The organism is Paeniroseomonas aquatica (assembly GCF_030409335.1).
Taxonomy (GTDB): domain Bacteria; phylum Pseudomonadota; class Alphaproteobacteria; order Acetobacterales; family Acetobacteraceae; genus Belnapia; species Belnapia aquatica.
The window spans coordinates 1-53,615 of the sequence record NZ_JAUFPN010000006.1; the positions used below are offsets into that span (position 1 = coordinate 1).

General features: G+C 70.5%; 60 protein-coding genes and 1 pseudogene (1 of these 61 running past the window's edge). 21 read left to right on the forward strand and 40 right to left on the reverse strand.

Annotated elements, in window-relative coordinates; translation table 11 throughout:
* The 7 genes from QWZ14_RS00565 to QWZ14_RS00595 form a co-directional block, all read left to right on the forward strand.
* The coding region (locus QWZ14_RS00565) for a thioredoxin family protein (RefSeq protein WP_290314598.1) at positions 1–360 on the forward strand (360 nt) is incomplete at its 5' end.
* 91 nt (positions 361–451) lie between these two features.
* Positions 452–1,375: a lysophospholipid acyltransferase family protein gene (locus tag QWZ14_RS00570; protein ID WP_290314599.1), complete on the forward strand. Its 924-nt coding sequence runs from the start codon at positions 452–454 to the stop codon at positions 1,373–1,375.
* A 221-nt stretch (positions 1,376–1,596) separates the two neighbouring features.
* Complete coding sequence (miaB, locus tag QWZ14_RS00575; RefSeq protein ID WP_290314600.1) at positions 1,597–3,018, forward strand: tRNA (N6-isopentenyl adenosine(37)-C2)-methylthiotransferase MiaB; 1,422 nt, start codon at positions 1,597–1,599, stop codon at positions 3,016–3,018.
* Positions 3,015–4,175 (forward strand): PhoH family protein, encoded by a 1,161-nt coding sequence (locus QWZ14_RS00580; protein WP_408903430.1) that lies wholly within the window; start codon positions 3,015–3,017, stop codon positions 4,173–4,175. The genes miaB and QWZ14_RS00580 overlap by 4 nt, the downstream gene beginning before the upstream one ends.
* Positions 4,176–4,233: 58 nt before the next feature.
* Positions 4,234–4,722: an rRNA maturation RNase YbeY gene (ybeY, locus tag QWZ14_RS00585; protein WP_290314601.1), complete on the forward strand. Its 489-nt coding sequence runs from the start codon at positions 4,234–4,236 to the stop codon at positions 4,720–4,722.
* On the forward strand, positions 4,719–5,720 hold the full coding sequence (locus QWZ14_RS00590; RefSeq protein ID WP_290314602.1) for a hemolysin family protein: 1,002 nt from the start codon (positions 4,719–4,721) through the stop codon (positions 5,718–5,720). Before ybeY ends, QWZ14_RS00590 begins: the two co-directional genes overlap by 4 nt.
* A gap of 43 nt (positions 5,721–5,763) precedes the next feature.
* Positions 5,764–6,183, forward strand: coding sequence for a hypothetical protein (locus tag QWZ14_RS00595; protein WP_290314603.1), 420 nt, complete (start codon positions 5,764–5,766; stop codon positions 6,181–6,183).
* Positions 6,184–6,231: 48 nt separating this feature from the next.
* Here the strand turns inward: QWZ14_RS00595 and QWZ14_RS00600 are convergent, their stop codons facing one another.
* The 6 genes from QWZ14_RS00600 to QWZ14_RS00625 form a co-directional block, all read right to left on the reverse strand.
* Positions 6,232–7,248, reverse strand: a complete 1,017-nt coding sequence (locus QWZ14_RS00600; RefSeq protein WP_290314604.1) for a ribonucleotide-diphosphate reductase subunit beta — start codon at positions 7,246–7,248, stop codon at positions 6,232–6,234.
* A 38-nt stretch (positions 7,249–7,286) separates the two neighbouring features.
* The gene (locus tag QWZ14_RS00605; RefSeq protein WP_290314605.1) at positions 7,287–9,191 is read right to left on the reverse strand and encodes a ribonucleoside-diphosphate reductase subunit alpha; all 1,905 of its coding nucleotides are present in this window, start codon (positions 9,189–9,191) and stop codon (positions 7,287–7,289) included.
* 441 nt (positions 9,192–9,632) lie between these two features.
* Positions 9,633–9,935, reverse strand: a complete 303-nt coding sequence (locus QWZ14_RS00610) for a hypothetical protein (protein WP_290314606.1) — start codon at positions 9,933–9,935, stop codon at positions 9,633–9,635.
* An 83-nt stretch (positions 9,936–10,018) separates the two neighbouring features.
* On the reverse strand, positions 10,019–11,305 hold the full coding sequence (locus QWZ14_RS00615; protein ID WP_290314607.1) for an ArgE/DapE family deacylase: 1,287 nt from the start codon (positions 11,303–11,305) through the stop codon (positions 10,019–10,021).
* A 61-nt stretch (positions 11,306–11,366) separates the two neighbouring features.
* The gene (locus QWZ14_RS00620) at positions 11,367–12,932 is read right to left on the reverse strand and encodes an ABC transporter substrate-binding protein (RefSeq protein ID WP_290314608.1); all 1,566 of its coding nucleotides are present in this window, start codon (positions 12,930–12,932) and stop codon (positions 11,367–11,369) included.
* A gap of 90 nt (positions 12,933–13,022) precedes the next feature.
* Positions 13,023–14,051: an amino acid ABC transporter substrate-binding protein gene (locus QWZ14_RS00625; RefSeq protein ID WP_290314609.1), complete on the reverse strand. Its 1,029-nt coding sequence runs from the start codon at positions 14,049–14,051 to the stop codon at positions 13,023–13,025.
* Between the two features lie 372 nt (positions 14,052–14,423).
* Here QWZ14_RS00625 and QWZ14_RS00630 point away from each other — a divergent pair, with 372 nt between their 5' ends.
* Positions 14,424–15,167 (forward strand): family 16 glycosylhydrolase, encoded by a 744-nt coding sequence (locus tag QWZ14_RS00630; RefSeq protein WP_290314610.1) that lies wholly within the window; start codon positions 14,424–14,426, stop codon positions 15,165–15,167.
* Positions 15,168–15,183: 16 nt separating this feature from the next.
* Here the strand turns inward: QWZ14_RS00630 and QWZ14_RS00635 are convergent, their stop codons facing one another.
* From QWZ14_RS00635 to QWZ14_RS00715, 17 genes are all read right to left on the reverse strand, one after another.
* Positions 15,184–15,534 carry an ArsC family reductase gene (locus QWZ14_RS00635; RefSeq protein WP_290314611.1) on the reverse strand — a complete coding sequence of 117 codons (351 nt, stop codon included), beginning with the start codon at positions 15,532–15,534 and terminating at the stop codon, positions 15,184–15,186.
* A 161-nt stretch (positions 15,535–15,695) separates the two neighbouring features.
* Positions 15,696–16,316: an SCO family protein gene (locus tag QWZ14_RS00640; RefSeq protein WP_290314612.1), complete on the reverse strand. Its 621-nt coding sequence runs from the start codon at positions 16,314–16,316 to the stop codon at positions 15,696–15,698.
* Between the two features lie 8 nt (positions 16,317–16,324).
* The gene (locus QWZ14_RS00645; protein ID WP_290314613.1) at positions 16,325–16,822 is read right to left on the reverse strand and encodes a copper chaperone PCu(A)C; all 498 of its coding nucleotides are present in this window, start codon (positions 16,820–16,822) and stop codon (positions 16,325–16,327) included.
* Between the two features lie 54 nt (positions 16,823–16,876).
* Positions 16,877–17,269: a hypothetical protein gene (locus QWZ14_RS00650; protein ID WP_290314614.1), complete on the reverse strand. Its 393-nt coding sequence runs from the start codon at positions 17,267–17,269 to the stop codon at positions 16,877–16,879.
* Positions 17,266–17,592 (reverse strand): YnfA family protein, encoded by a 327-nt coding sequence (locus QWZ14_RS00655; protein WP_290314615.1) that lies wholly within the window; start codon positions 17,590–17,592, stop codon positions 17,266–17,268. The genes QWZ14_RS00650 and QWZ14_RS00655 overlap by 4 nt, the downstream gene beginning before the upstream one ends.
* On the reverse strand, positions 17,589–18,086 hold the full coding sequence (locus QWZ14_RS00660; protein ID WP_290314616.1) for a M23 family metallopeptidase: 498 nt from the start codon (positions 18,084–18,086) through the stop codon (positions 17,589–17,591). Before QWZ14_RS00660 ends, QWZ14_RS00655 begins: the two co-directional genes overlap by 4 nt.
* 46 nt (positions 18,087–18,132) lie before the next feature.
* On the reverse strand, positions 18,133–18,801 hold the full coding sequence (locus QWZ14_RS00665; RefSeq protein WP_290314617.1) for a thioredoxin domain-containing protein: 669 nt from the start codon (positions 18,799–18,801) through the stop codon (positions 18,133–18,135).
* A gap of 29 nt (positions 18,802–18,830) precedes the next feature.
* Positions 18,831–19,328, reverse strand: a complete 498-nt coding sequence (gene lspA / locus QWZ14_RS00670; RefSeq protein ID WP_290314618.1) for a signal peptidase II — start codon at positions 19,326–19,328, stop codon at positions 18,831–18,833.
* 2 nt (positions 19,329–19,330) lie between these two features.
* Positions 19,331–20,053, reverse strand: coding sequence for a cytochrome c biogenesis CcdA family protein (locus QWZ14_RS00675; RefSeq protein WP_290314619.1), 723 nt, complete (start codon positions 20,051–20,053; stop codon positions 19,331–19,333).
* A gap of 156 nt (positions 20,054–20,209) precedes the next feature.
* On the reverse strand, positions 20,210–20,809 hold the full coding sequence (locus QWZ14_RS00680) for a cation transporter (protein ID WP_290314620.1): 600 nt from the start codon (positions 20,807–20,809) through the stop codon (positions 20,210–20,212).
* The gene (locus QWZ14_RS00685; RefSeq protein ID WP_456307209.1) at positions 20,806–22,746 is read right to left on the reverse strand and encodes a heavy metal translocating P-type ATPase; all 1,941 of its coding nucleotides are present in this window, start codon (positions 22,744–22,746) and stop codon (positions 20,806–20,808) included. Before QWZ14_RS00685 ends, QWZ14_RS00680 begins: the two co-directional genes overlap by 4 nt.
* 32 nt (positions 22,747–22,778) lie before the next feature.
* Positions 22,779–23,522 carry a cation transporter gene (locus tag QWZ14_RS00690; RefSeq protein ID WP_290314621.1) on the reverse strand — a complete coding sequence of 248 codons (744 nt, stop codon included), beginning with the start codon at positions 23,520–23,522 and terminating at the stop codon, positions 22,779–22,781.
* A gap of 60 nt (positions 23,523–23,582) precedes the next feature.
* On the reverse strand, positions 23,583–24,617 hold the full coding sequence (locus tag QWZ14_RS00695; protein WP_290314622.1) for a sterol desaturase family protein: 1,035 nt from the start codon (positions 24,615–24,617) through the stop codon (positions 23,583–23,585).
* The gene (locus QWZ14_RS00700) at positions 24,617–25,081 is read right to left on the reverse strand and encodes a DUF411 domain-containing protein (RefSeq protein ID WP_290314623.1); all 465 of its coding nucleotides are present in this window, start codon (positions 25,079–25,081) and stop codon (positions 24,617–24,619) included. The genes QWZ14_RS00695 and QWZ14_RS00700 overlap by 1 nt, the downstream gene beginning before the upstream one ends.
* A 127-nt stretch (positions 25,082–25,208) precedes the next feature.
* Positions 25,209–25,856: a transmembrane anchor protein gene (locus QWZ14_RS00705; RefSeq protein ID WP_290314624.1), complete on the reverse strand. Its 648-nt coding sequence runs from the start codon at positions 25,854–25,856 to the stop codon at positions 25,209–25,211.
* Positions 25,857–25,868: 12 nt separating this feature from the next.
* Positions 25,869–26,537 carry a HupE/UreJ family protein gene (locus tag QWZ14_RS00710; RefSeq protein WP_290314625.1) on the reverse strand — a complete coding sequence of 223 codons (669 nt, stop codon included), beginning with the start codon at positions 26,535–26,537 and terminating at the stop codon, positions 25,869–25,871.
* Positions 26,538–26,650: 113 nt separating this feature from the next.
* A complete protein-coding gene (locus QWZ14_RS00715) occupies positions 26,651–26,983 on the reverse strand; it encodes a hypothetical protein (protein ID WP_290314626.1) in 333 nt (110 codons plus the stop codon).
* 62 nt (positions 26,984–27,045) lie between these two features.
* Here QWZ14_RS00715 and QWZ14_RS00720 point away from each other — a divergent pair, with 62 nt between their 5' ends.
* From QWZ14_RS00720 to QWZ14_RS00730, 3 genes are read left to right on the forward strand one after another with little or no spacing between them, the layout of a single operon-like run.
* Positions 27,046–27,324: a metal-sensing transcriptional repressor gene (locus tag QWZ14_RS00720; RefSeq protein WP_290314627.1), complete on the forward strand. Its 279-nt coding sequence runs from the start codon at positions 27,046–27,048 to the stop codon at positions 27,322–27,324.
* A 25-nt stretch (positions 27,325–27,349) separates the two neighbouring features.
* On the forward strand, positions 27,350–28,675 hold the full coding sequence (locus QWZ14_RS00725) for an MFS transporter (protein ID WP_290314628.1): 1,326 nt from the start codon (positions 27,350–27,352) through the stop codon (positions 28,673–28,675).
* A gap of 16 nt (positions 28,676–28,691) precedes the next feature.
* Positions 28,692–29,129 (forward strand): YqaA family protein, encoded by a 438-nt coding sequence (locus QWZ14_RS00730; RefSeq protein ID WP_290314629.1) that lies wholly within the window; start codon positions 28,692–28,694, stop codon positions 29,127–29,129.
* Between the two features lie 8 nt (positions 29,130–29,137).
* Here the strand turns inward: QWZ14_RS00730 and QWZ14_RS00735 are convergent, their stop codons facing one another.
* A complete protein-coding gene (locus QWZ14_RS00735) occupies positions 29,138–30,475 on the reverse strand; it encodes an Nramp family divalent metal transporter (protein WP_290314630.1) in 1,338 nt (445 codons plus the stop codon).
* A 104-nt stretch (positions 30,476–30,579) separates the two neighbouring features.
* Between QWZ14_RS00735 and QWZ14_RS00740 the strand changes: the two genes are divergently transcribed.
* From QWZ14_RS00740 to QWZ14_RS00750, 3 genes are all read left to right on the forward strand, one after another.
* Entirely contained in the window at positions 30,580–31,881 is a 1,302-nt protein-coding gene (locus QWZ14_RS00740) for an IS701 family transposase (RefSeq protein WP_353959247.1), read from the forward strand.
* A gap of 96 nt (positions 31,882–31,977) precedes the next feature.
* Entirely contained in the window at positions 31,978–32,433 is a 456-nt protein-coding gene (gene mntR, locus QWZ14_RS00745) for a manganese-binding transcriptional regulator MntR (RefSeq protein ID WP_290314631.1), read from the forward strand.
* The gene (locus QWZ14_RS00750) at positions 32,430–32,936 is read left to right on the forward strand and encodes a MerR family transcriptional regulator (RefSeq protein WP_290314632.1); all 507 of its coding nucleotides are present in this window, start codon (positions 32,430–32,432) and stop codon (positions 32,934–32,936) included. Before mntR ends, QWZ14_RS00750 begins: the two co-directional genes overlap by 4 nt.
* 53 nt (positions 32,937–32,989) lie before the next feature.
* On the opposite strand, the gene QWZ14_RS00755 is transcribed toward QWZ14_RS00750, so the two are convergent.
* The 6 genes from QWZ14_RS00755 to QWZ14_RS00780 form a co-directional block, all read right to left on the reverse strand.
* Positions 32,990–33,214 (reverse strand): hypothetical protein, encoded by a 225-nt coding sequence (locus tag QWZ14_RS00755; RefSeq protein ID WP_290314633.1) that lies wholly within the window; start codon positions 33,212–33,214, stop codon positions 32,990–32,992.
* On the reverse strand, positions 33,214–33,966 hold the full coding sequence (locus QWZ14_RS00760) for a TMEM165/GDT1 family protein (RefSeq protein WP_290314634.1): 753 nt from the start codon (positions 33,964–33,966) through the stop codon (positions 33,214–33,216). The genes QWZ14_RS00755 and QWZ14_RS00760 overlap by 1 nt, the downstream gene beginning before the upstream one ends.
* Complete coding sequence (locus QWZ14_RS00765) at positions 33,963–34,238, reverse strand: DUF1127 domain-containing protein (RefSeq protein ID WP_290314635.1); 276 nt, start codon at positions 34,236–34,238, stop codon at positions 33,963–33,965. The genes QWZ14_RS00760 and QWZ14_RS00765 overlap by 4 nt, the downstream gene beginning before the upstream one ends.
* Positions 34,228–35,100 (reverse strand): MurR/RpiR family transcriptional regulator, encoded by an 873-nt coding sequence (locus QWZ14_RS00770; protein ID WP_290314636.1) that lies wholly within the window; start codon positions 35,098–35,100, stop codon positions 34,228–34,230. Before QWZ14_RS00770 ends, QWZ14_RS00765 begins: the two co-directional genes overlap by 11 nt.
* Positions 35,101–35,357: 257 nt before the next feature.
* On the reverse strand, positions 35,358–36,758 hold the full coding sequence (locus tag QWZ14_RS00775; protein WP_290314637.1) for a sensor histidine kinase: 1,401 nt from the start codon (positions 36,756–36,758) through the stop codon (positions 35,358–35,360).
* A complete protein-coding gene (locus QWZ14_RS00780) occupies positions 36,745–37,422 on the reverse strand; it encodes a winged helix-turn-helix domain-containing protein (protein ID WP_290314638.1) in 678 nt (225 codons plus the stop codon). Before QWZ14_RS00780 ends, QWZ14_RS00775 begins: the two co-directional genes overlap by 14 nt.
* Before the next feature lie 329 nt (positions 37,423–37,751).
* Here QWZ14_RS00780 and QWZ14_RS00785 point away from each other — a divergent pair, with 329 nt between their 5' ends.
* The 5 genes from QWZ14_RS00785 (at position 37,752) to QWZ14_RS00805 (ending at position 41,283) form a co-directional block, all read left to right on the forward strand.
* Entirely contained in the window at positions 37,752–38,507 is a 756-nt protein-coding gene (locus tag QWZ14_RS00785; protein WP_290314639.1) for a COG4705 family protein, read from the forward strand.
* 185 nt (positions 38,508–38,692) lie between these two features.
* Positions 38,693–39,028, forward strand: coding sequence for a PepSY domain-containing protein (locus QWZ14_RS00790; protein WP_290314640.1), 336 nt, complete (start codon positions 38,693–38,695; stop codon positions 39,026–39,028).
* A 58-nt stretch (positions 39,029–39,086) separates the two neighbouring features.
* Positions 39,087–39,998 (forward strand): ABC transporter ATP-binding protein, encoded by a 912-nt coding sequence (locus QWZ14_RS00795; RefSeq protein ID WP_290314641.1) that lies wholly within the window; start codon positions 39,087–39,089, stop codon positions 39,996–39,998.
* A complete protein-coding gene (locus tag QWZ14_RS00800; protein WP_290314642.1) occupies positions 39,995–40,747 on the forward strand; it encodes an ABC transporter permease subunit in 753 nt (250 codons plus the stop codon). The genes QWZ14_RS00795 and QWZ14_RS00800 overlap by 4 nt, the downstream gene beginning before the upstream one ends.
* Positions 40,748–40,752: 5 nt before the next feature.
* Positions 40,753–41,283: a hypothetical protein gene (locus tag QWZ14_RS00805; protein ID WP_290314643.1), complete on the forward strand. Its 531-nt coding sequence runs from the start codon at positions 40,753–40,755 to the stop codon at positions 41,281–41,283.
* Positions 41,284–41,295: 12 nt separating this feature from the next.
* Here the strand turns inward: QWZ14_RS00805 and QWZ14_RS00810 are convergent, their stop codons facing one another.
* On the reverse strand, positions 41,296–41,418 hold the full coding sequence (locus QWZ14_RS00810) for a hypothetical protein (protein ID WP_290314644.1): 123 nt from the start codon (positions 41,416–41,418) through the stop codon (positions 41,296–41,298).
* Positions 41,419–41,513: 95 nt separating this feature from the next.
* Between QWZ14_RS00810 and QWZ14_RS00815 the strand changes: the two genes are divergently transcribed.
* A complete protein-coding gene (locus tag QWZ14_RS00815; protein WP_290314645.1) occupies positions 41,514–43,415 on the forward strand; it encodes a bifunctional DedA family/phosphatase PAP2 family protein in 1,902 nt (633 codons plus the stop codon).
* 162 nt (positions 43,416–43,577) lie between these two features.
* Here the strand turns inward: QWZ14_RS00815 and QWZ14_RS00820 are convergent.
* Positions 43,578–44,871, reverse strand: a pseudogene (locus QWZ14_RS00820) (ISAzo13 family transposase).
* A gap of 204 nt (positions 44,872–45,075) precedes the next feature.
* Here QWZ14_RS00820 and QWZ14_RS00825 point away from each other — a divergent pair.
* A complete protein-coding gene (locus QWZ14_RS00825) occupies positions 45,076–46,023 on the forward strand; it encodes a LysR family transcriptional regulator (protein ID WP_290314646.1) in 948 nt (315 codons plus the stop codon).
* Here QWZ14_RS00825 and QWZ14_RS00830 read toward each other — a convergent pair.
* The 8 genes in view from QWZ14_RS00830 to QWZ14_RS00865 are tightly spaced (at most 44 nt apart) and all read right to left on the reverse strand, a layout consistent with a single transcriptional unit that may run on beyond the window.
* Positions 46,002–46,259, reverse strand: a complete 258-nt coding sequence (locus QWZ14_RS00830; protein WP_290314647.1) for a DUF2274 domain-containing protein — start codon at positions 46,257–46,259, stop codon at positions 46,002–46,004. The two genes, QWZ14_RS00825 and QWZ14_RS00830, sit on opposite strands and share 22 nt — an antisense overlap.
* A 3-nt stretch (positions 46,260–46,262) precedes the next feature.
* The gene (locus tag QWZ14_RS00835) at positions 46,263–47,423 is read right to left on the reverse strand and encodes a TrbI/VirB10 family protein (protein WP_290314648.1); all 1,161 of its coding nucleotides are present in this window, start codon (positions 47,421–47,423) and stop codon (positions 46,263–46,265) included.
* Positions 47,420–48,379, reverse strand: coding sequence for a P-type conjugative transfer protein TrbG (gene trbG, locus QWZ14_RS00840; RefSeq protein WP_290314649.1), 960 nt, complete (start codon positions 48,377–48,379; stop codon positions 47,420–47,422). The genes QWZ14_RS00835 and trbG overlap by 4 nt, the downstream gene beginning before the upstream one ends.
* Positions 48,376–49,059 (reverse strand): conjugal transfer protein TrbF, encoded by a 684-nt coding sequence (gene trbF, locus QWZ14_RS00845; protein WP_290314650.1) that lies wholly within the window; start codon positions 49,057–49,059, stop codon positions 48,376–48,378. The genes trbG and trbF overlap by 4 nt, the downstream gene beginning before the upstream one ends.
* Positions 49,059–50,321, reverse strand: coding sequence for a P-type conjugative transfer protein TrbL (gene trbL / locus QWZ14_RS00850; RefSeq protein WP_290314651.1), 1,263 nt, complete (start codon positions 50,319–50,321; stop codon positions 49,059–49,061). The genes trbF and trbL overlap by 1 nt, the downstream gene beginning before the upstream one ends.
* Before the next feature lie 44 nt (positions 50,322–50,365).
* Positions 50,366–51,115, reverse strand: a complete 750-nt coding sequence (trbJ, locus tag QWZ14_RS00855) for a P-type conjugative transfer protein TrbJ (RefSeq protein WP_290314670.1) — start codon at positions 51,113–51,115, stop codon at positions 50,366–50,368.
* On the reverse strand, positions 51,115–53,550 hold the full coding sequence (gene trbE / locus QWZ14_RS00860) for a conjugal transfer protein TrbE (RefSeq protein ID WP_290314652.1): 2,436 nt from the start codon (positions 53,548–53,550) through the stop codon (positions 51,115–51,117). Before trbE ends, trbJ begins: the two co-directional genes overlap by 1 nt.
* Positions 53,551–53,557: 7 nt before the next feature.
* Positions 53,558–53,615 carry the 3' end of a VirB3 family type IV secretion system protein gene (locus tag QWZ14_RS00865; RefSeq protein ID WP_290314653.1) on the reverse strand. The gene runs 215 nt beyond the window's last position, so only the last 58 of its 273 coding nucleotides appear in the window; its start codon lies off the right edge, out of view; the stop codon is at positions 53,558–53,560.

Genomic DNA, 53,615 nt, shown 5'->3' on the forward strand with positions numbered 1-53,615 from the left:
TTCGCCGCCCTGGCCGCCGAGGCCGAGGCCTGGTTCGCCGCGGGCGTCGCCGCGCTGCATGCCGAGGCCCGCCCGGTCTTCGTCAACCTCACCGCCGCCTGGTGCATCACCTGCAAGGTCAACGAGCAGCTGGTGCTGCGGACCGACCCGGTGCAGGCCGCCTTCGCCGGGCGCAACCTCGCCTACCTCAAGGGCGACTGGACGCAGGGGGATGCCGGCATCGGCGCCCTGCTGCGCGAGCACGGCCGGGAGGGGGTGCCGCTGTACCTGGTCTATCCCGCCGGCGGCGGCGCCCCGGCGGTGCTGCCGCAGGTGCTGACCGAAGGGATCGTGCTGCGCGCCGTGGCCGCCGCGGGCTGAGCCGGCGCGCCCGTTCCTTGCCGGACCATCACCATCTCGTCTCGCAGCCGACATTGCAGCGTCACGGAACGGAGGCTATCCGCTTACCCGCATGGAAGCAGTCGCACGCGCCCCGATCGACGCCCTCCGTCCCCGCCGGCTGCGACGGCGCAAGCCGCTGCGCTTCAAGCACGGCCTGCCCGGCGGCCGGCTCTTCGATGTCTTCGAGGACCGCCCGCTGGGCGGCCGCTTCCGGGCCATCCGCCGGATCGTGACGGTGCTGGCCTGGACGCTGCTGGCCATTCCCATCCAGGCGCTGCTGCTGCTGCTGCCGGGCCGGCCGAAGGTCGTCTTCGCCCGGGTCTACCATGCGGTGCTCTGCTGGCTGATCGGGCTGCGGGTGCAGGTCGTCGGCCAGCCGGCGGCCGGGCCGACGCTGTTCGTCTCGAACCATTCCTCCTGGCTCGACGTGCTGGTGCTGGGCGGGGTGATCGAGGCCTGCTTCGTCGCCAAGGCGGAGGTCGGCACCTGGCCGCTGGTCCGCACCGTCGCCCGGCTGGGCCGCACCGTTTTCGTCAGCCGCAGCCGCGGCCGCACCGGCTCCGAGGCCGGCGACATCAAGGCCCGGCTCGCCGCCGGCGACAGCCTGATCCTGTTCCCCGAGGGCACCAGCAACGACGGCGCCCGCACCCTGCCCTTCCGCAGTTCCTTCCTGGCCACCGCCGGCTCGGCCCGGCAGGTGCAGCCGGTCTCGCTGGTCTATGACCGGCTGGGCGGCCTGCCGGCCTGCCGGCGCGACCGGCCGCTGTTCGCCTGGTACGGCGACATGGAGATCGGCAGCCATTTCTGGCGCCTGGTCCGGCGCAGCGGCGCCCGGGCCACGGTGGTGCTGCACCAGCCCTTCGCCCCGGCGGAGATGCCCGACCGCAAGGCGATGGCCCTGGCCACCTGGGCCACGGTCTCGGCCGGGGCGGACCGGCTGCGGCAGAACCGCCAGGCCGCCCCCTTGGCGACCCTGCTGACGCCGCAGGCATGATGCCGCTGCCGGGCCGCTCCGCGGCTGGTGACGAAAGCGTCGCTTGACCGGCGCGGCCCCGCCGGTCGAGGCTGCTCGCGCCATGCGAATCCATCACGCTCCCGGGGTGGTCCCGGGCCCCTTCGCCGCTTGACCGCGGCCTGCCGCCTGCGCATCTGCGCAAGCATGAGCGGCGCCCCATATGGGGCCTTGGCGCCGCGGCGGGGGAGTGGATGCTCGGCATGACCGGTTCGACAGGAGAGGCCGCCCGCAAGCGGCTGTTCATCCGCACCTGGGGCTGCCAGATGAACGTCTACGACAGCGCCCGCATGGCGGATGTCCTGGCGCCGCTCGGCTATGCCCCGGCCGAGACCGCCGAGGCCGCCGACATGGTCATCCTCAATACCTGCCACATCCGGGAGAAGGCGGCCGACAAGCTCTTCTCCGAGCTCGGCCGGCTGCGCGTGGCCAAGCAGGCGCGCGAGGCGGCCGGCGGCGGCCTGGTGCTGGCGGTCGCCGGCTGCGTCGCCCAGGCCGAGGGCGCCGAGATCGCCGCCCGCGCCCCCTGGGTGGACATCATCCTCGGCCCGCAGACCTACCACCGCCTGCCGGAGATGGTGGCCCGCGCCAGCCGTGCCGCCGGGGCGGTGATCGAGACCGACTTCCCCGTCGAGCAGAAATTCGACCACCTGCCGGAGCAGGCGGCAAGCCAGGGCGTGACCGCCTTCCTCACGGTGCAGGAGGGCTGCGACAAATTCTGCTCCTTCTGCGTGGTGCCCTATACCCGCGGCGCCGAATACTCCCGCCCCGCCGCCGCGGTGCTGGCCGAGGCGCGGCGGCTGGTCGCCGCCGGGGCGCGGGAGGTGACGCTGCTCGGGCAGAACGTGAATGCCTGGCATGGCGCCTCGCCCGGCGGCGGCAGCTGGGGCCTCGGCCGGCTGCTGCGCGAGATGGCCGAGATCCCCGGCCTGCTGCGGCTGCGCTACACCACCAGCCACCCGCGCGACATGGACGCCGACCTCATCGCCGCCCACCGCGACCTGCCATCGGTGATGCCCTACCTGCACCTGCCGGTGCAGTCGGGCTCGGACCGGGTGCTGGCGGCGATGAACCGCGGCCATACCGCGGACGACTTCCGCCGCGTGGTGGACCGGCTGCGGGAGGCGCAGCCCGGGCTCGCCCTGTCCTCCGACTTCATCGTCGGCCATCCCGGCGAGACCGAGGCCGATTTCGCCGCCACCATGGCGCTGATCGACCAGGTGGGCTTCGCCATGGCCTACAGCTTCAAGTATTCCGCCCGCCCCGGCACCCCGGCCGCCGGCGCGCCGGGCCAGGTGGCGGAGGCGGTGAAGGACGCCCGGCTGCAGGCGCTGCAGGCCCTGCTGCGCGACCAGCAGGACGCCTTCAACCGGTCCCGCGTCGGGCTGACCTTCCCGGTGCTCTTCACCGGGCCGGGCCGGCATCCCGGCCAGATCATGGGCCGCTCCCCCTGGCTGCAGCCGGTGCACCTGCTGGGCGACCGGTCGCTGATCGGCCGGGTGGCCCCGGCCCGGGTGCTGGCGGCGCATGCCAATTCCCTCTCCGGCACGCTGGCCGCCGGCGAGGACGACCACCCCGGCCCGCCAAGAGCAAGCCTTCGTGCAGAGGAGCCAGCGCCCGCTTGAACAACGCCCCCATCGTTCTCCGCGCCGGGGATGCCCGAGCCGCCACGCGGCCGGCCTCCCCTTCCCCAACCTCGCCGGACCAGCGCACCGTCACGCTGCAGTTCGACGACAACGCCCTGCTCCCCCTGCTGTACGGGGAACACGACCGCCACCTGGCGCGCATCGAGCAGCGTCTGGGGATAAGGCTCGGCTCGCGGGGCAACCGGCTGACCATCGGCGGCACGCCCGAACGGACCGAGGTGGCCGAGGTGGTGCTGCGCGGCCTGTGGCGGCGGCTGGAAAAGGGCCAACCCGTTGGCACCGCGGATGTGGAGGCAGCCCTGCGCATGGCCGAAGGCGGCACCGAGAACGACCCCCGCCTGCCGTTGCAGGACCGGCCGGAGATCCGCACCCGCAAGGCGGCGATCGCCCCCCGCAGCCCGGCCCAGGCCGCCTACATCGACCTGCTGTCGCGGCACGAGATGGTCTTCGGCGTCGGCCCCGCCGGCACCGGCAAGACCTACCTGGCGGTGGCGCAGGGCGTCGCCCTGCTGCAGGCCGGGCGGGTGGACCGCATCGTGCTGTCGCGCCCGGCGGTCGAGGCCGGGGAGCGCCTGGGCTTCCTGCCCGGCGACCTGAAGGAGAAGGTGGACCCCTATCTTCGCCCGCTGTATGACGCGCTGCACGACATGCTGCCAGCCGAACAAGTTGCCCGCCGGATCACTTCGGGCGAGATCGAGATCGCGCCGCTGGCCTTCATGCGCGGCCGCACGCTCGCGCATTGCTACGCGATCCTGGACGAGGCGCAGAACACGACGCCGGCACAGATCAAGATGTTCTTGACCCGCATGGGCGAAGGGACCCGGATGGTGATCACCGGCGACCCGACCCAGGTCGATCTGCCGAACGGCCAGAAGAGCGGCCTGTCCGAGGCTTTACGCATCCTTGAGGGGGTGCAGGGTATCGGCGTGGCCGCCTTCGACGAGGGCGACGTGGTGCGGCACCCGCTGGTGGCGCGGATCGTCGCGGCCTACGGCCGCGCCGACGGCAATGCGGCCCATGGCCGCGCCGACGCGAACGCGGCCAATGGCGGCGCAGGGATTGGGCGGGCCGAAGGGCAGGCTGCGGAGCAGCCGGTCCGGGGGCCGAAGAAGGAACGCGATGGAACCGGAAAGTAGTCGTCCCGAGGCGCTGGATACGGAGGACCCCCTCCATCCGGCGCCCGGGAATTGGGGTATGGACGGGACCGCCACGGAGGGCGTGACGGTCGATGTCATCTTCGCCGACCCGGCCTGGCGGCGGCTGCTGCCGCGGGCCGAGGCCCTGGCCCGGCGCGCCGCGACGGCGGCCCTGCACGAGAGCGGCGCCGGCGGCGTCATCACCGTGCTGCTGGCCGACGACCGCGCCCTGCGGCGGCTGAATGCCGAGCACCGCGGCAAGGACAAGCCGACCAACGTGCTGAGCTTCCCCGCCGGGATGCCGGGGCAGCTCGGCGACATCGCCCTGGCGCTCGGCGTGGTACGGCGGGAGGCGCTGGCCGCCGGCCGCCGCCCGGCGGCGCATTTCGCCCATCTGGTCGCGCATGGCACGCTGCACCTGCTGGGCCACGACCACATCGCGGCCGGCGAGGCCCGCCGCATGGAACAGGCCGAGGCCCGCGCCATGCACCGGATGCGGCTGCCCAACCCCTGGCGCAACGCCGCCACGCGGAGTGACGCGGCATGAGCGCCGCCAACGGCAACGGCCGCGACGGGCTGATGTGGCGGCTCCAGGGCCTGCTGCGCAAGCGGGAGGCCGAGAGCGTCCGCGACCGCATGGAGGAGCTGATCGAGGAGCCGCACCTGCCGCAGGGCGCCGCCCTGCCCGGCCAGCGCGGCGCCGACCTCGATGCCCAGGAACGCGCCCTGCTCGGCAACGTGCTGAAGCTGCGCGACAAGACCGCTGGCGACGTCATGCTGCCGCGCGCCGACATCATGGCGATGCCCGAGGACTACAGCCTGGAGCAGGCGATCCGGCTGATCCAGCGGGATGGCCACAGCCGCTACCCGGTCTTCCGCAAGCAGCTCGACGACGTCGTCGGCATGGTCCACATCAAGGACGTCTTCGCCAGCGTCGGCAACGACGCGAATTTCGACATGAAAGCGATCCTGCGCAAGCCGCTGTTCGTGGTGCCCTCGGTGCCGGTGCTCGACCTGCTGCTGCAGATGCGCCAGGCGCGCATCCACATGGCGCTGGTGGTCGACGAATACGGCGGGATCGACGGGCTGGTGACGATCGAGGATCTGGTCGAGACCATCACCGGCGACATCTCCGACGAGCACGACGAGCCCGGCCCGCCGCAGATGGTTGAGCGGCCGGACGGCACGATCGAGCTCGATGCCCGCACCCCGGTCGAGATCTTCGAGGCCAAGCTGGGCCCGGTTCTGACCGAGGAGGAGCGCGCCTCGGACATCGACACCATGGGCGGGCTGGTCTTCACCCTTGCCGGCCGCGTCCCGGCCAAGGGGGAGCTGGTCTCGCATTCCTCCGGCCTCGAATTCCGGGTATTGGAGGCGGATCCGCGGCGGGTGCGCCGGCTGCGGGTGCGGCGGCCGGGCTCGGGGCCCCAGGCCATCCCGGCGGCGATCGCAGCGCCCGCGGTGCCTGGCCCCCCGGGACCGGGCCAGGGACCAAGCCAGGGACCGAGCCAGGGACCACCGGGCCAGCAGCAGGCGGCGGAGTAGCGATCCAACCCCAGACGTAGCGGAAGCCCCAGGGAATCGGCCGATGGCATTCAAGGGCAAGCCTCCGGGCACCGGGTCGGGCGACATGTCCCGCATCACCCAGGCCTTGCGACCCAGCATCGCGCTGAGCGAGCAGGAATCGCGCAAGGCCCGCACCCTGCGCCGGCAGGGGGAATCGCCGCAGGCCATCGCGGGGAAGCTCGGGGTGGCGCTGGAGGAGATCGAGAAGGCGCTGGTGCAGATGCGCAACCCGCGTCCCGAGACGACGCGCGGGACCCTGAACGTGACGCTTGCGGCGCATCGCTTCGTGCAGGCGGAACGCCTGGGCGAGGAGCCGATGTGGCAGACCATGGACCGGCTGGTCGATGAGCTGATCCGCCGCCGGGCGGATGCCGCCCGGCGGGCCAGCAAGGGCCGCGGCGGCGATCCGAACGCGGAGTGGCTGCCCGGCCTCGACAGCTAAGGCCGGGGCCGCCGTCCCCCGGTCAGGGACGGCGCGGCCGGCCTTGCCTCAGCTCGCCCAGGCGTCTTCCCAGCTGCCGGAGGTGCTGGCCTTCGAGTACTCGGTCGAGCGGTTCTCGAAGAAATTGGTGTGCTCCACCGCGTTCAGCATCTCGTCGAGCCAGGGCAGCGGGTTCTTCTCGATGTGGTACAGCGGCAGCATGCCGAGCTGCTGCAGCCGGCGGTCGGCGATGAAGCGGATGTACTGCTTGGTCTGCGCCGCATCGATGCCCTCGACCCCGCCCAGCTCGAAGGCCAGGTCGATGAAGGCGTCCTCGTGCTCCACGATGGTGGCGCAGACCAGGGTGATGTCGCGGCGCAGCTCCTCGGTCCAGATCTCCGGGTTCTCCTGCACGAAGGTGCGGAACAGCCGGATGATGGAGAGGCAATGCAGCGTCTCGTCCCGCACGCTCCACGCGACGATCTGGCCCATCCCCTTCATCTTGTTGAAGCGGGGGAAGTTCATCAGGATGGCGAAGGAGGCGAAGAGCTGCAGCCCCTCGGTGAAGGCGCCGAAGGCGGCGAGCGTCTTGGCGATCTCGGTCTTCGACTCGACCGAGAAGCTGTGCATGTAGTCGTACTTGTCCTTCATCTCCTTGTACTTGAGGAAGGCGCTGTACTCGAGCTCGGGCATGCCCACCGTGTCGAGCAGGTGGGAATAGGCGGCGATGTGGATGGTCTCGGTGTTGGAGAAGGCCGACATCATCATCAGCACTTCGGTCGGCTTGAACACCTGGCTGTACACTTTCATGTAGCAGTTGTTCACCTCGACATCCGCCTGGGTGAAGAAGCGGAAGATCTGCGTCAGCAGGTTCCGCTCGGCCTCCGACAGGTTCTTCTGCCAGTCCTTCACGTCGTCGGCGAGCGGCACCTCCTCCGGCAGCCAGTGGACGCGCTGCTGGGTCAGCCAGGCGTCGTAGGCCCAGGGGTAGCGGAAGGGCTTGTAGACCGGATTGGCGGTGAGGAGGTCGAAGCGGACCGGGGTCTCGCTGGGGGGGAGGGCGCCGTCGGCCATGCTAACCGCCATTCAATGCAAAGGTGTGTGATGAGGGAAGCCGGTCCGCCCTACTGGCAGGCCAGGCATTCCTCGTAGTCCGTCGTGTTGGTCTGGGCCCCGCGCGCCAGCATCGGCATCGCCGCATCCGCCGCGGTCGCCACGTGCACCGCCATGATGTCGTCCTGGCCGACCACCTTTTCGCTGATGGTGTCGGCCCGCTGGATCGACAGGCTGCGGCAGTAGTAGAGCGACTTCACGCCGCGCTTCCAGGCCATGACGTGGATCTGGTGCAGGTCGCGCTTGTGGATGTTGGCCGGCAGGAAGAGGTTCACCGACTGGCTCTGGCAGATGAAGGGCGCGCGGTCGGCCGCGTGCTCGATCACCCAGCGCTGGTCCAGCTCGAAGGCGGTCTTGAAGGTCGCCTTCTGCTGGTCGTCGAGGAAGTCGAGGTGCTGCACGCTGCCCTTGCGGACGGTGATGCTGGTCCAGGTCTCGTCGTCGTCGCGGCCGTGCTTGGCCAGCACCTTCTTCAGGTACGGGTTGCGCACGATGTAGCTGCCGGACAAGGTCTTGTGGTTGTAGACATTGGCCGCGATCGGCTCGATGCCGGCGCTGGCGCCGCCGCAGATGATGGAGATGGAGGCGGTCGGCGCCACCGCCATCTTGTTCGAGAAGCGCTCCATGAAGCCGTACTCGGCGGCATCCGGGCAGGGCCCGCGCTCCTCGGCCAGCGCGCGGCTGGCGAAATCCGCCTGCTCGCGGATGTGCTTGAACATCTTCTTGTTCCAGACCTTGGCGATCACGCTCTCGAAGGGGACGTTCAGCCCCTGCAGGAAGCTGTGGAAGCCCATCACGCCGAGGCCGACCGAGCGCTCGCGCATCGCCGAGTACTTCGCTTTGGACATGCTGTCCGGCGCGGTGTCGATGAATTCCTGCAGCACGTTGTCGAGGAAGCGCATCACGTCGGGGATGAAGCGCGGGTTGTCCTTCCACTCGAACCAGGTCTCGAGGTTCAGCGAGGACAGGCAGCAGACCGCGGTGCGGTCGCGGCCGTGCTGGTCGCGGCCCGTCGGCAGGGTGATCTCGGAGCAGAGGTTGGAGGTCTTCACCTCGAGCCCGGCCAGCTTGTGGTGGGCCGGCATCGCCTTGTTCACGTGGTCGGAATAGATCAGGTAGGGCTCGCCGGTCTCGATCCGCGCGGTAAGGATGCGGATCCAGAGGCCACGCGCCGAGACGGTGCGCATGATGGCGCCGTCCTTCGGGCTGCAGAGCGGCCATTCCTCGTCGTTCTCGACCGCCCGCATGAAGGCGTCCGAGATCAGCAGCCCGTGGTGCAGGTTCAGCGCCTTGCGGTTCGGGTCGCCGCCGGTCGGGCGGCGGATCTCGATGAACTCCTCGATCTCGGGGTGGCTCACCGGCAGGTAGCAGGCCGCCGAGCCGCGCCGCAGCGAGCCCTGGCTGATCGCCAGCGTCAGGCTGTCCATGACCCGGATGAAGGGCACCACGCCCGAGGTCTTGCCGTTGCGGCCGACCTTCTCGCCGATGCCGCGCAGGTTGCCCCAGTAGCTGCCGATGCCGCCGCCCTTGGCCGCCAGCCAGACATTCTCGTTCCAGAGCCCGACGATGCCGTCGAGGCTGTCGTCCGCCTCGTTCAGGAAGCAGGAGATCGGCAGGCCGCGGGTGGTGCCGCCGTTGGACAGCACCGGCGTCGCCGGCATGAACCAGAGCTTGCTGATGTAATCGTAGATGCGCTGGGCATGCGCGGCGTCGTCGCCGAAGGCCGAGGCGACGCGGGCGAAGAGGTCCTGGTAGCTCTCGCCGGGCAGCAGGTAGCGGTCGTCCAGGGTCGCCTTGCCGAAATCGGTCAGCAGCGCGTCGCGTGCGCGGTCGACCTGGACCTGGTGATGGCCTTCGAGTTGTACCGTATCGAACAAGGCCGCATCCCCTTCGATCCCCCGGACTGGTGCGTGCATCCTGGAGCGTCCTTACACAAGATATTGGCGTCTGGTTGCTATCCTAACACCACATCGGGTGTCCGGTTGCAAAAACTTGGGGCCGGCGACCGGCTGGGCGGGGTTTCGGTGTTCGTTGTACGTTCCATTAACGGGCCATAACCGGCCTGCGACCGTCAAGTCCCGGATACCCCCCGGCGGTTTCATCCCCATGATCCCCGCTATCCACAGGCCCCGGCCGCCGGCGTCACCAAACCGGTGCCAGGCCACCGCCCCGGCGGGGTCCCCAGCGGGAAAGCGAGCCTTCTCAGACGGATCGGAACGGCGGTTGCGATAAGCCGCAACCTTCCAGGCGCCGGGCGGACCATCCGTCGCCACCCCGGCGCGGCTGCGACTCGCCGCCGCGCCGGGGTGGCATCGAATCGCCTTCCGGTCCTGGAATCCCGGGATGCGGACCGATCTTCAGTTGGGGCTGGCCGCCGGCGGCCGCGGCCGCCGCTCGGCCGGCCGGCGCGGCGCGGCTGGACGCGGCGCGGCCGGGTCGGCCGCCGCCTCGCGCCCGCCGCCCCGGTTCACCCGGCGCCGCGCCTGCTCGTTCCAGGCCTTCACGTCGGCCCAGAAGTCGCCCGGCTCGGTCTGCAGGGTGGGCTGGCCCGGCGGCGGCGCCGCCCGGGTCGGGCCCTGGGCCGCCGCCGGGCCGGCCAGGCCGGCCAGCGCCAGCACCACCCCCATCAATCCCCTGCGCAGCCTGCTTGTCTCGACCATGGGGGCCTGTTTGTCAGGCCCGCGGGGCTGCCGGCAAGCGGAACCGCAAGGGCGGAAGGACCGGCCCACCCGCCGCCCCGGGGTCAGGAGACCGGCCGGGCGCCGCACCAGTCGGCGATGAAGGCGGCGATGGCGAGGGTGGTCTGCTTCAGGTGGTCGAGGCTGGTGCGCTCGTCGAAGGCATGCGCCCCCTCCCCCTTCGGGCCGTAGCAGAGGCCGGGGATGCCGAAATAGAGGCCATAGAAGCGGGTGTCGTTCACCGCGGTGGTGATGCGGGCCGGCATCTGCTCGCCGAAGACCTGGGCATGCGCCGCGGCCAGCACCGCCTCGGCCTCGGTCCCCGGCTCCAGCACGTAGCCGTCGGCGAGGAAGCCGTGCCACTCGACCAGCGGCGGGTTGTTGGCGAGGAAATTGTCGGACTTCGCCGCCTGGTCGACGCAGCGCTCGACGCCGCGCTGGATCTCCGCCACGTCGGCGCCCGGCAGCAGGCCGATGCGGCAATCCACCTCGCACCAGGCCGGGGTGCTGCTGGCCCAGTCGCCGCCGCGGATGATGCCGGGGTTGAACTTCAGCGGGGCCTCGATGCCGGCGTACCATTCATGGTGCTTCGCCGCCTCGTTCAGCGTCGCGGTATGCGCCTGCAGCGCCTGGATCAGGTGGTAGGCCGACATGATGGCATTGGAGCCGGATTGCGCGACGGCGACATGCACCGGGACGCCACGCACCTTGATGCGGAACCACAGCGTGCCGGTATGGGCGCGGGTGATGGTGCCGCCGGTCGGCTCGGGGATCAGCGCCGCCTCGGCGCGGTAGCCGCGGACCAGGGTGGAGAGGGCGCCGTTGCCGGTGCTCTCCTCCTCGGTCACGGTCTGGACATGGACGTCGGCGGCGGGCTCGAGCCCGGCGGCCTTCAGCGCATCCATGGCGAAGACCATGGCTGCGACGCCGGACTTCATGTCGTGCGCGCCGCGGCCGTACATCCAGCCGTCCCTGATGGTCGCGCTATAGGGCGGGTAGGTCCACATCTCCTCCGGCCCGGCCGGGACCACGTCGATATGGCCCTGCAGGATCAGGCTGCGGCCGGTGGGGTTGGCGGCGCGGTGGGTGGCGACGACCTGCACCGATGTCGCGGCGCTGACATCGACCATCGGGCTGGCCTTGGGGTGGGCCGCTAGCGGGACCTCGGCCAGGGTGTAGCGGTCGACGCCGTAGCCGCGCGCCGCCAGCTGGCGCGCCATCCAGTCCTGCAGCGGCGCCTCGTTGCCGCGGGTGCTGGGGAAGCGCACGAGGTCGGCGAGGAAGCCGACCTCCTTCTCGAAATTGGCATCCACCGCGGCGGCGAGGCGGGCGAGCAGGGCGGCATCGGGCATCGGGCGGTCCTTCGGCAATGGCCCGGGCATCCTGCGCCGCCCGCTCCCCGGCGGGTAGGTGCTATGGCACCGGCCGGGCGTAGAGCGCGCTGGTATGGTTCACCGGGCTTGGCTCATAGGTGAGCTTATCGCGCTTTCCTGCCCAGACATTGCGCAGGAAGATGATGGGCAGCAGCCCCTTGTCGTCGAGCAGCGCCTGCGCCGCCTGCTGGGTCAGGATCTCCCGCCGCTCCGGGTCCATGGTGGACATCGCCTCGGCGAGCGGCACGTCCATCGCCGGGTTGGAATAGCGCTGGCGGTTGAAGGGGCCGTGGCCGAGCTCCGGGTTGCGGGTCATCGCCACCTGCCGCATCGGGTTGATGGTGAGGTAGCTGCTGAAATAGGTCATGAACAACGAGAATTCGCGGTTGGTCGCCCGGGTGAAGAGCGTCGCCGGCGGCAGCGTCTCGACCGCGGTCTCGATCCCGGCGCGGGTGAAGGACTGCGCCAGCGCCTGCAGCAGGCTGTCGTCGCCGGGGAAGAAGCCGTTCGGGCCGTGGATGGTCAGGCGGAAGCCCTGCGGGTAGCCGGCCTCGGCCAGCAGGGCGCGGGCGCGGGCCGGGTCATGCGGCAGGGGCGGCAGGTTGGGCAGCCGGTGCTCGGCGACCGGCGCGGCGAACTGGTCGGCGGCGCGGGCCTGGCCGTGGTAGAGCCGCTCGGCGATGTTCTGGCGCGGGATGGCGAGCGACATCGCCTCCCGCACCCGGCGGTCGGCCAGCGGGTTGCGCGGCAGCGGCTTGCCCTGGCGGTCGAAGGCGAAGGGCGTCGTCTCCCGCATCGCATCGGGTGCGAGGTAGACGAAGGTGACGCTGTCCACCCCGAACAGCGCGAAGCGCGGGTCGCGCTCCAGCCGCGGCACGTCCTGCAGCGGCACGTAGTCGATCAGGTCCACCTCCCCCGAGAGCAGCGCCGCCATGCGCGAGCCGCCCTGGGGGATGTAGCGGAAGGTCACGCGGTCCCAGGGCTCGGCCGGGCCCCAGTAGTCGGGGTTGCGGGTCACCTCCAGCCGCTCGTTGTGGATGTAGCTGGCGTAGCGGTAGGGGCCGGTGCCGATGGCGAGCCTGCCGCTGGTGAAGTCCGAGGTGGCCGGGTTCTCCCCATGCACCCGGCGGGAGAGGATGGGCGGGCCGGTCAGGTCGATCGGCAGCAGCGGGTTGGGCTCCCGGGTGCGGAGGATGATGGTCCGCGGGTCCTTGATCTCGATGGCGCTGATGGTCCGCACCGCCGGGGTGAACAGCGCCGGGCTGTTCGGCACGGTGGGGACGCGGGCGAAGGTATAGGCGACGTCGTCGGCCTCGAAGGGCGTGCCGTCGTGGAAGCGGACGCCGGCGCGGAGCTTCACCTCCCAGGTCAGCGGATCGATCATCCGCAGGCTCTCGGCCAGCCGCGGCTGCCGTTGCGCCTTGGTGTCGAGCTCGAACAGCGGCTCGAAGATCTGCCGCAGCACCATGCTGTTGTTGGTGGTGTTGTGGAAATGCGGGTCGAGCGCGCTGGGCGGCGTCTGCGCCGCGATGACCAGGTTGCGCTGCGCCGCGGCGGGTGCGGCCAGGGCGGCCAGGACCACGGCCGCCAGGACGAATGGAAACATGGAGGATCTCCCGTCGGGCCGGTCTGCTGCCAGCCTCGGCGGGAAGCCTGGAATGCCGGGCTCGCCCGCGTCAAGCGGACTCCGGGGTGGTCAGCGGATCGGCGGCGCGTATTGCAGCCCGCCCTTGGTCCAGAGCGCGTTGATCCCGCGGGGGATGCCGAGCGGGGTGATGTTGCGCTCCCAGCTCTCGCCGAAATTGCCGACCTGGCGGATGATCCGCACCGCCCAGTCGTTGTCGAGGCCCATCGCCTTGCCGAATTCGCCGGAGCGGCCGAGCAGCCGCTGCACGTCCGGATTGGCGCTGGTCATGAAGCCGTCGATGTTCTGGCTGGTGATGCCGAGCTCCTCGGCCGAGACCTGGGCGAAATGCGCCCAGCGCACCACGTCGAACCAGCGCCAGTCGCCCTTGCGGACCAGGGCGCCGAGCGGCTCCTTCGAGATGATCTCGGGCAGCAGGATGAATTCCTCGCCGCCCGCGCCCTGGCTGGCGCGGAAGGAGGCGAGCGAGGAGGCGTCGTTGGTATAGGCGTCGCAGCGGCCGTTGACGAAGGCGAGGCGGATCTCCTCCGGCTGCTCGATCACGACAGGGGTGAAGCGCATCGACTGGGCACGGAAGTAGTCGGCGAGGTTCAGCTCCGTCGTGGTGCCGGGCTGCACGCAGACGGTCGCGCCGTCGAGCTGCCGGGCGGAGGTGACGCCGGAGGATTGCTTCACCATGAAGCCCTGGCCGTCGTAGAAATTGATGCTGGCGAAGGCGAGGCCGAGCTGCACCTCCCGCCCCAGGGTCCAGGTGGTGTTGCGGGCGAGCATGTCGACTTCGCCGGACTGCAGCGCGGTGAAGCGGACCTGCGTGGTGGTGGCGACGAAGCGCACCTTGGCCGCGTCGCCCAGCACCGCCGCGGCGACGGCGCGGCAGGAATCGACGTCGAGGCCGCGATAGACGCCGCGCGCATCCGGCAGGGCGAAGCCGATGGCATTGATGGAGACGCCGCAGACCAGATGGCCGCGGGCGCGGATGGCGGCGATGGTATCGGGCGCCGGCTGCGCCGAAGCGGGCGCGGGAAGAGCGGCTGACAAACCAATACATAGTGCCACGAGGCGATGAAGCAACTTTTGCATGATGGCGCAACCCCCCTGCTGCCGGCCCGGCGGATGGCCCGGAAACCCCAGCTTCGCCGTGCCGTTCGGCCGGGCGCAAGGGCATTCTGCACGGTTTTGCCGGGCGAACGGTCGGCCAATTCCCGAGGCTATGGACCGGGTTATTTATATCGATATTAGAACGTATATTTTCTTCAATGCTTGTATCGCGGGTCCGTGATCGACTAACCCAAGCGGCACCGGCGGATTTCGCCGGACCGGGCTGCCGGACCGCAGGCCGGGGATCGCATGTCGTGGAGTGCGGGGCGTGACGCCCCGGCTGCAGCCTGCGCCTGGCCGGGAGGCCGGCCGGCCGCGGACTCCACGGCACAGGGCGCATGGGGATCGCGGATCATGGCTGACTCATTCTACGAAAGCTTCGAGAACGGCATCGGGGCGCTCTCGCACACCTGGGGCGCCCGCAACATCGATACCAGCGTCTGGGGCCAGGTCACGGTCCGCGAGACCAGCGGCCTGATGGAGCGCCCCTACGGCCCGGAGGCCGGGCACGGCTACGGCACCTACAGCTTCACCGCGGCGCTGCACGGCAATGCCGAAGGCTCCGCCATCCTGCTCTGGCCGGGCGACGACAAGTGGCCGGGCACGGAATACGACGTGGTCGAGGTCATCAACGGCCAGCCCTACGGCACCGTGCACTACCGCGGCAGCGACGGCGGCGACGGCTACAACGTGGTGACCTTCGACGGCATCGACGAGACCCAGGTCCACAAGTACACGCTGGACTGGCAGCCGGGCCGGATCAGCTACTACGTCGACGATCGCTACATGGGCTCCATCACCGAAGGGGTGAAGGCCGACTACGCGCATGGCGGCATGAACGAAACCATCGGCCTCATGAACCGCACCAGCGAGGCCTCGATGACCGTCTACGACGTGTCCTTCACGCCGATGGGCGACCCCGCCCCGGCGCCGAGCCCGCCGGCGCCGGTGGTCGAGGTGGTGGTGGATGCCCCGGCCGATGCCGGCAGCGGCAACGGCGGCGGCGGCGGCGACTGGCTCAGCGCCTACAACGTGCTGTGGAACCAGTACAACGGCGGCGGCGACTGGGAAGCCGATTTCTGGGCCAGCTGGGTCTGAGCGGGGCTGCCCCTGCTCAGCGTCCGAAGCGGGCGGCGTAGGCTTCCGGCCGGAAGCCGGCCAGCAGGGCGCCGTCCACGTCCAGCACCGGGCGCCTGATCATCGAGGGCTGCGCCAGCATCAGGGCGATGGCCTTCGGCTCGTCGAGCCCTTCCCGCGCCGCCTCGGGCAGCCTGCGGAAGGTGGTGCCGGCGCGGTTCAGCAGGGCTTCCCAGCCGAGCTGCCCGGCCCAGCGGCGCAGCGTGGCCGCGTCGATGCCGCGCGTCCTGTAGTCATGGAACTCATGCGCCACGCCATGCGCCTCGAGCCAGGCGCGGGCCTTCTTCATGGTGTCGCAGGCCTTGATGCCGTGGATGGTGACGGTCATTCCCGCGAGCCTATTCCCACTCTATCGTCAACGTGATAATCAAGATACTGATTGATCAAGTTTTTTTGCTCAGAAAATCGCGAAATACCGTCAGGCATACCGTCAGTAGCAGCCGATAGGAACAGCGTAGGCGTCGCCCCGAGATCCCGCACCAAGGGTCCTCATCCCGGCTCCATCAGCATCCGCAGCTTCTCAAACGCCACCCGCTCATTCTCCTTGTGATCGATCGTGCCGGCAAATCGCCCGTCCGCATCGAGCAGGAACACACTCGCCGAATGGTCCATCGTGTATCCGCCGCCCTCCAGCGGAACGCGGCGGTAGAACACGCGGAAGCCGTTCGCCGCCGCGGCGATCTGCGCCTCGGTGCCGGTGAGCCCAACGATCCTCCGGTCGAACGCCTCCAGATAGGCGGCCATGGCCTGCGGGGTGTCGCGTTCCGAATCCACGCTGACGAAGACCCACTGAATGCGATCCGCGTCGGGCCCCAGCGCCTCGATGAAGCCCGTCATCTCGGTGAGCGTGGTCGGGCAGACATCGGGGCAGTAGGTGAAGCCGAAGAACACGGCCAACGGCCGGCCGCGGAAGTCGCGTTCGGTCACCGCACGGCCGCGGTGGTCGGTCAGGCTGAAGGGCCCGCCGATCGCCAGCGTCTGTGGCCCGGTCGCGCCGCGCGGCGGCGCTAGCGGGCCATCGGAGACCAGCCAACCGCCGGCGGTGGCGAGCAGCAGGAAGCCTAGGACGCCAACGGCGCCCCAGGCCACCCAACGGATGATGCGCAGCATCGGCGCGCTCAATGGCCTTGGTGCGGCGCGGTGCCGCGCCCACCCGGGGCATCGACGGCCAATTCGACCGTGATCCGCCCGGCATGCTCGAACACCAGCGTCACCGGCACGCGGGCGCCCTGTTCGAAACCGCCCTGCGGGCCGATCAGCATCAGGTGCAGACCGCCCGGCGCGAGCCGGACCTCCCCGCCCGGCGGCAGCGGGATGCCGCCGGCAATCGGGCGCATGCGCATGATGCCGTCGGTGACGGACATCTCGTGCATCTCGATGCGCGCGGCGCGCGGCGTCTCGGCGGAGACCAGGCGATCCGGCGCGGCGCCGGTGTTGCGGATGACCATGTAGCCGGCGGCGGTGGGCGCCGCGGCACCGACGGCGCGCGTCCAGGGATGGTCGATGGCCAGGTCCCCGGCACGGAAATCGTGCGCGGCGACCGGGGCGCCCAGGAAGGGCAGGGAGACGAAGGCGGCGCCGGTCATCAGGACCGCGCGCAGAAGGGTGCGACGCATGGGAGGTTTACTCCGACAAGGGATGGAACAGCCCCGCGCAAGGCGGGGCGGGCTTCAGCCGAGGGTCGGAGCGGCAGGCGGTGCGCGGGCCGGCGGCGGCGCCCGCGCCGGCGGCAGGGGAGATGCGCCGGCGACCGCGGCGCGGGGCGCGGCCAGCGCCGCCCAGGCCGGCATCGGCAGCACGACAGGGGTCGGCGGCGGCGCATCCGCCGCATCGGGCAGGCGGCACAGTGGGCAATGCGGCACGGCCGTGGCGTCGGGCGCCTGGCCGGGCGTCTCCGGCGCAGGCAGGCCGGACGGCAGGCACAGGGTCGCGCGCAGCATGGCGTCGAAGGCCGCCCGGTCGATCGCCGCGAAGGCCGGCAGCGGCGCCAGCAGCCGCGCCAGCATGCCCAGCAGCACCAGGGCTGAAACTGGGGCCCGCAAGGCGCGCCAGATGTCCCTCATGCCGGGCGCGGCCCCCAGACGATGATCGCGGCCCCGGCCAGCACGACCGCGCCGCCGGTCAGGTCCCAGCGATCAGGCGCAATGCCCTCGACCACGCGCAGCCAGACCAGGCTGGCCGCGACATAGCTGCCGCCATAGGCCGCAAAGGCGCGCCCGGCGGCGGCGACCTCGACCAGCGTCAACAGCCAGGCGAAGGCCACGAGGGCGGCGACGCCTGCGACTGCCCACACCGCTGAATGCCCAAGCCGCAGCCACGCCCAGAAGGCGAAGCAGCCGGCGATCTCCGCCAGCGCCGCCGCGGCGTAGATCGCGGCTGTCCTCATCGCCGGGCGGGCGCCTCGGCGACCTCGATGCGGGGGATGCAGGACTGCCGGGTCAGCCAGGGCCAGGGATTCTCCGCGCGACCGTCGCGGCGCAGCTCGACATGCAGGTTCGCCCCAGTGGTGCGGCCGCTGCGCCCCACCGCGCCCAGGTCCTGGCCCGCCGCGACCGGGCGCCCGGCCGCCACGCCGGGCGCAAATCGCGCGAGGTGGGCATACCGCGCGCGGGAGCCGTCGGCGTGCTCGATCTCGATCATCAGGCCGTAGTCGTAGTAGCGGCCGGCGAAGACCACCACGCCGTCGCTCGGTGCCACCACGGGCGTGCCGATCGGCGCGCGGATGTCCACGCCGGGATGCGGCCTGCCGTGGCGTGAGCCGAAGCCGGAGGACAATTCGCCTGCGACCGGCATGGTCGCTGGACAGGGGGCTGAGAGCGCGGCGGGCCCGGTGCTGACAACGAAGGCGAGACCAAGGATCAGGGAGGGACGATGGATCATGGCGCGGTCCGTGCCTTGCTCCGCTCCGGGCGGCAACCCCGTATCCTCAGCCACGGGGCGCCACGCCCGGCGGCAGCAGCGGGCGGACCAGCGCCGAGAACCGCTCGAAGCTCTGCACCCCGCGATGCACCTGGCCGTTGATCACGAAGGAGGGCGTCGCGGCGACGCCGAACTCGCGCTCGCCCTGCAGCCTCATGACCGCGATCGGGTCGGTGAAGCCGCGGTCGGTCATGCAGGCGTCGATCCGTGCCGCGGGTATGCCGGCGAGCGTGCCGGTACGGCGCAGCCAGGTGCGCGCATCCGGGCTGTGCGCCCAGCTCTCCTTGTTCGCGTAGAGCGTGGAGATCAGCGCCTCATAGCGCTCCGGCCCGCCGCAATGGATCATGGCCGCCGCCTCGAGCGCGACGCGGTCGAGCGGGAAGTCGCGCATCACGAAGCGCACCAGGCCCGGCTCGATGAAGGTCGTGCGGATGCGCGGAAAGATCGTGGTGTGGAAGTTCGCGCAATTGCCGCAGGTCAGGGAGTGGTACTCGATGACCGCAACCGGCGCGTCGGCGCGGCCGATGATGCGCTCGCCCGGCAAGGGGCGCGGCGTATCGGGGCCGGGTGCCGTCGGCTCGAAGGCCTGGGGTCCGGGCGCCTGCGCAAGCGCAGCCACGGCTGGGAAAGAGAGAACGGCGGCAAGCGCCGCGCGGCGAGGGATAGCGTGGGACATGGGCGGTTCCTCCGGCTCAGGGATCGTGGTCATTGGGGCTGCGCATGTGGTGACGGCACGCGAAAGCTGGTCAGCACCAGCAGCGTAACGCCGCAGACGATGGCGACATCCGCCATGTTGAATGTCGGCCAGTGCCAACCACCGTAGTGCGCGTCGATGAAGTCGGTGACCGCGCCGATGCGCAGACGGTCGAGGATGTTGCCGAGCGCGCCGCCGATGATGAGGCCGATCGCCGTCGCCTCGGTCCGGTTGGCCGCGCGCCGCAGCCACAACAGCAACCAGGCGACCACGGCGAGCTTGATGCCGACCAGCAGCCAGACCGCGCCGGCGGCACTTTCGGCGAACATCCCGAAGGTGACGCCGGTGTTGAAGCCAAGCCGCAGGTTCAGCACCGGCAGCAGCGTGATGCCCTCGCTGTAGGGCGGCCAGAGCGAATCCAGCGCCCAGGCCTTGGTCGCCTGGTCGATGACCGCGGCGATCGGTGCCGCGATCAGGCCGAAGCGCCGCAGCGCGCGGGGGGCGGGCATGGTCATCCCAGCCGTGCCAGCCATGGAAAGGCCTCCAGGATCCAGATGGCGAGACGGGTCATCTCGCCGGTCGCGATGGCCAGGCCGGCGGCGAGCATGACGACGCCGCTCGCGACCTGCAGGATCCGCCCCAGCCGCCCGAGCCGCCGCGCGCGGGCCATCGCCGCCGGCAGGTAGAAGGCCGCCAGCAGGAACGGCACGCCAAGGCCCAGCGCATAGGCGGCGAGCAGCCCCACCCCCGCGCCGGGTGTGAGCGCCGCCGCCGTCAGCACGCCGGCCAGCACCGGCCCGATGCAGGGCGTCCAGCCGAAGCCGAAGGCGACGCCGATCAATGTCGCGGAAACCGGGCCGCCGCCCTCGCCAGGCGGCCTGAAGCGCAGGTCGCGCATCAGCGGTGCCACGCGCAGCAGGCCCATCTGCACGAGGCCCATCGCCGCAATCAGCAGGCCGGCGACGACGGTGAGCTCGTTGGACCAGCGCCGCAACAGCCCACCGATGGCGGTCGCCCCCAGGCCCAGCAGCACGAAGACCAGCCCGAAGCCGAGCACGAAGAAGGCCGACAGGCGCAGCGCCCGCCAGCGTTCCGCGCGCGCGGTCGCAAGGTCCGTCCCCGCCACCCAGGCGACATAGCCCGGCACCAGCGGCAGCACGCAGGGCGACAGGAAGGAGACCAGCCCGCCGCCGAAGGCCAGCACCAGGCCGAAAAGGCTCAATTCAAGTGTCATGCGAGCCGTCTCGGCTGATCGTCAGGCGGTCCGGACGTGAAGGCCGATGGGTCATGCCGTGCGGTCGTCGGCGCGGAACCGGACGTCGCCGCGCCAGGCGACCTACGGATGCGGCGACGGGCAATTCCAGCGGCGCGGCCGTCCCTTCGCGTACCGTCAGGCGCGCGCATCGCGTGCCTCCTGGCGCGCCGCCTCCCAGACTTCGCAGGCCGCGTCCGCGTTCATCGCGGCGATCCCGAGCCCGACCACTATGTCCGGCCAGGGGGACAGGGTCGCCGCGGTGACGAAGGCCGTCCCGATGATCGCGATGTTGGCGAACACGTCGTTGCGCGCCGACAGGAAGGCCGCGCGCGCGAGACTCCCGCCGGTCGCGCGGTGGCGCGCCAGCATCAGCGCGCAGACGAGGTTCACCGCCATGGCGCCCGCGCCAGTGAGCGCCAGCCACCACGGATCGGGCACCGCCACCTCGGCGGCCAACACCTTCTGTGCCGCCGTCCACAGCGTGGCCATGCCCGGCACGAGCAGGATGCCGGCGAGCAGCATCCCAAGCCGCGCGCGTGCCGCCAGCGACCAGCCCAGCCCGATGAGGATAAGGAGGTTGAGCGATGCGTCTTCGAGGAAGTCGATGCTGTCGGCGAACAGCGCGACGGAACCGATCGCCAACGCGACCGAGAACTCGATGCCGAAATAGCCGAGGTTCAGCGTCGCCACGCGCGCCACGACACGGCGCAACGAGGGATCGATCGCCGTGATCACGGCAACGGTCTCCAGCGCAAAAGCCGCAGCGCATTCAGCGTCACCAGCACCGTGGCGCCGGTATCCGCCATGATCGCCGGCCACAGCCCGGTGATGCCGAGCAGCGTCGTGACCAGGAACACGCCCTTGAGCCCGACCGCGACGGCGACGTTCTGCTTCACATTCGCCATGGTCGCGCGCGACAGAGAGACAAGTTCGGCCACCCCCGTCACCCGATCCTTCAGCACGGCGGCATCGGCCGTCTCCAGCGCGACATCGGTGCCGCCGCCCATCGCGACGCCGACATCGGCCGCCGCCAGCGCCGGCGCATCGTTGATGCCGTCGCCGACCATCACCACCGTGCCGCGCTCGCGCAGCTTGCGGATCTCGCGCAGCTTGTCGTCGGGCAGCAGTTCCGCCTTGGCGTCGAGGCCGAGCGAGATGGCGATCGCCTCGCAGGTGCGGCGGTTGTCGCCGGTCAGCATAACCGGGCGCACGCCAAGCGCGGAGATCGCTGCGATTCCGGCCGCGGCATCCGCGCGCGGTTCGTCGCGCAGCGCGACCAGCGCGGCCACCGCGCCGCCGGCCAGCACCACCGACACGGTCTTGCCCTCGCCCTGGAGCCGCTCCAGCTCGGCCTCCAGCGGGCCGAGCGCGGCACCCGCTTCGCGCGCATGGCGCGGGCTGCCGATGCTGACCTGCACGTCGCCGACCGTGCCAGCCACGGCGCGGCCGGGGATGGCCGACTGCGCTTCCGCCGCTGGCACCGCGACGCCGCGCGCGGCCGCCTCCGCCAGGATCGCCTTGGCGAGCGGATGGGAGGAGCCCTGCTCGACCGCCGCGGCGAGGGCGAGCACCTCCTCCGCCGTGCGACCCTCGGCCGGCAGCACGTCGGTGACGCGCGGGCGGCCTTCGGTCAGCGTGCCGGTCTTGTCGAAGGCGACGGTCGTAGCACTGCCGATCGCCTCCAGCGCCGCGCCGCCCTTGATCAGCAGGCCGCGCCGCGCGCCGGCCGACAGGCCCGAGGCCATCGCCGCCGGCACCGAGATCACCAGCGCGCAGGGGCAGGCGATCAGGAGGACGGCGAGGCCGCGATAGATGCTGGTGCTCCAGTCCCAGCCGAACAAGAAGGGCGGCAGCAGGATGACCAGAAGCGACACGATCATCGCGCCCGGCGTCCACCATTCCGAGAAGCGCTCGATGAAGCGCTGCGTCGGCGCGCGGGAGGCGGTGGCGTCCTCGACCATGCGGATGATGCGCGCGATGGTGTTGTCGGAGGCGGCGCGCGTCACCCGCACGCGGATGGCGCCCTCGGCGTTGATGCTGCCGGCGACCACGGCCTCGCCGGGGCCGCGGGAGATGGGCACGCTCTCCCCGGTGACTGGGCTTTCGTCGAGGGCGGAGGTGCCTTCCTCGATCAGCCCGTCGCAGGCAACGCGGTCGCCGGGGCGGATCAGCACCAGGTCGCCGACCGCGAGCCGGTCGGCCGGCAGTTGTTCGGTCGAGCCGTCGGGCTGAAGCCGCAAGGCGGTGCGCGGCATGAGGTCGGCCAGCGCTCGGATGCCGGCGCGGGCGCGCCCGGCGCTACGTTCTCCAGCAATTCGCCCAGGGCGAAGAGCAGCACGACGACGGCGGCTTCCTCCGCGGCACCGATCACAGTGGCGCCCACGGCGGCGGTGACCATCAGGGTTTCGATGGAGAAGGGACTGCCCGCACGGGCCAGGGCGAAAGCGCGCCGTCCGAAGGGCACCAGGGNCGCCCACATCACCACCACGGGCACGGATTCCTACTGGTTCCGCCGCACCACGCCCAGCGCAAGGCCGCCAAACCGTGAGGAGGATACCAGCACAACGACGCTGACCGCCCGGCCCGAGCCGCGGCCCGGGCCGGGCGGTCAGAAGCGGCAGCTGGGCCAGAGTTCGCCAGCACTGATGGGCCAAAATTCGGTTCTTCCGCACTTTTCGTGCAGATTGTTACGGAGCGAATTGTCTTAACTGCATGATTTGACTGGGCTTCCAGGTTGCCAGTGCATCGATTCCCAGCGCCTTGGACTATTACGTGACGAGTTTGTCGCTTCTTGAGGTAGGTCAACCGTTCGCCGACGACGTTGCGAGTCCGATCTGCACGCAGAATGCGGAAGAACCCAAAATTCAGTGACACAGCCATCGGCGGCCCCGATCACGGTGGTGCCCACGGCCGCGGTGACCATGAGCGTCTCGATCGAGAACGGGCTGCCCGCACGGGCCAGGGCGAAAGCGCGCCGTCCGAAGGGCACCAGGGCGACCAGGGTCGCAGCCAGGAACAGCGGGTAGGTCAGTCGCTCCGGCAGCGCGAGCGAGAGCGCATAGGCGCCGAGCACCAGCCCGCCCAGCAACCAGACCAGCTTCGCCTTGCCGGTAATCCACCAGGGCTTTTCCGCGTCGGCCGGGTCATCGTCGTGGTGGCCGTGCGCGTGGCCGTGGCCCGCATGATCATCCGGCGGCGGCTTGGCGACGAAGGGCGCGAACGTGTCAGCCAAGGGGGTCGCGGTATAGCCGAGCGTCGCGACCTGCTGCGCCACCGCCTCCGGCGTGGTCTCACCCAGAGACAGCGATGCCGAAAGGCGCTCCGCCATGAGGTTGACCTGGACCTCGGTGACGCCAGGCATGCGCTCGACCGCCCTGGTCACCTTGGCGACGCAGCCGGCACAATCCATGCCCTCAACCCGCCAAGATAGCTTTGTCACCGTGCCCATTCCCGTCACCTCGTCGGCTGGGCGACGGTATGGAACCTCTAGCGACTAGAGGTGCAAGCCCTATTTCGGGGGATCGGCAGCCAGAGGATGCAGCAGCAGCCGGTCCAACCGCTGTTCGCGGACCGCACGCCACCCAGGCACGCCGATCACCGCCCCATCAAGGCCGGCGGCCGGCGCCGCGCGGTAGGTGCCGAACAGGTGGTCCCACCAGGGCAGGCAGAAGCCGAAGCAACTGTCGGTCTCGGCGCGGACCTCTGAATGGTGCGTCCGGTGCATGTCTGGCGTCACTACTAGTCGGCGTAGCCAGACATCCAGGCGCGGCGGGATGCGGATGTCGGCGTGGTTGAACAGGCTGGTGGCGTTCAGCAGCACCTCGAAGGCCAGCACGGCGACAGGCGGTGCGCCCAGAGCGACGACGATCGCAACCTTGATACCAAGCGACAGCAGGATCTCTATCGGGTGGAAGCGCAGGCCTGTGGTGGCGTCGAGTTCTGGGTCGGCATGGTGCATCCGGTGCAGCCGCCACAGCGCCGGCACGTGGTGGAACACCCGATGTTGCAGATAGATCGCCAGGTCGAGCAGGAGGACAGCGAGCGGCACCGCCACCCAGCCCGGCACGCCTAGCGCGGGCGGCAGCCCGAATCCCTGGGCTTCGGCCCAAAAGGCCGCGCCGACCGCACCCGCCGGCGCCGCAAGACGCACCAGGATCGAACTGATCACCGGCAGCGCTAGGTTGCCGGGCCAACGCCGCCAGCCAAGAGGGCGAGGTGAGCCACGTGCCCAGATGCGTTCGGCCAGGACCATGGCCAAAAGCACGNACAGGATCGCCACCGGCACCGCCACCCAGCCCGGCACGCCTAGCGCGGGCAACAGCCCCAATCCCCTGGCATCGGCCCAGAATGCCGCGCCCACCGCGCCGGCCGGCGCCACCAGGCGCACCAGGATCGAGCCGATCACCGGCAGCGCCAGATTGCCCGGCCAACGCCGCCAGGCGAGCGGGCGGGGGACGTCACGCGCCCAGACCCGCTCGGCCACGAACACGGCCAGAAGCACGCCAAGGAATACGCCCAGGCGGATGCCGGCCTCGCCCGGCATCAGGCCGGGCTGCCGCCGGTGAAGCGCATGAAGGGTCGATGTGGGCCGGCGCCGAAGGCCATCACATCGTAGGTGTCGGGCGCTTGGCCCGGCACCTCCATGCCGGGCGAGCCGAGCGGCATCTCCGGCACTGCCAGGCCGCGCACGCCGGCCGGGCGTTCGGCCAGCAGGCGGCGAATGGCCGGGGCTGGAACATGGCCCTCGAAGGCGAAACCCTCCGCGGCACCAGCATGGCAGGACAGCAAATCGGCGGGCGTGCCCAACCTCGCGCGAACCGGCCCAAGGTTCCGCAAGACCTGGTCATCCACCGCAAACCCCTCGGCGCGAAGGTGCGCGACCCAGCCGGTGCAGCAGCCGCAGGACGGGTCCCGCCAGACGGTGACACGCGTGGCTGCGGCGGCGTGCGTGGCCCTGGCGGTGGCGAGAAGCGCCACGGTTCTCAGCAGCAAGCGGCGTTTCTGCATGTGACGGTTCCTCTCCCTGTTGCCGCAGCAGTCAGATTGCTCTCGGCCGTCGAAGCAAATGGGCGTGGTGCCGCAGATCACCAGACGCGCCGCCGCGCCCATCGAGCGCAACGGCGCCGTTCGGGGGTCAGGGTCGGATGATGCGCGCGTAGTCGCCGCTGGTCCGCAGCGTTACGGTCAGATCGCGGCCGGAGCGGTTGCGCCAGAACCAGCCATGGGTGCCGTCGAAGCGGGCGATGAGTTCGCCCTGCTCGCCGGAGGAGCCGCGGCCGTTCCGATAGCTGTATGTCGAGTTTCGCCCGGCGTTGGGCGGCTCGCCATGCATGTCGTAATTGACCGGGCCGGTGGCGGTCCAATTGAAGTTGACCCGCGCACCACTGCGCATGTCGAGCTTTACCTCGATGCCCTGGTTCGCCCGGAGCGTGATGATGGTCTCGTCGGTTCGCGCGGCGACGGCCGGCGGCGCCGTCTGAGCGGCGGCCGGGCGGATGAACAGCCCTGCGAAGATCGCGCCAGGCAGGCTCGAACGCGGGCCTGGCGTTGCAGCCGGTGGCGCCCGATCGGCTGCAGCCTCGGCCGCCAACTGCATCTTCAGCTCGCCCATCTCGGTCAGGCCGAGGGGACGGCCAACGCCGGTCGGGTCGATGCCGTACTCAGCGGGCAGGACCACGGTGATGAGGATGGCCACGGAGGCCGCGGCTGCGATAGCGGTGGAGCGAAGCAGCTGCTTTGAGGAAGGCAGTTCCGCGCGGGTCGGCAGGTCGGTGTTGTACATGTCAGGGATCCCTCAGGAGACGAACCAGCCGGTGAGCTGATAGCCGATCAGCACAAACCCGGCGGTCATCATGACGACGTTGGCGGTGTAGGCATGGCGCAGGAAACTCGGGCTGCGGCGCCAGAAGCCCATTGCGATGAGGATGACGGCGAGCGCCAGCAACTGCCCGACCTCGACGCCGACGTTGAATGCCAGCAGGTTCGGCAGCAGCCCATCGGGCGAGATGTTGTAGTCGAGGATCTTCGAGGACAGGCCGAAGCCGTGGCAGAAGCCGAAGACCAGCGTCGCCACCTTGGTGTTCGGCTGGACGCCGAACCAACGCTGGAAGGCGCCGAGATTGTCGAGCGCCTTGTAGACGATCGAGAAGCCGATGATGGCATCGATGATGTAGCTGTTGATACCGATGCCAAAATACACGCCGGCTAGCATGGTCGTGGAGTGGCCTAGCGCGAACAGGCTCACATAGATCGCGATGTGCTGCAGCCGGTACAGGAAGAAGATCACGCCGAACAGGAACAGGATGTGGTCGTAGCCGGTGACCATGTGCTTGGCGCCGAGATAGACGAAGGGCAGCAGCTGGATGCCCGATATTTCCTGGATGTAGCCCTTATCGCCCTCGGCGACGGCATGGGCGAGCGCCTCGGTGGTGGCGCCCAGCAGGGTCAGGCCGAGGACGCACAAGCATAGCCATGGAACTCGCGACAGGCGCGCGTCGCCCGCGATGATGGGATTCATGAGTGAGACCGCTCAGGTGAGAAAGGAAGGAACTGTCCGAAGACGGCGGCATGGGCAGCTCAGCCGAGCCCGCGGGGCGGCCGTTCCATTCTGCTGTTTGGCCCTGGCGCCAGGCCCTCCTGCCCCAGGATTGCGAGCCGGGCACGCGGCATCCATCGCGGTGCCAGGGATGCCGGACGCACGGTTACCGCCTCATGCACATGGTCCGTGACCGCATGATCGACGGCATCGTGGGGCCCAGGCAGGTCCTGATCGTCCGTGGCGTGGATATGGTCGGCAGCACCGTGCATCGACACCGCGGCGAGGGGCGGCGCGAAGGTGAAGACCAGCATTGCCACGAGCAGCAGCCTGACGATGTGTCGAAACCCCCTCATGCCGCGCAGCTGCTCCAATCCGCCATCCCTTGGTGGCTAGCAGATTGACCGTATCCATACCAGGGGGATAGGACAAGCTCATGAGCGAACAGCATGTCCACGAATCCCACCCCGAGATCGCCAAACGGCTGAAGCGGGCCGAGGGTCATCTGCGCAGCGTGGTTGAGATGATCGTCGCGGGGCGACCCTGCCTCGACATCGCTCAGCAACTGCATGCGGTTGAACGCGCGGTCAGCGAGGCCAAGCGCAGCCTGATCCGCGACCACCTTGACCACTGCCTGGATCACGCCGCGGGGGAAACCGGCGCCGAGCGGCGCGCCGCAATGGAAGCGTTCAAGCAGATCACGAAATACCTGTGATGCTCTTCACATCAGGAGCGGCGAAATGCTGAGTCCGCTGGCCGACCGCACCTATCGCCACCTGTTCGGCGCGCAGATCCTGTCGCTGATCGGCACCGGCCTCATGACCGTGGCACTCGGCCTGCTCGCCTTCGACCTCGCCGGCGCCGATGCCGGCGCGGTCCTGGGCACGGCACTGGCGATCAAGATGGTGGCCTATGTCGGCATCGCGCCGGTCGCCGGCGCCTTCGTGCACCTGGTGCCGCGGCGCGCGCTGCTGGTGGCGCTCGACCTGCTGCGCGCCGCCGTCGCGCTGGCGCTGCCCTTCGTCACCGAGATCTGGCAGGTCTATCTGCTGATCGGCCTGCTGCAGGCCTGCTCGGCCGCCTTCACGCCCACCTTCCAGGCCACCATCCCCGACGTGCTGCCGGATGAGGCGCAATACACCCGCGCTCTTTCGCTCTCTCGCCTCGCCTACGACATGGAGGCACTGACCAGCCCGATGCTGGCCGCGGCCCTGCTCTCCGTCATCGGCTTCCACTGGCTGTTCGCGGGCACGACGCTCGGCTTCATCGCCTCGGCGGCGCTGGTGGTCTCGGTGCTGCTCCTCTCGCCCAAGCCGCCTTCGACGCAGGAGAGCGCCTGGGGGCGCACGACGCGCGGCGCACGGCTCTATCTTGCCGCGCCGCGGCTGCGCGGGCTGCTGGCGCTGAACCTGGCGGTCGCCGCGGCCGGGGCGATGGTCATCGTCAACACGGTGGTACTGATACAGGCGGGGCTCGGGCTGGGTGCAGGGCAATTGGCATGGACGCTGGCGGCCTATGGCTTCGGCTCGATGGTCGCCGCACTCGCGTTGCCGCGTGTGCTGGATCGCGTTGGCGACCGCCCGGTGATGCTGGCGGGCGCCGTGATCCTGGTGGCCGGTCTGCTCGCGGGGCCGCTGGCGCTGCAACACTGGGGGCTCGTGCTGGCGCTCTGGGCGCTGCTTGGCCTCGGCAATGGGCTGGTGCTGACGCCCTCGGGGCGACTGCTACGGCGGTCTTCTGACGCGGGCGACCGTCCCGCGCTGTTCGCGGCGCAATTCGCCCTCAGCCACGCCTGCTGGCTGCTCGCCTATCCGCTGGCGGGGTGGCTGGGGGCAGCGGCGGGGCTGGCGCCGACCTTCCTGCTCTTGGCGGCGCTGGCTGCCACCGGCACATGGCTCGCCATCCGGCTGTGGCCGGCGGAGGCCGAGCGCGCCGCGCCGCACGACCACCACGGCCTGCCGGCGGACCACCCGCATTTGAACGGCGCGCAGCCCCTGCCGAACGGCGGCTTTCGCCACGTCCATGCCCCGGTCGCCGATACACTGCACGCGATGCGCGGCGGCTGAAGCGCCCATCATCGCCGTGCCCGACCTGGCCGCCTATGCGGGCCTGTTCGCCATCGCCTTCGCCGCCGCGACGCTGATCCCGGCACAGTCGGAGATCGCGCTGGCAAGCCTGCTCGTGGCCGGACAGCAATCCGTGGTCCTGCTGCTGGCGGTGGCGAGCCTCGGCAACATCGCCGGCTCGGCGCTGAACTGGGGCCTCGGGCGCGGCGTGGCCCGCTTCCGGGACCGGCGCTGGTTTCCCGTATCGGCGCAGGCGCTGGCCCGTGCCGAGGGATGGTACCGGCGCTGGGGACGGTGGTCGCTGCTGCTCAGCGGGGCGCCGGTCATCGGCGATCCGCTGACGGTCGCCGCCGGCGTGCTGAAGGAGCCCTTCCTGCCGTTCCTGGCGCTCGTCGCGCTGGCTAAGGTCGGGCGCTACCTGGTTGTCGCCGCGGTCGCGCTCGGTCTGGCGTAGCGCCTGCGTCAGCCCCCGAAGGCGGCGTCGAACAGCAGCTTCATGTTGAGCCCGACGATCACCGCCGCGGTCGCCCACCCCAGTGCGAGCTGCCACACGGGCGCGGTGAAGCTGCCCAGGCGCTTGCGGTCCTGCGCGAACAGCATCAGCGGGATCACCGCGAAGGGTAGCTGGATGGACAGGACCACCTGGCTGAGGATCAGCAGCTGCGCCGTGCCGCTCGCGCCATACATCCAGGTCACGATCACCGCCGGGATGATGGCGATCAGCCGCGTGACCAGCCGCCGCAGCACCGGCGGCAGCCGGAACCGCAGGAAGCCCTCCATCACCACCTGGCCCGCCAATGTCGCGGTGACTGTGGCGTTAAGCCCGCATAGCAACAGCGCCACGCCGAACGCCGTCGCGGCGATACCCGCGCCCAGCAGCGGCGTCAGCAACTGGTAGGCCTCGCCGATCTCGGCCACCTCGGTATTGCCGCTGGCGTGGAAGGTGGCTGCGGCCGTGATCAGGATGGCGGAATTGATCAGCAGTGCCAGCGTCAGCGCCAGCGAGCTGTCGATGGTGGCGAATTTGATCGCCTCCCGCTTGCCCTGTTCATCGAGGTTCCAGGACCGCGACTGCACGACAGCGGTGTGGAGGTAGAGGTTGTGCGGCATCACGGTGGCGCCGAGGATGCCCATGGCGATGTAGAGCTGTGTCTGGTTGGTCACGATCGACACGGCCGGAATGTAGCCATTCAGCACCGCCGCCCAATCCGGGTTCGACAGCACGATCTGGATGCCGAAGCAGCCGACGATCAGCATGATGAAGCCGAAGATCAGTGCCTCCAGCCAGCGCACGCCCTTGTTCTGCAGCCACAGGATCAGGAAGGCGTCGAGCGCGGTCAGGAAGACGCCATAGAGCAGCGGGATGCCGAACAGCAGCTCGAGCGCGATGGCGGTGCCGATCAGCTCCGCGAGGTCGGTCGCACAAATGGCGATCTCGGCGAACAGCCAGAGCGGATAGGCGACCACCTTGGGGAAGCGTTCGCGGCAGAGCTGCGCGAGGTCACGGCCGGTCGAGACGCCGATCCGCACGCACAGCGCCTGGAGCAGGATGGCCATCAGCGACGAGGTCAGCGCGACGGCGAGCAGCGTGTAGCCGAAGGCCGAGCCCCCGGCGAGCGATGTCGCCCAGTTCCCCGGGTCCATGTAGCCGACCGCGACCAGGTAGCCCGGGCCCATGAAGGCGAACAGCTTGCGCAGGAAGCCGCCCGCATTGGGCACCGCGACGCTGCGATGGACCTCCGGCAGGCCCGGCATCCCGGCCGGGGCGGGCGGCGCGGCAGCTTCCGACGGCGGGTTCATGTTATGCTTCCAAAACTCAGCCTAGCACTACCTGGGCACTTCATGCGTTGATCTGCGTTGCCTTTGCACTGGGCTGAGGGGCCTGGGTTGCGAGGGAGGCGGGCATGGCACGGGCGGCTGAGGATCTTGATAGCTGGCTGGAGCCTTTCCTTGCCGCGCTCGGGCATAAGAAGCGCCGGCTCTGGGCGCCGCTGTACCTGCGCGGGTTGCTGGGCCCGAGCGAGCGCAAGAGCCTGCAACCGATGGCAGCCAGCCTGAGCCTGTCCGGGCACGACCAACTGCAGCACTTCATCGCCAGCCCGGCCTGGGATGACGCGCCCCTGTGGCGGGTGCTGGCCGAGCAGGCTGACCGGCTGGTGGGCGGACCGAAGGCGGTGCTGGTGATCGACGACACGGCGCTGCCGAAGAAGGGCACGCTTTCGGTCGGCGTGGCGCGGCAGTACTGCGGCGAGTTGGGCAAGCGGGCGAACTGCCAGGCGCTGGTCTCCCTGACGCTGGCGGGGCGGGAGGTGCCTGTCCCCGTGGGGCTGCGGCTGTTTCTGCCGGCGGAGTGGACGGCCGATCCGGCACGCTGCGCGGTGGCCGGCGTGCCGGATGAGGAGGTGGTGGCCCGCACCAAGGGCGAGATCGCGCTGGCCGGGCTGGACCGGATCATCGCCGCTGGCGTGCGGTTCGGCCTCACCCTGGCCGATGCCGGCTACGGGGCAAGTGCGGCCTTCCGCCAAGGGCTGAGCGAGCACGGTCTGACCTGGGCGGTCGGCATCCCGCGCAACCAGAAGGTCTATGGCGCCGATGTCCAACTGGTCCCGCCCACAGGCCGCCAGCGGCGCCCAGCGCCGGACCAGGAGCCCCGAGAGACCGAGGCGGTGCTGGCCGAGCTGCCCTGGCGGCGGGTGACGTGGCGCCACGGCACCAAGGGCCCTCTGGCCGCGCGGTTCGCGGCAACCCGCGTCCGGGTCGGCGACGGCGCAACCTGGGCAAACAACCGCCACCTGCCCGGCGACGAGGTCTGGCTGGTTGGCGAGTGGCGCTCGAGTGGCGAGCGCAAGTACTACCTCAGCAACCTGCCGCCGCGGACCTCGCTACGCGCCCTCGCTGCCGCCATCAAGGCGCGCTGGGTTTGCGAGCAGGCGCACCAGCAACTGAAGCAGGAACTCGGCCTCGGTCACTTCGAGGGCCGCTCCTGGACCGGTCTGCACCGGCACGCACTGATGACCTGCATGGCCTTCGCTTACCTGCAGCACCTTCGCCTTGCTGGGCAGCACCCGGCGAGGTCGGGGGAAAATACCGAGCCGCGTTCCGGGACCGCCACCATCCCCAACCCTGCCAGCGCTGCGCCGCGCCATCATGGCGCGGCTGTTTGCCGATCTCGTCACGCCCATCCGCTGCCCGCACTGCCGGCGTAAACTCAGACCACCACCTGACTTCAGACTGCCCAGGTAGTGCTAGGCTAAGTTATGATTGGCGGGCTATCAAGCGTTCAAGCCGGAAGCCAGAACCCTATGCGACGCCCCGCCACCGAGCGGCCCCTGCCCCCCGCCGACGACCACGCCGCCCGCTTCGCCCGCCAGCGCGAGGCGGACCGCAGCGCGACGGCCGAGGACTACGTGGAACTCATCGCCGACCTGCTGCGCGAGGACGGCGAAGCGCGCGCGGTCGATATCGCCCGCCGCATGGGCGTCTCCCAGGCCACGGTCACGGCGACGGTCGGCCGCCTCCAGCGCGACGGGCTGGTCGAGACCAAGCCCTATCGCGGGCTGTTCCTGACCGAGGCGGGGCAGCAAATGGCACGGACCGCGAAGGCGCGGCACGATCTGGTCGTCCGCTTCCTGATCGCCGTCGGCCTCGACTCCGAAACCGCCGAGGAGGACGCCGAGGGGTTGGAGCACCACGCGAGCGAGAAGGCGCTGACTGCCTTCGCACAATTCCTGGCGCGACATGACAAGGGCCAGCCATGACGGAGAGCCTCGCCATCGGCGACCTCGCCCGCGCCACAGGGGTCAAGGCCACCACCATCCGCTTCTACGAAGCCGAGGGCCTGCTGCCGCCGCCCGGGCGGAGCGAAGGCGGTCACCGCGTCTATGCGCGCGCGCATCTCGACCGGCTCGGCTTCATCCGCCACGCGCGGGAACTGGGCTTCCCGATGGACGACATCCGCGAGCTGCTGCGCCTCGCGGATGCGGCGCCCGACGCGCCGTGCGCGGGCGCGGACGACATCGCGCGAAGACACCTGGCTTCGGTGCGCGAAAGGCTGGCGCGGCTGCGCTCGCTGGAAGCGGAACTCGCCCGCATGACGACCTGCGCGCATGGCACCATCGCCGAATGCCGGGTGATCGAGGTCCTGGCCGATGCCACGCATGGCCATTGCGCGGACCCGGCGCACGGGCTGCGCACGGGCTCTGCCATCGATGCGGAACCCGGGCGAGCACTCCGGCGTGGACGGGTGAAGGCCAGGTCCTGAGGAGGCCGGCGCGCAAGCGGACCGCGGCCGGCGCCCCCGCGAGGCCCGCCGCGTCAGCCGCGTCGCGCCCGCGCCCGCGCGGCGCCAACCACGTTCCAGAGCAGGATGGCGATGCAGCCCCCCGCCAGCGCGGTGCCAGGCACCAGCACCGGCAGGCCGGTCGCCAGGCGCGCCGCGACGCCGACCGCCACGACCCACAGCACGAGCGCGAGCGCGAGCGATCCATCATCCACGAACAGCCCGATGATCTCGTGCAGGATGGCGCGAAGCGTTCCCATCAGCGTGACTCCGACCCGAGGCTGGGCACCGCGGCCATGCGAACCGCGAGCAGCGCCGCCGCCAGCAGGACCGCCGCGATACCGATCAGCGCGAGATCCGCACCCGGCCAATCGATGCCGAGGCCCTCGCCGGTCCAGTAGATGCCGTAGGCGGAGATCACGACGCCCACCGCGAATTTCAGCGTGTTCTCCGGCACGCGCGACAGCGGGCGGTGCACCGCGACCGCCCCGATCGTCACCAGCACCGCCGCGGCCAGGGCGCCGGCGGCGGCGGGACCGATCAGCGCCGGGCTGCCCGCGGCCACCGCCAGCACCAGGAAGGCCACCTCGACCCCTTCCAGCAGCACGCCCTTGAAGGCGGTCGCGGTCGCGATCGGCTCGAGGCCCCAGCGCTCGGTGGCGCGGGCCAGCTTCAGATTGGCGGTCTCGCTGCGGAACACCGCATCCTCGTCATGCAGCGCGATCACCCCGGCGCCACGCAGGATCGCCTTGCGCAGCCAGCGCATGCCGAATAGCAGCAACAGCAGCCCGACAAACAGCTGCAGGGCACGTTCGGGCAATTGCGCGAGGGCCGGACCGAGGGCGGCGACCAGCACGACGAGCGCCGCCAGCGCCAGCCCCGTGCCGACAAAGGCCGAGCGCCAGCCGCGCACCGTGCCGACCGCAAGCACGATTGTCGCGGCCTCCACGCATTCAACGAGCGAGGCAAGAAAGGCTGCCGAGACGGTCGGCGCCAGTTCGATCCAGGTCATGGCGTGCGCTTCCAGAATGGGTGGGATTCCGCGTTCGGCGGCGAGGGTTGACGAAACGGCGTGCCATCTTCGAGCGCGCCGCGATCCAGGCCGACATCGCGCAGCAGGCGGTCATCCAGCCGCGCGAGATACCGCCGGTCGCGGGCATAGCGTGCGGCCTGGGCGAGCGCGGTCTCGGTCGGCTGGCGCGGCGCAGGCCAGCGGCGGACGGCGCGAACCGGCCCCGGATGCAATGCCGCGTGCCCCCATGCGCCGGACTCATCACCCGACATCGTGGCGGCTCCCCGCGATCGCCGCGCGCAGATCGTTAAGCCGATCGAGCGACGCCAGCGCCCGCCCGCCATCGGCCGCCGCCAGGCCGAGCACCATCGCTTCCAGCGCCACCAGGGTCGCGCCATGCAGCGCCACACGGCGGGCACGGCCGCGGCGTGCGGGCACCACCACGTCGGCATGGCGCGCCAGCGAGCGATCCAGGCTGTCGGTCACCAGCACGATCGGCACGGCGATGCGACGCGCCTCTTCGAAGACCACCGCCACCTCCCGGTAGGCGCGGCCATAGGCGAGCGCCAGGATCGCGTCGCCGGCACGCAGGCCGAGCAACTGGTCCGCCAGCGCGATGCCGCTCGCATCCAGCGCCTGCGCCTGGCGGCCGGCACGGCTCAGCAGCGTGGTGACGTAGCGCGCCAGCGCCGCCGATGGGCCGATCCCGAAGACCAGGATGCGCTGTGCCGGATGCAACGCCCGGATCGCGGCGATCAGGCTGTCCTGCGCCGCGGTTTCGGCGAGCGCCTCGACCGCTTCGCGCTGCGCCTGGATGGCGAAGTTCACCGCTTGCGCCACCTCGGCGGCAACCTCGGCCAGCGTGGCCCGCATGGCGTCGGCCGGGTCTGGTGGCTGGCCGAGCCCCGCCGCCAGATGACGCTTCAGCGCCGGCAGGCCGAAAAATCCGAGCGCCTGCGCGGCGCGGACCACGCTCGCATCGGAGGTGCCGATGCGCTGGGCCAGTTCCGCCGCGGAACAGGCAATGACGACGGCGTGGTTCGCCTGGAGGAAACGCACCACGCGCGCGATGGTCGGTGACAGGGCGGCGATGTCGGCCTCGGCAGGGTGCGGCGTCTCGGGGCGGGGTGGCATGACGGGGTTCCTCGGCCATGGAAGCGCTGACGCGATGGATATACTACGGCAAAAGTTTTTCTGCAATGAACACTACAGTTCGCATTCAACCCTAGGATCGAGGCTGGCCGCGGCAGGCATGCGCTGGCGCCGCGGCGGCGCTGCCCGGGCGCTCGCCGCGCGGCCAGTCCGCCGCTCCCGCACCCAGAGCCATTCTCGCGCGGCTTGGGTCGCTGCGACGCCTCCAGCTCCTTGTTTTCACGAGCATCTGCACCCGATCAGGTGATTCCACCCGATCGGGATCTGCCCTGGACGGGAAACCGCAGGCGCACGCTCAGGCCGGGTGCGTGATTGGCGAGCGTCAGTTCAGCGCCATGAAGATCGGCGACCGCCCGGACAAGCGCCAACCCCAAGCCCGTGCCAGGCGTGGATCGGCTCTCATCCAGCCGCACGAAAGGGCGCAGCACCCGCTCCCGGTCGGCTGGGGGGATGCCCACCCCACGATCGGTCACGCTGCCGACGATCGCGTCGCCCTCGCGCGCCAGCGTGACCCGGACCTCGGCCTGCGCCGGGGTGTGCCGGAAGGCGTTCTCGATCAGGTTGACGAAGGCCTGCTGCAGCAATTCGCGATCCCCGCGCAGCCGCAGGCCGGGCGTGATCGCCACGGGAAAAGATCGCCCGGCATCCTCGGCGGTGGGGGCAAGTGCATCGACGACGTCCGCCAGCGCCGCCGAAAGATCGACCTCGGCGAAACTGGCCCGCCGCTCGCCGGATTCGATCTGCGCGATGCGCAGCAGGGCGGCGAAGACCCTGAGCACCTCATCGATGTCGCCAACCGCGCGATCCACCACCTCGCGCGGCACCTGGCCCGTCGCGGCACCGCGCGCGGCGCGTTCCAGCCGCTGGCGCATCCGCGCGAGCGGTGTCCGCAGGTCATGCGCGATGTCGCCGGTCACCTGGTTGAGCCGCGCCAGCGCGGCTTGCAGCCTGGCCAGCGTGGCATTCACGGCGCCGGCCAGCGCATCGAACTCATCGCCTCGCGCGCGCGCCGGCAGGCGCCGGGCCAGGTCGCCCTCGGCCACCGCGGCCAGCGCGGCGTTCATCCCCGCCGCACGACGCTGCACGGATCGCCCCAGCAGAACGCCGCCCAGGATCGACAGCAGCACCGCGACCGCGCCGGCGATCAGGATGGCGCGCATGATCGTCTCCTCAAGCTCCTCCAACTGCCCCTGGGGACGGCCGATCAGCAGCAGGGCGCCGCCCGGCAGCGCGACGCCCAGGCCCAAGGCGGTGTCGCCCGCGTGTTCGCCCCGATCGAGCACCAGGGTCTGCCAGCCGGTCGTCGGCGCGCCTGGCGCGACATTCCCCGCAAGCACGCGACGATCCCGGTCCAGCAGCAGGTACACGGTACTGCCGGCAGGATCAGAGGCGACGTGGCTGTTGATCTGTCGCGCCAGCGCGGCGAGGCCGCCCTCCGCCTCGGTCATCACGAGGCTGCGCGCTTCAGTCGCGATGCCGTCCTGCGCGGCACGCCGTTCATAGACCGTGGTGACGACATAGACGGTGCCGAGGATGGCGAGCGAGGCCAGCAGCGTCAGACCCGCATGCAGCAACCCCGCGCGACCGGCGCTGGTGCGGATCGGTGCAACCAGCAGGCCCATGGCATCAGACAGGCGCACGGATCACGTACCCCGCACCGCGCACCGTCTGGATCAGCTCCGCCCCGAAGCCGCGGTCGATCTTGCCGCGCAACCGGCTGATATGGGTCTCCACCACATTGGTCTGCGGGTCGAAGTGGAAGTCCCAGACCGCCTCCAGCAGCATGGTGCGCGTGACCACCTCGTCGGCATGGCGCATCAGGTACTCGAGCAGCCGGAACTCCCGCGGCTGCAACTCGATCCGTTGCCCGGCGCGGACCACCGTGCGACGGATCAGGTCCATCTCGAGGTCGGCCACGCGCAGCACTGTCGCCTCGCCGCTGACCGGAGGGCGACGCGCCAGGGCGTTCACCCGCGCCATCAATTCGGCGAAGGCGAAGGGCTTCACCAGGTAGTCGTCGGCGCCCGCATCCAGCCCGCTGACGCGGTCGGCGACGCCGCCGCGCGTGGTCAGCATGAGGACCGGCGTGCCGACGCCAGCGGTACGGATCGTTCGCAGGATGCCAATGCCGTCCAGCCCCGGCAGCATGCGGTCCAGGACGATCATGTCGTAGGTTTCGCCAGCCGCCAGGAACAGACCCTCCTTGCCGGTCAGCGCCTTGTCCACGACGTGGCCCGCCTCGGTGAGGCCCTGGGCAACGTAGTCGGCCGTCTCCTTGTCATCGTCCACGACCAGAATTTTCATCGCTTCATGCCTGCCTGCCTTCCCGTCACACGTATCAGCCAGAAATGCTCGGCGACTGATCTCCGCTTCTATACCGATCTGTCAGGCGTCGTGCTTGCCAAGGCCGTGTCGTGCGTCCGCATCCATGTGGCGGGAATTCAGACGCGTGAGGATAACGGATCGGTATAGGCGGGGTCACCGAAGGACGAACCGACCCAGACCTTCATGCGGCAGGCGCCCGGGCATCGCGGTGCGGAGCGGATTTCAGGAGACTGGCCATGACAGGTTTTCGCGCTGGTGCACCATCGGCGGCGGCCCATCCACCGGTAGACCTGGCGCGAAGCCCCGGCATGGCGATGCTCAACAAGGTGCCGGAGGTCACGCTGGCCTTCTGGGTCATCAAGATCCTGGCCACCACGGTCGGCGAGACCGGCGCCGACTTCATCGCGGTGACGATGAATTTCGGCCTGAACGGCACCTCGATCATCATGGGCGTGCTGCTGGCCGGGGTGCTGGCGTTGCAGCTGCGCACCCGGCGCTACGTGCCCTGGGTCTATTGGCTGACCACGGTGCTGGTCAGCGTTGTCGGCACACTGGTGACCGACAACATGGTGGACAATCTCGGCGTCACCCTGCCCATGGCGACGGCGATCTTCGCCGTGGCGCTGAGCGCGACCTTCGCCGCCTGGTATGCGAGCGAGCGGACGCTCTCCATCCACAGCATCCACACCACCCGGCGCGAGGTGTTCTACTGGGCCGCGATCCTGTTCACCTTCGCGCTCGGCACCGCCGCGGGCGATCTGGCCGCCGAGGGGCTGCAGATCGGCTACGCCTGGTCCGCGGTGATCTTCGCGGGCCTGATCGCGGCCGTGACGGCGGCGCATTTTGGCCTGAAGGCCAACGCCATCCTGGCCTTCTGGATCGCCTATATCCTCACCCGGCCGCTGGGCGCCTCGCTCGGGGACCTGCTGTCGCAGCCGGCGGATGCCGGCGGCCTCGGCCTTGGCACCGTGGTGACGAGCGGCCTTTTCCTCGCTGTGATCCTGGCCCTGGTCGTCTGGCTGACAGCGAACCGCAGGCAGGGCGCCGTGGTCCAGGCGAGCTGACCACCGCGCCGGTCTTCTGAATCGGCCGCGCCGGCACCGACCGGCGCGGCCTTTTTCATGCGCAGAACGGCTGAATGGGGATCAACGATCGGTATAGGCCGGACCACCCCCCCCAATCACGCGGGCCCTAGGGTTCCTCTGGCCGGATCAGTCCGATCCGCCGAAACGATACAGGAAACCCACACATGTTCCGCAACAAGTTCGCTCCCTACGCCCTGGCCACCGCACTCCTGCTAGGAGCCGCCGGCGCCGGCACCGTGGCGCTCGCCAGCGAACGAGAGCGTGACCGCGACACCACCGCCGAGATGCAGGCCGTGGCCGCGATGCGCACCACCCTGCCGCAGGCGATCGCCGCGGCCGAGCAGGCCACCGGGGGCCGCGCCATCGAGGCGGGCGTGGACCACGAGGATGGCCGGCTGACGCTGAAGGTCGAGACGCTGAAGGGCACCGAGCGGCAGGAGGTGACCATCAACCCGGATACCGGTGCGGTGCTCCACGTCGCCGCCGCCGACGAGGACTGACCGACCCGCTTCCCCCGCCCGCGCTCCGCGGGCGGGGCGCATGGTCCAGGAGATTCCCATGATCCTCGCGATCAACGACCTGAAGCTGAGCATCGACGGCACGCCGGTGCTGCATGATGTGCACCTGTCCCTCGATGCCGGCGAGGTCTATGGCCTGCTCGGCCCGAATGGCGCCGGCAAGAGCACGACCATCGCGGCCGCCGTCGGCCTGCTGCCGGCCGATGCCGGCACGGTCGCGGTGTTCGGGCAGGACCCGCGGCGCGAACCCGACGCGGTCCGCGCCCGTATCGGCGTACTGCCGGAGCGCAACGGCTTCTACGACTGGATGAACGGCCCGGCCTATCTCGGCTTCTTCGCCGCCCTTTATGGCCGGGAGGTATCCACGACGGCGCTGGAAGCGATGCTCGCACGCGTCGGGCTGGCGCCGCGCCCGGGCCAGCGCATCGGCACCTATTCGCGCGGCATGCGCCAGCGCCTGGGACTGGCTCGCGCGCTGATCGCCGAGCCGAAGCTGCTGGTGCTGGACGAGCCGACCAACGGCCTCGATCCCCGCGGCCGGCGCGATGTCCATGACCTTCTCGCCGGGCTGGCGCAGGAAGGGACGGCGATCCTGCTGTGCACCCACCTGCTCGATGATGTCGAACGCCTCTGCCACCGTATCGGCATCATCGTCGCCGGGCGGACGGTGGCCGAGGGCAGCCTTGCCGAACTCGCGGCCGGCACCGGCCGGCACGACCGCTTCGCGATGCACCTGGATCGTCCGCTCGCCCCGGATGTGGTGCTGCCGGACGGCCTGAGCATCGTGGCCCGGGACGATCCATGGATCACCGTCGATCTTGCCCCTGGCACCGATCCGGCCGGGATGTGGCGCGCCCTGCTGTTCGCCGGCTGGCCCATCCGGGAAATCCACCGCGATGCCGGCGGGCTGGAGGCGCTGTATCTCGCGCTGACCGAAGGTAAGGCACCATGACCGCCGCCGGACAGATCGCCCGCAAGGAAGCCGGCGAACTGCTGCTCGACCTGCGCGGCCAGGCCTGGCTGCTGGCCATGGCCTGCGCCCTGTCGGCCTTCTCGCTGCTGCTGGTCGGCAGCGCCGAACTAAGCCTGCTGGACAATGCGCAGGTCGTCTACGACATGGCCGGCATAGCCACCGCGCTCGGTGCCCTGCTGGCCTTGGTGGTCGGCGTCGATGGCATCGGCGGCGAACGCGAACGTGGCAGCCTGGTGCCGCTGCTGCTGACCCCGGCTTCGCGCGGCGCCATCCTGCTGGGCCAGATCGGCGGCGTGGCCATGGCCTGGGCGGCGATGCTGGCGCTGGCCGTGCCGTTCCTCTGGGCGGTCGGCAGCACCGGCCAGAACCTGTGGGACGGCATGGCGGTGCTGGTGTTGCTGGGAACGCCGGTGGTCCTGGGCTTCGGCCTGTTCGGGCTCGGGCTCGGCGCCAGGCTGGGCTCGACCCGGGCGGCGCTGCTGGCGGGTCTGATCGGGCTGCTGGTGGCGGCCAGCCCGCTGCTGATCGGGCCGAGCCTGCGGCAATCGGCACTCGGCGGGATGTTCGATGCGGTCAATCCCTTCTCGGCCGCGGTCAATGGCTATGACCTCGTGATCATCGACAGCCAGGGCCTGCTCTCGCAATGGATGTCTCTCGCCCACACGCTGGCATGGCTCGCGCTGATGCTGTGGTTCGCCCATGCGGCATTCCGCCGCGTGCGCCGGTAGGAGCGATGACGATGTCCCGCATGTTTCTGGCCGGCGCGGTGGCGCTCGGCCTGGGCGCCGCTCCGGCCCTGGCGGCCGAGGCGCTGCCGATCAGCATCTCCATGGCCCCTGCGGCGGCCAACCGTGCCTCCGCGCAAATGGGCGACCGGCTCAGTTTCCGAACGGTGATCCGCAACGACGGCACCACACCGGTCGGCGGCGTGATCGGCTGGGTCTCGCTGCTGCGGACCGATCCTGGCCAGGAACAGCCGATCGACCTGGAAGACTGGTCGGCCCACAAGGCGATCACGATCCCATCGCTGGCCCCGGGCGAGTCCGTCGCGACAGATTGGCCGTTCCGGCTGATCGCCAGCGGCACCTATCGCGCGGTGGTCAGCGCCGCGACCCGCGACGGCGCGGCCCTGGCCACCAGCCCCTTCGCCGACTTCACCGTCCGGGCCAAGCCGTTGGTGGAGTCACGCAGGGTCCTGCCCGTGGCGTTGGGCCTGCCGCTGCTGATCGGCGCCGGCATGCTGGTCACGGCGCGGCGGCGTTGAATGCCGAGACCATTAGACCTCATGGAGGCCGACCCCATGCCCCGCAGCCTGTTCACCTGCCTCATGCATGCGGCCATCGCCCTGGCCGTCGTCGCGCAGCTTGTCGGCATTGGCCTGGCCGAGCCGCCCAGCCATGGCGCGCCGGGCAACCTCGCCTTCTTGGTCCCTGGGCTGCTGCCCTGGTCTTCGTCGCGGCGGCAGCGGAGAGCATCGCCATCATCGGTGCCATCGTGCCTGGCACCGCCATCATCGTCGCCGTCGGCGCGCTGGTGGCGCTGGGGCACCTGAACCTCTGGGTCATCCTGGCGGCAACCGCCGCCGGCGCCGTCCTCGGTGACGGGTTGTCCTTCTGGATCGGCCATCGCTACCGCGACCGGCTGCGCGGCATCTGGCCCTTCGCGCGCAGGACGGAATTGCTGGACCGCGGCGAGGCCTATTTCCTGCGGCGCGGCGCCGTCAGCATCCTCATTGCTCGCTTCGTGCCGGTGATCCGTTCCACGGTACCGATCGCCGCCGGCATGTTGGGCATGAGGGTCGGCCGATTCTATGCCGCCAACGTCGCTTCGGCGCTGGTTTGGGCGCCGGCCCATGTGTTGCCAGGCGTCTTGGCCGGTACGGCCCTGGCCGCGGCCGGCGCGGTCAGCATGCGGCTCTGGGTGGCGGTGGCCGCGCTTCTGGCCCTGGTGCTGGCTACGCTCTGGGCGCTGCGGGTGGGCGGGGCGATCGGCTATCGGTGGCTCGGCCATGGCCGTGCTGCACTGGCCGGCTGGGCGGCGCGGCGCCAGGATCTCGCCGGTCGCCTCGGTCGCTTCGCGACCGCTCCCGAACAGGCCGACCGGCGCATCAGCGCGCTTCTGGTCGCGCTGGCAGCCGGTTGCCTGCTGGGCTTCCTGGCGTTGTTGGAAGGCGTGGTCGGGCGCGATACCGTCGTGCGGGTCGACGGCGCGGTCCTGGCCCTGGTCGCGTCGTTACACAACCAATGGAGCGACCCGGTCATGCTTGCCGTAACCAGGCTCGGCGACACCTCCATGAACCTGATGGTGAGTGGCGCGATGATCGGCTGGTTGCTGCTGCGCCGGCAGGTCCGCCTCGCGGCAGGCGTACTGGTCGCCATTGCGGCAACGGCGGCGCTGATGACGGCGATCAAACTCGGCGTGCAAGCCGGCCGGCCGCCGCTGGTGACGCCGATCGCCTCCGGCTTCTCCTTCCCCAGCGGGCACAGCACCATGGCGGTGGTGACGCTGGGCCTGCTCGGCTGGCTCGTCGCGGGCGGGCAAGGCGGGCAAGGCGGGCGCTGGCGCAGGCTGGCCCTGGTCCCGATCCTGTTGCTGATCGTGCTGATCCTGTTCTCCCGCGTCTACCTGGCGGCGCATTGGCCATCAGACGTGGTGGGCGGGATGCTGCTGGGTGCCGCGGTGGTCGCGTGCTTCGCGGTCGTGTTTCGCGATCTGCGGCATGAGGTGGTGGCGCCGCTTGCGCTGGCGGCGGTGGTCGGTGCCGTGCTGTTGGCCTTCGGCGGTGCACGGATCGCCACTCATCTCGGCCCGGACCTCGCCGTGTTGCACAGCAACGCATTGCGGCCGAGCCTTCTCGCCGAGCCCTGGCGCGATGGTGGCTGGCGCCGTCTGCCGACGCATCGCAGCGACCTCGGCGGCGAGGGTGAGGAACCCATCCTCCTGCAATGGCGGGGCTCGCCTGCCTCCCTCGCAGCGGCGCTCACCGGCGATGGCTGGCAGCCGCTGCCTGGCTGGTCGGCTGCGGCGCTCGGCCGCATGCTGGTTCCATCCACGCCAGCCATGGACTTGCCGGCGCTGCCGATGATGGACCGCGGCCGGACACCGGCCCTCACCTTGGCACGGCCGGGCGGGGCGGCCGACCAGCGTCTTGTCCTGCGGGCCTGGGTCTCAGGGTGGCAGGACCCGGTGCGGCCGGATCAGCCGCTGCTGATTGCGTCCGTGATGCGCGAGACCTCGGCACCGATCGCGCGCCTGCTGTCACTGCCGCGGCCGCGCGAGACGGGCGACTGCGCCGCGATCGGCGGCCTCGCAGGCGGGGCGCCGACCGACCGCAGCCTGGCCCCGCGCGACGGCGGCTGCGGCGGCGTGCTTCGGCTCCGGCCCACCGCGTCGTGATGGAACGGGCATGGCAGGCGCTGACGGAATAGCCAACCTCCGTTGCGCGTAAGGTCGATTGGGCGCCGGCCACGCCCTTTTGCACGAGCGCTGCCGTGGCAGGTGGTTAAGGCTGTCGCTGCACTTACTATCTCCCTAAGGGTCTGACGCAAAATAACTACTTCAAGGCGGCTGCTGGTTGGGTGAGATGGTGTAGTTCCACTCGCCGTGGAACGGATCACGCTCGATGGCGAGCGCGGCCATCTCGGCATCGGTGACCTTAACGCCCTTGGGATAGCTGCTGGCATCGAGTTCGCAGCGTACCGTCAGGCCAGTCTTCGTCGTCGTGGCGCCAATCATCTGGACGATGACCTGGTGGCTGACCAGCGGCTTGCCGCGCCAGTTCTGCGAGATAGCGGCGAAGAGGCGGTGCTCGATGCGGTTCCACTTGCTGGTCCCAGGCGGCAGGTGCGCCACGGTGACCGCCAGGCCGCACTCAGTGGCGAAGCGCTGCAACTCGCGCTTCCACAGCCGTACCCGGACGCCGTTGCTGCCGCCGCAGTCGGCGGTGATGACCAGTCGCTTCGCCGCCGGGTAGCGAGCCTGGCCCAGCTGCTGCCACCAGCGCCGGATGCTCTCGACCGCGAAGGCTGCCGTGTCAGCATCCACGCCGACGCTGACCCAGCCGGCATTGGCGGCGAGGTCGTAGACGCCATAGGGCGCGACCTTGCCCAGCTCCGGCAGCTCGAAGTCATGCACCCGCACCGGCTCCGGCTGGCCCTTCGGACGCAGTTCGCGGCCGGANCGCGACCTTGCCCAGCTCCGGCAGCTCGAAGTCATGCACCCGCACCGGCTCCGGCTGGCCCTTCGGACGCAGTTCGCGGCCGGAGTTCTTGAAGTCGCCAACCAGCTCTTTCTTTTTGGTATCGACCGAGATGGCCGGCTGGCCTGCCGCCATCGCCGCCTGCACGACGGTGTTGATGTGAGTGAACTGAGCATCGCGGTCGGGGTGCTTCGTTCCCTCCAGGGTCTTGCGGTTGGCCTGACAGCTGTATCCCTGCTCGCGCAGCAGCAGGCCCACCAGCTTCTGGCTCACGGCGAAGCCGCGCTCGCACAAGGCTTGAGCGATCCGGCGCTGGCTGCGGCTCACCCAGCGCAGCGGCGTCTCCGGATCACCGCGGATAGCGTCCTCGATCAGCGCCTCCAGCGCCGCCGGCAAGCCTGGCTGCAGCACCACCGCACGCTTGCGTCCCCCGCCCTCACGGCGGACCCGCTGCCCGATCGGATTGGAGCCACCTTGCAGCTCCACGATGGCGCGCTGGATCGTGCTGCGCGCCAGGCCGGTCGCCAGGGAAACTGCGGTCACTCCGCCATAGCTGATCGCCAAGGCCTCATTCGCCGCAAACAGCCGGCGTCCTCGCTCGTCCAGAAACGGGACAGCCCGCCGATACCGCGCCCGGATGTCATCCACATCGATCACCCCAACAGGCTACGCCGGCCTGCCAGCACCACGTCAGCTGACCTACGCCCATATCCCGCTGCCGGTCATCACATTTGATTTATTTATTTCGCGTCAGACCCTAAGTCTGCGGCCGGTCCTGCGCGACCGAATGAGGGCATCGCGCTCCATGGCCCGCGCTCGACCGGGATCGGGGTCGGCCGGCAATGGAGGCTGGCCCACGTGCCGCGACAGCCTGAACGGTGGGGAGCGAACGCCGGCCTCCTGGGCGCAATTGACCTGCGAGGACTGACGCTGGCGATCGCGGTGGCGCGGAGCGGCAGTATACGATTGGCGGCGCGCGGGGCGGGTCTGACAGTATCGACGGTCAGCCGGCGGCTTCGTGCGCTGGAGGACGGGCTGGGCGTGTCCCTTTTCGAGCGGCGACCGTCGGGCGTGAAGCTCACGGAGGCAGGCGAAAGGTTCCTCGCGGACGCGACGCGGCTGCTCGACGAGGTGCGGGACGCCGCGAGCCGGGCGCGGGATGCTGGATCGGCAGCGACCGGACGGCTGGTGATCGGCACCTACTTTTCGGCCTCAACTGGCCGCTTCCGGGACTCTTTGGTGCGATTTGTCCGGCAGCGCCGACGAATCGAGGTTCGGATTCGGGAGGGAGGAAGGCACGACCTCTTGACCGCGGTCCGTCGCGGAAACATTGACCTAGCCCTGTTGCTGGGCCCGAACGAGGAGCCGGGGCTCGACCGTCTGGCACTTTGGCAGGAGGCCGGCATGGTCGCGTTGCCGGCGGACCATGCGCTGGCCAGTCGGCTGATGGTGCTTTGGTCCGACCTGGTCGCGGAGACCTTCAGTATTTCGCGCCGGGGGTCAGGGCCGGAAGCGCGCGAGAAGGTCGAGGCGCTGCTGCCGTCCAGTCACAAGGCGCGCTTCGTCGAGCAGGACGTCGGCCGAGAGGCGATGTTCAACCTGGTCGGCGCGGGGCTCGGCGTTGCCGTGCTCGCGGAGTCTGCCTCCGGGGCATCCTATCCGGGCGTCGTATTCCGGCCCGTCGGCAATGAGACCGGTCCGACGATGGTGGAGGCTGCCGCGTACTGGGACCCCAAGCGCGACAACCCCGCCCTGCGAAGGTTCCTGGCGCAGCTGCGTGCCACTCAGGGATCGCGCGCTGGCTGAGCCTGCGACCCGCGAGATCGAGGTGAGGGCCGGCGTGCTGAGCGGAAGCCTCGGTCGCTCGCCAGGAACCGCGCCAGCATCGGCGCGACGAGCTTCGTGGGCTCAACCTGCTGCCCCGTCTCGCGCGAGAGCGCTTCCGCATAGGCGACCAGGTCGCGGTGGAGATCCGCCGGCAGCTCCACGCTGAGCTTCACCGGACGGTCGTCGAGGATCGGGCCGAGCTTCAGCTTCGGCATGGGTCAGCCTCCGTAGGGCTCGAGTACGAGGTCACGGTGAACGATGACGCGCACCGGAAAGCCAGGGCGCACAGTCAGCGTCGGCGGGACGGAGAGCTGCCGTCGGACGATCTCCTCGCCCGCACGGCCGACGGTGTCCTGGCCGCTTTCACGAATCGCGCGCGCGATGTCGCTTTCGTCGTCGCGGCCGAGTTCGAGGCCGAAGTTCAGCAGCGTTGCCAGGCCCGCGGCCAGGAAGAGCCGCCCCCAGTGGTAGTCCACGCCGTCCTCGAGCCCGGCATAGCCGGCCTCGTCGGCACCGGGCATGCGCTCCAGCACGATGGAGCGTCCGTTGGGCAGGATGAGCCGGTTCCAGACGAGCAGGATGCGCCGCTGCCCGAAGCTGACGCGGCTGTCGTAGGCCCCGATCAGGCGCGCGCCCTGCGGGATGAGCAGGTGCCGTCCGGACGGGCTGTCGAAGACGTTGGCCGTGACCTGTGCCGTGATCTGCCCCGGCAGGTCGGAGCGGAGGCCGGTCAGCAGCGCGGCGGGAATGACGCTGCCGGCCTGGATGACGAAGGGGCTGGCGGGCGCCTGGAGCCGGTCCGGCGACGTCGTGCCGCGGTCCGCAGGAGCGGCCAGGAAGGCCAGGCGCCGACCGGTGGCGTCGGGGCCGGCGGGCATGGCCGCAAGGTCTGCTGCTGGTTGCGCGGTGGGCGCACCGGCGCGGGGTTCCCCCCGTGCCTCCACCTGCACGAAGAGCCTGCTGGTGCGCGCCGCTTCGATCTCCTGCATCCGCCGCTGTTCGGCCGGATCAGCGGTCGTGGTCACCGCCGGCGGCACGACCGGTTGGCCACGCTCCTGCGCGCGCACGATCGGACGCCCAAGATCGCCCGGAAGCGGCGGCCCCAGCTGTGGGATGCCAGCATAGTCGCGCGGCAGGCCGGCCAGGCCGTCGGCCTGCGGGTTCCGGTCGGTGCTGTAGAGCTCGCGCGGCCCCTCGCCGCTGCTCCGGCCCTGGAGGGCCACGATCAGCGCCGTCCCGATGCCAAGCCCGGCCGCGACGCCAAGGCCGATCAGCACCCGCCGAGAGAGCCGCACCACGCGCGGTGGGTCGGGGCGCAGGCGGAGCGCAGCGGCGATGTCGCGCTCGCTCCCGCCCCGTTCCGGCGCCGCGCCACTCATCTCGCGCGGCCATCGGTGCGCACGATGCGCACGCGCTGCTGCCTGTCGCCGAGGCGCAGCTCGGCCGCCGCGAAGAGCCGGTCGACGATCACAAAATTCTGCCGGACGCGGTAGTTGACGAGCTGCCCCTCGCCCTCCGGCCCGATGACGAAGAGCGGCGGCATCTCGCCCTGACCGATGCCGCGCGGGAACTCGATGAAGACCTGCCGCCCGTCGTCGAAGGCGCGCAGCGGCCGCCAGGCCGGGCTGTCGCCCTCGATGTCGTAGCGGAAGCGCAGCCGCGCGAGATCGAGACCCTGCTCGACGGGGGCCGTGGCGATCTGCCGGCGCAGCGCGATCAGCGCGTCCTGCGGATACTGCCAGGACACGGAGGCCATGTAGGTGCGCTCGGTGGAGCGCAGCTCGAGCAGGTAGGTGCGGCGATCGGTGTTGATGATCAGGTTGGTGGTCAGGTCCGGCCGCGTGGGCTTGACGATGATGTGCACGCGGCGCGTGGGGCCTGTGCCGCTCTCGGTGTCGCCGATGATCCAGCGCACCGTGTCGCCGGCGGCGACGGGACCGTTGCCGACCAGCGTCTCGCCCTCCTGCAGCATGATGGCAGTGACCTGACCGGGGGCGGTGTAGACCTGATAGAGCGCGCCGGGCGTGAAGGGGTAGACCTGCACCGCGTTGATGAACCCGGCGCGCACGGGCTGCACCCGCGCGGCGGCGTTGGCCTGGTTGACGCGCAGCGTGGGATCGGGCGGCTCGGGCGTGCGGCGCGAGGGCGGGATGCGCTGAAGCTGGCCCGGCAGCGGCAGCGGCGTCGGCACCTCGACGATCTCGACGGGCCGCGGCGGTTCCGGGATCTGCGTCGCCTGGATCGGCTCGTCGTCGTAGCTGATCTCGGGCGGGCGGAAGGCGCAGGCGCCGAGGCCGAGCAGGACAAGCGCCAGAGTGGGGTGTGCGTGCCTCATTGCCCGAGCTCCCGCGACCAGTTGATGGCGTGGACGAAGATGCCGAGGGGGTTCTTGCGCAGCCGCTCGGCATCGCGCGCAGGCTGGACCGCGATGGTCAGGATCGCGGTCCAGCGCTCGGTGCGGGCTAGCTGGCCGTTCTCGTAGGTGCGCTCTATCCAGGCGACCCGAAAACTGTCGTCGGAGGCGCGGATGACGCTCGAGACCTCGACGGCGACCTGCTGGCGGCCAACGCGGCGGAAGGGATCGCTCGCGCGCGCGAAGTCGTTCAGCGCCAGCGCGCCGCGGTCGGTCGCGAAGTCGTAGGCGCGCAGCCAGTTCTGCCGGACGATGATCGGGTCGGCGGCGATGCCGCGCACCTGCTCGATGAAGCGCGCGAGGTGCCAGGCGATCTGCGGGTCGGTCGGCCGGAAGTTTGCGATGGCCGGCGCGACGGCCTGCGCCTCGCCGAGCCGGTCGACCTGCACGACCCAGGGCACGATCGTGCCACGGGCGGATTGCCAGATCAGTGCGGCGGCAAGGCCGGCAATCAGCGCGAGTTCGCCGAGCGCCATGAGCCGCCAGTTGCGGGCCTGGACGCGGGCGGAGCCGATGCGCTCGTCCCAGGCCTGGGCGGCGCGCTGGTAGGGTGTCTCGGGTTCCGGCGTGCGGCCGTAGCGGACGGAGGGACGGCGGAACATCAGCGATCCTCCGAAAGGCGGATGGAGGAGCCGGCGCCGCCGCCATCGCCGGAGCGGATGGCGTGGCCGAGCGTGGTGACGCCGTGGCTCAGCGCCTGGCCGCGGCGCATGCGGCGGGCCCAGGCGGGAGCGCCGGAGGACGGTGGCGGGTCCGAGGGCGGCGAGGCGCCGCCGGAGACGGCCGCGCTGCCGGCGGCGTGGCTGGCGCGAAGGCTGCCGGCGGCGCTGCGTAGCGGGCTCATGGCGCCCGAGCCCGCGGCGATCGCCACGCCCGAAGCGCCCCCGCTGCGGTAGGCGGTGCTGCTTGCGCCGAGCGCATAGGCGGAGCCCCGCGCGCCGGCGCCGATGGCCGAGCCTGCTGCACCGACCGCGGCCGCGCCGGTGCGCACAGCCGCGGCGCCGGCCACCATGGCTCCGCCCGCCGCGAGCCCGGTGCCGACCGCCGCGCCCGCGCCGAGCTGCGGCCCGCCCGAGATCAGCCCGTTGGCGATGCCTGGCCCGAAGATCCCGAGTGCGAGCAGCGCCAGCGCCGCGAGCACGATGGACATCGCCTCGTCGATGGTCGGCTGGTTGGCGCCGAACCCGGCGGTGAACTGCGCGAACAGCGTCGAGCCGATGCCGACGATGACGGCCAGCACGAGGACCTTCACGCCGGAGGAGACGACGTTGCCGAGCACGCGCTCGGCGAGGAAGGCAGTCTTGCCGAACAGCCCGAAGGGCACCAGCACGAAGCCCGCGAGCGTGGTGAGCTTGAACTCGATCAGCGTCACGAAAAGCTGGATGGCCAGGATGAAGAAGGACAGCAGCACGACCGCCCAGGCGAACATCAGGATCGCGATCTGGACGAAGTTCGTGAAGAACGAGATGTAGCCCATCAGCCCTGAGACGGCCTGGAGCAGCGGCCGCCCAGCATCGAGACCGACCTGCGCAACCCGGCCCGGCTGGAGCAGTTGCTGCGCCGTGATGGTCGAGCCCGAGGCGACCAGGCCGAGGCCGGCGAAGCTGTCGAAGATGACCTGGGCGAGAAAGTTCCAGTTGCCGATGATCCAGGCGAAGACGCCCACGAAGAGGGTCTTCTTGATCAGGCGGGCGATGATGTCGTCGTCCGCACCCCAGGCCCAGAAGAGCGCGGCGAGGGTGATGTCGATGACGATGAGCGTCGCGGCGAGGAAGGCCACCTCGCCGCCGAGCAGCCCGAAGCCGCTGTCGATGTAGCGGGTGAAGACGTCGAGGAAGCGGTCGATGACGCCGGTGCCGTTCATGGCACGTCCCGAGATGTGCGGGGATGCGGCGCCACGACCACGCCTCAGGGACCATGGAACATGCGGGCGGAGCCGGGCTGATAGCCGGCGCCGGGTGCCAGGAACCGCTCCAGCTGCTCGCGCGCCTGCTCCTCGCCGCTGGCGACGCGCGCCGCCTCGAGCGCCTGGGCGCGGCCCTGCGCGGCGAGGAGCGCGGTGAGGTCGGCGATCTGCTGGGACTGGAGGGCGAGCAGCTGGTTCCCCGCCTGCGCCGCCTGGAGCGCTCCGGTCGCGCCCTGGCTCTGGCCGATCAGCGCCTCGATCTCGGCGCGGGTGCCGGTCAGGTTGCCGACCACCGTGGCCTGGGTCATCAGCGCGTCCTGGAAGCCGGCGACCGAGGTCTGCCAGCGCTCGCGCGCGTTGGCGAACATCTGCTGGCTGGAGCCGAGCGAGGCGGCGCTGCCGTAGCCCTGTGTGAAGGCGCGCTCGATGTCGGTGACCTCGTAGGCCAGGCGCTGGGCGCGGGCGATCAGCTGCTGCGTGCGCGCGAAGGACTGCTGCAGCCGCATGAGCGAGGAGTAGGGCAGGCTCGCGAGGTTGCGAGCCTGATTGATCAGCATCTGCGCCTCGTTCTGGAGCGAGGCGATCTGGTTGTTGATCTGGTCCAGCGCGCGGGCGGCGGAGAGGATGTTCTGCGCGTAGTTCCACGGATCGAAGACCGTCCACTGCGCCTGGGCGGGCGTGACCGTGACGGGGAGCGGCAGCGTGACGAGGGCCGCGCCGACCAGCGCGGCGCGGAGCGGGCGGTGGATCATCATGGGGTGTTCTCCGAGGGGTCGGGCAGGAGCTCGGCGGCCCAGTCGAGGCCTCGGCGCAGCAGCCAGGCGCGCGCGAAGCCGGCGCGGCCATGCGCGGCGAGGATCTCGGCGATGGCGGCCTGGTCGGTCTTGGAGGAAGCCGCGCAGAAGGAGAGCGCGACATCCGACAGCCCCAGCTCGAAGAGCCGGTTGCCGCGGCGGGACTGGCAGTAGTAGTCGCGCTTGGGCGTCCCGCGGGCGAGGATTTCTGTCTGTCGGTCATTCAGCCCGAAGCGCGCGTACATCGCGGCGATCTGCGGCTCGAGCGCGCGCTCATTCGGCAGGAAGATTCTGGTCGGGCAGCTCTCGATGATCGCCGGCGCGATGGTGGAGCCGTTGACGTCGGCCAGGGACTGGGTCGCGAAGACCACCGAAGCGTTCTTCTTGCGGAGCGTCTTGAGCCATTCGCGCAGCTGCGCACCGAAGGTGGCGTCATCGAGCGCCAACCAGCCCTCATCCACGATGATCAGCGTTGGCCGACCATCGAGGCGCCGGCCGATGGCGTGGAAGAGGTACGCCAGCACGGCGGGGGCAGCGGCGGTGCCGATCAGCCCCTCGGTCTCGAAGGCCTGCACCTCGGCCTCGCCCAGCCGCTCCGCCTCGGCGTCGAGCAGCCGGCCCCACGGGCCGGCGAGGGTGTAGGGCTCCAGCGCGCGCTTGAGCCCCTGGGACTGCAGCAGCACGGCGAGACCGGTTAGGGTGCGCTCGTGGGCGGGCGCGGAGGCGAGGCTGGTCAGCGCCGACCACAGGTGGTCCTTGACCGCCGGATCGATCGCGACGCCCTCTCGGGCGAGCAGGCCGGCGATCCACTCGGCGGCCCAGGCGCGTTCCTCCGGCGCGTCTATGCGCGCTAGCGGTTGCAGCGCGACCGGCTCGGACATTTCGCCCGCCAGCGCGCCGCCGAGGTCGTGCCAGTCTCCGCCCATGGCGATCGCGGCGGCGCCGATCGAGCCGCCGAAGTCGAAGGCGAAGACCTGCGCGTCCGTGTAGCGGCGGAATTGCAGCGCGATCAGCGCCAGCAGCACCGACTTGCCCGCGCCGGTCGGGCCGATGACCAGCGTGTGCCCGACATCGCCCACATGCAGCGAGAAGCGGAAGGGCGTCGCCCCCTCCGTCCGTGCGTGGAAGAGCGGCGGGCCGCCGAGATGCTCGTTCCGCTCCGGCCCGGCCCAGACCGCCGAGATCGGCACGATGTGGGCGAGGTTCAGCGTCGAGATCGGCGGCTGGCGGACATTGGCGTAGAGGTGTCCGGGCAGGCTCCCGAGCCAGGCCTCGACGGCGTTCACCCCCTCGCGGATGACCGTGAAGTCGCGGGACTGGATGACCTTCTCGACGAGGCGGAGCTTGTCGTCGGCCGCTCGGGGGTCCTCGTCCCAGACGGTGACGGTCGCCGTGACATAGGCCCAGCCGGCGATGTCCTGGCCGAGTTCCTGTAGCGCCTCGTCGGCATCGGTGGCCTTGTTGGCGGCATCGCTGTCGAGCAGGACGCTCTGCTCGTTGGTCATCACCTCCTTGAGGATCGCTGCGATCGATTTGCGCTTGGCGAACCACTGGCGGCGGATGCGGGTGAGCAGCTTCTGCGCGTCGGTGCGGTCGAGGCAGATGGCGCGGGTGCACCAGCGGTACTCGAAGGCGAGCGCGTTCAGCTCGTCGAGAATCCCCGGGAAGGTGGCGCTCGGAAAGCCGATGATGGTGAGCACGCGCAGATGCGCGTCACCGAGACGGGGCGCGAGGCCCCCCATCAGCGGCTGGTCGGCCAGCAGCGCGTCGAGATGCATCGGCGTCTCGGGGACGCGGACCAGGTGACGACGGGTGGAGACTGTGGAGTGCAGGAAGGTCAGCGTCTCGGCATCGTCGAGCCAGCGCGCCTCCGGCACGAAGGCCTGGATCTGGTCAAGCACGCGGTCGGTACGGTCGATGAAGCTGCGCAGCGCCTCGCGGCCGGTCGCGGCGTCGGCGCCCTGCGTGCCCTCGTAGAGCCATCCCTCGGCACGCGCGGCGTCATCGGCCGGCGGCAACCAGGCGAAGGTGAAGACGTAGCTGCTCTCGAAATGCGCGCCGGCCTCCTCGAACTGGGCGCGGCGCTCGGCGTCGACCAGGGCCGAGACAGGGTCTGGGAAGGTGCTGGCAGGGTAGCCGCGGGCCGGCACCCGCTGCGCCTCCGCGAAGACGGCCCAGCCCGAGCCGAGGCGCCGCAGCGCGCCGTTCAGCCGCGCTGCCGTCGCCGCGAGCTCGGCCGGCGTGGCGCTGTCCAGGTCCGGACCCCGGAAGCGCGCGCTGCGCTGGAGGGAGCCGTCCTTGTTTAGCACCACACCGGGCGCTACCAGCGCGGCCCATGGCAGGAAGTCGGCGACGGTCTGGGGCTTCCGACGGTACTCGGCGAGGTTCAGCATCGCCGCCTCACACGCGCAGCCAGGCCGGGTAGCGCAGATGCCGGCGCACGACCTCGACGAACTGC

Bases quoted from the DNA above. Each gene is read 5' to 3' on its own strand.
- QWZ14_RS00570 (WP_290314599.1), top strand. From the start codon at position 452: ATGGAAGCAGTCGCACGCGCCCCGATCGACGCCCTCCGTCCCCGCCGG.
- miaB (WP_290314600.1), top strand. From the start codon at position 1,597: ATGACCGGTTCGACAGGAGAGGCCGCCCGCAAGCGGCTGTTCATCCGC.
- ybeY (WP_290314601.1), top strand. From the start codon at position 4,234: ATGGACGGGACCGCCACGGAGGGCGTGACGGTCGATGTCATCTTCGCC.
- QWZ14_RS00590 (WP_290314602.1), top strand. From the start codon at position 4,719: ATGAGCGCCGCCAACGGCAACGGCCGCGACGGGCTGATGTGGCGGCTC.
- QWZ14_RS00595 (WP_290314603.1), top strand. From the start codon at position 5,764: ATGGCATTCAAGGGCAAGCCTCCGGGCACCGGGTCGGGCGACATGTCC.
- QWZ14_RS00600 (WP_290314604.1), bottom strand. From the start codon at position 7,248: ATGGCGGTTAGCATGGCCGACGGCGCCCTCCCCCCCAGCGAGACCCCG.
- QWZ14_RS00605 (WP_290314605.1), bottom strand. From the start codon at position 9,191: ATGCACGCACCAGTCCGGGGGATCGAAGGGGATGCGGCCTTGTTCGAT.
- QWZ14_RS00610 (WP_290314606.1), bottom strand. From the start codon at position 9,935: ATGGTCGAGACAAGCAGGCTGCGCAGGGGATTGATGGGGGTGGTGCTG.
- QWZ14_RS00615 (WP_290314607.1), bottom strand. From the start codon at position 11,305: ATGCCCGATGCCGCCCTGCTCGCCCGCCTCGCCGCCGCGGTGGATGCC.
- QWZ14_RS00620 (WP_290314608.1), bottom strand. From the start codon at position 12,932: ATGTTTCCATTCGTCCTGGCGGCCGTGGTCCTGGCCGCCCTGGCCGCA.
- QWZ14_RS00625 (WP_290314609.1), bottom strand. From the start codon at position 14,051: ATGCAAAAGTTGCTTCATCGCCTCGTGGCACTATGTATTGGTTTGTCA.
- QWZ14_RS00630 (WP_290314610.1), top strand. From the start codon at position 14,424: ATGGCTGACTCATTCTACGAAAGCTTCGAGAACGGCATCGGGGCGCTC.
- QWZ14_RS00635 (WP_290314611.1), bottom strand. From the start codon at position 15,534: ATGACCGTCACCATCCACGGCATCAAGGCCTGCGACACCATGAAGAAG.
- QWZ14_RS00640 (WP_290314612.1), bottom strand. From the start codon at position 16,316: ATGCTGCGCATCATCCGTTGGGTGGCCTGGGGCGCCGTTGGCGTCCTA.
- QWZ14_RS00645 (WP_290314613.1), bottom strand. From the start codon at position 16,822: ATGCGTCGCACCCTTCTGCGCGCGGTCCTGATGACCGGCGCCGCCTTC.
- QWZ14_RS00650 (WP_290314614.1), bottom strand. From the start codon at position 17,269: ATGAGGGACATCTGGCGCGCCTTGCGGGCCCCAGTTTCAGCCCTGGTG.
- QWZ14_RS00655 (WP_290314615.1), bottom strand. From the start codon at position 17,592: ATGAGGACAGCCGCGATCTACGCCGCGGCGGCGCTGGCGGAGATCGCC.
- QWZ14_RS00660 (WP_290314616.1), bottom strand. From the start codon at position 18,086: ATGATCCATCGTCCCTCCCTGATCCTTGGTCTCGCCTTCGTTGTCAGC.
- QWZ14_RS00665 (WP_290314617.1), bottom strand. From the start codon at position 18,801: ATGTCCCACGCTATCCCTCGCCGCGCGGCGCTTGCCGCCGTTCTCTCT.
- lspA (WP_290314618.1), bottom strand. From the start codon at position 19,328: ATGCCCGCCCCCCGCGCGCTGCGGCGCTTCGGCCTGATCGCGGCACCG.
- QWZ14_RS00675 (WP_290314619.1), bottom strand. From the start codon at position 20,053: ATGACACTTGAATTGAGCCTTTTCGGCCTGGTGCTGGCCTTCGGCGGC.
- QWZ14_RS00690 (WP_290314621.1), bottom strand. From the start codon at position 23,522: ATGGGCACGGTGACAAAGCTATCTTGGCGGGTTGAGGGCATGGATTGT.
- QWZ14_RS00700 (WP_290314623.1), bottom strand. From the start codon at position 25,081: ATGCAGAAACGCCGCTTGCTGCTGAGAACCGTGGCGCTTCTCGCCACC.
- QWZ14_RS00705 (WP_290314624.1), bottom strand. From the start codon at position 25,856: ATGTACAACACCGACCTGCCGACCCGCGCGGAACTGCCTTCCTCAAAG.
- QWZ14_RS00720 (WP_290314627.1), top strand. From the start codon at position 27,046: ATGAGCGAACAGCATGTCCACGAATCCCACCCCGAGATCGCCAAACGG.
- QWZ14_RS00725 (WP_290314628.1), top strand. From the start codon at position 27,350: ATGCTGAGTCCGCTGGCCGACCGCACCTATCGCCACCTGTTCGGCGCG.
- QWZ14_RS00735 (WP_290314630.1), bottom strand. From the start codon at position 30,475: ATGAACCCGCCGTCGGAAGCTGCCGCGCCGCCCGCCCCGGCCGGGATG.
- QWZ14_RS00740 (WP_353959247.1), top strand. From the start codon at position 30,580: ATGGCACGGGCGGCTGAGGATCTTGATAGCTGGCTGGAGCCTTTCCTT.
- mntR (WP_290314631.1), top strand. From the start codon at position 31,978: ATGCGACGCCCCGCCACCGAGCGGCCCCTGCCCCCCGCCGACGACCAC.
- QWZ14_RS00750 (WP_290314632.1), top strand. From the start codon at position 32,430: ATGACGGAGAGCCTCGCCATCGGCGACCTCGCCCGCGCCACAGGGGTC.
- QWZ14_RS00755 (WP_290314633.1), bottom strand. From the start codon at position 33,214: ATGGGAACGCTTCGCGCCATCCTGCACGAGATCATCGGGCTGTTCGTG.
- QWZ14_RS00760 (WP_290314634.1), bottom strand. From the start codon at position 33,966: ATGACCTGGATCGAACTGGCGCCGACCGTCTCGGCAGCCTTTCTTGCC.
- QWZ14_RS00765 (WP_290314635.1), bottom strand. From the start codon at position 34,238: ATGTCGGGTGATGAGTCCGGCGCATGGGGGCACGCGGCATTGCATCCG.
- QWZ14_RS00770 (WP_290314636.1), bottom strand. From the start codon at position 35,100: ATGCCACCCCGCCCCGAGACGCCGCACCCTGCCGAGGCCGACATCGCC.
- QWZ14_RS00780 (WP_290314638.1), bottom strand. From the start codon at position 37,422: ATGAAAATTCTGGTCGTGGACGATGACAAGGAGACGGCCGACTACGTT.
- QWZ14_RS00785 (WP_290314639.1), top strand. From the start codon at position 37,752: ATGGCGATGCTCAACAAGGTGCCGGAGGTCACGCTGGCCTTCTGGGTC.
- QWZ14_RS00790 (WP_290314640.1), top strand. From the start codon at position 38,693: ATGTTCCGCAACAAGTTCGCTCCCTACGCCCTGGCCACCGCACTCCTG.
- QWZ14_RS00795 (WP_290314641.1), top strand. From the start codon at position 39,087: ATGATCCTCGCGATCAACGACCTGAAGCTGAGCATCGACGGCACGCCG.
- QWZ14_RS00800 (WP_290314642.1), top strand. From the start codon at position 39,995: ATGACCGCCGCCGGACAGATCGCCCGCAAGGAAGCCGGCGAACTGCTG.
- QWZ14_RS00805 (WP_290314643.1), top strand. From the start codon at position 40,753: ATGACGATGTCCCGCATGTTTCTGGCCGGCGCGGTGGCGCTCGGCCTG.
- QWZ14_RS00810 (WP_290314644.1), bottom strand. From the start codon at position 41,418: ATGGCTGGGCGGCTCGGCCAGGCCAATGCCGACAAGCTGCGCGACGAC.
- QWZ14_RS00830 (WP_290314647.1), bottom strand. From the start codon at position 46,259: ATGCCGAAGCTGAAGCTCGGCCCGATCCTCGACGACCGTCCGGTGAAG.
- QWZ14_RS00835 (WP_290314648.1), bottom strand. From the start codon at position 47,423: ATGAGTGGCGCGGCGCCGGAACGGGGCGGGAGCGAGCGCGACATCGCC.
- trbG (WP_290314649.1), bottom strand. From the start codon at position 48,379: ATGAGGCACGCACACCCCACTCTGGCGCTTGTCCTGCTCGGCCTCGGC.
- trbF (WP_290314650.1), bottom strand. From the start codon at position 49,059: ATGTTCCGCCGTCCCTCCGTCCGCTACGGCCGCACGCCGGAACCCGAG.
- trbL (WP_290314651.1), bottom strand. From the start codon at position 50,321: ATGAACGGCACCGGCGTCATCGACCGCTTCCTCGACGTCTTCACCCGC.
- trbJ (WP_290314670.1), bottom strand. From the start codon at position 51,115: ATGATCCACCGCCCGCTCCGCGCCGCGCTGGTCGGCGCGGCCCTCGTC.
- trbE (WP_290314652.1), bottom strand. From the start codon at position 53,550: ATGCTGAACCTCGCCGAGTACCGTCGGAAGCCCCAGACCGTCGCCGAC.